This window comes from Streptomyces sp. NPDC052301, assembly GCF_044593395.1.
GTDB lineage: Bacteria > Actinomycetota > Actinomycetes > Streptomycetales > Streptomycetaceae > Streptomyces.
Genome location: NZ_JBIUBE010000003.1, coordinates 776,648 through 823,483, shown reverse-complemented (window position 1 = coordinate 823,483; position 46,836 = coordinate 776,648). Strand labels below are relative to the sequence as shown.

Genomic DNA, 46,836 nt, shown 5'->3' with positions numbered 1-46,836 from the left:
CCCCCCCCCCCCCCCCCCCCCCCCCCCCCCCCCCCCCCCCCCCCCCCCCCCCCCCCCCCCCCCCCCCCCCCCCCCCCCCCCCCCCCCCCCCCCGCTGCGTCGGGGCGCAGGGCGCACTCGGCGTCGGACGGCTGGACGCGCACGCCTGCCGCCCGGGCGCTCGATCGGGCCGACGCCGCCCACGACACCGCCCGAACGCGGCCTCCGGACGAGCCGACTGGCGACGTCGCGCGTCGTCCGTCGGCCGCGCGGGACGCAGAGGCTGCAGCGTGCATCCGCGGCCCACCCCCACGCGCAGGGCCAGGCGAGCCGGCGGCCTGGCTCGGTGACCGCCCCGGCCCCGTGGTGAGACCTCGACGGACAAGACTGCGCACCCCACTGCCCGAACGGCGCCCGCCCCCGTCCGTCCGGTTCCGCGCGACGGACCTGCCCCCCGGCCGCGTAGAGCAGACGACGGATTCACCCACAGAGGGGACTGCACAGTGACAGCGCGTGCGCTCAAGGGGGCACTGAGGGGTGCCAGGGGTACGGCGATCGCGGCGGCGGCGATGGCCGTCCTGACCGCGTCGCAGGCGCCGGGGGCGGTTCCGGCCGGGGCCGCGGAGCCCGCGGGGGAGGCGGCGCCCGCCGGGCACGGTCCCAGCGTGTCCGGCGACACCCCGTACCGCATCGGCCTTCCCCCGCTGCGAACACGGACGAACGACTCGGCACCGGGAGCGAGGAGCGGCGGCGCCCTGCCCGCGAGCGTGTTCACCGCGTACCGGCGTGCCGAGGAGGAGCTGGCGCGCAGCGCGCCCGGCTGCCGGCTGCGCTGGCACCTGCTGGCCGCGATCGGCCAGGTGGAATCAGGGCAGGCCCGGGGCGGCCGGGTGACCGCGGACGGTACGACCGTGACGCCCATCCTCGGCCCGCGGCTGGCAGGCGGCGCCTTCGCCGTCGTGCCGGACAGCGACGGCGGCGCGTACGACGGGGACGCGGTGTACGACCGCGCGGTCGGCCCCATGCAGTTCCTCCCGTCGACCTGGGCCCGCTGGGGCGCGGACGGCAACGGCGACGGACGGTCGGACCCGAACAACGTCTACGACGCGGCGCTCGCCGCCGGCCGCTACCTATGCGCTGGCGGCCGGGACCTGTCGCACCCCGCCGACCTGGACCGGGCGATCCTGGGCTACAACCACTCGGACGCCTATCTGCGCACCGTCGAGGCCTGGTACGCGTACTACCTGACCGGGCACCGCGTGGTTCCGGACGCTTCCGCCGGATCCCGGTCGGACCGGACGAAACCGTCCCGGCCGGAGCCGTCCCGCCCGAAGCGGCCGGAGCCCTCGCCGTCGAAGCCCTCGGGCGAGCGCGAGCCGGGCCCCCGTCCCTCGCGCAAGGCGCCGACGCCGCCTGCCTCTCCCTCCCCCGGCCCGTCCGGTACGGCCGGTGTCCCGAACCCGTCGGGGACGTCGCCGGTCCCCGTCCCCGAGCCCGCTCTCACGCCGCCCGGCGGCGGTGTGCTGCCCGGCGCGGGGCCGCTGACCATCGGCAACGGCTGGAACACGATGGGCGCCTCCCCCTCCACAACCACCGCTACTCGGCGGTAATGTCGCCACCCGCCGGAAGCACAGGACCGGCGGGTGAGTGCGAAGGGGCCCTCATGGCGACGGACATGCCTGCGAACACAGCGGCCACCGAGGAGCGTTGGCAGCGCATGTGGAGCCATCGCGAGCAGCTGCTCAAGGTGGCCCGGCGACGCTCCATGAGCCGGGAGGACGCCGAGGACGCCGTGCACGAGGCGATGCTGCGGGCCGCGGAACGCCCGGACCTCGACGACGAGCGGCTCGGCGCCTGGCTGACGTCGGTGACGATGCGGCTGTGCGTCGACCGTTATCGGCAGGTCAACCGCGAGGCCGAGGTGGGCAGCCGCCCCACGCTCGTCGCGCCGGGCCCGGTACCCGTCGAGGAGGCGGTGTGCGACCGGGCCGAGGCGAAGTGGCTCGCCGTGCGCAGCGGTGAGCTGCCCGCCCGGCAGGCGGAGGCGCTCCGGCTGAAGTCCGAGGACCTGGACGTGAGCCAGGTCGCGGTGCAAATGGGGCTCAGCTACCGGACCGTCGAGTCGCTGCTCGCCCGGGCGCGGCGGACGCTGCGGGCCTCGCTGGCCGGGACGCTCGGGCTGGTGCTGTTCCTGGTCGGGCGCGGCCGGCTGCGCGGGGGCGGCAAGGCCCAGGTGGTCGCGGTGACCTCGACGGCGGCGACCCTGGCGGTGGCGGGGTTCGTGCTGCCGTACACGCTCGACGCGGGCGGGAACGGGAACGGTCCGGCGCCGCGGCCGGCCGTGTCCGGCGACGCGCAGGTCCGCCGCGGCGACGCCACGGGCCCGGAGCGCACGCCCAGGACGCGCACCTCCTCGCCCCCGGCGCGCGCGGCCCGGAGCGGGACGCCCTCACCCAGCGGCGGAACGTCCCTGCCGCTGCCGGTGCCGTCCCTGCCGGACGTGTCCTCGTCCCCGCTCCCCGGTGTGTCGGCGCCGCAGGTCCCGCAGGTGCCCGGCGCGCCGCGGGTGCCGGACCTGCCGACGAGGCCGGCCGCCTCGTCGGTCCCGTCGCTTCCCCCGGCCTCGGCGGTACCGGCCGCTGCGTTCTCCTCCCTTGTCCCCGCCCCGAGGACGCCCTCGGGCACGCCGCCGCCGAAGCTGCCGTAGCACGCCGGCAACGCGTCCGAAAAAAATCCCGGTCGCCGCGACGGACGCCCCGCCCCTCCCCGTAGAGCAGATGTCGGAGCTGCTGCACGGGCGAAGGGTGGGACCGGATGGGTGTCGAGATCTGTGTGGAAGGGCTGACCAAGTCCTTCGGCCACCAGGTCATCTGGCAGGACGTCTCGCTGACGCTGCCCGCCGGGGAGGTCTCGGTGATGCTCGGCCCCTCGGGGACGGGCAAGTCGGTGTTCCTCAAGACGCTCGTGGGGCTGCTGAAGCCGGAGCGCGGCTCCATCACCATCCAGGGCCGGGACATCACCGAGCTCCGTGAGCACGAGCTGTACGAGGTGCGGAAGCTGTTCGGCGTGCTGTTCCAGGACGGCGCGCTGTTCGGCTCGATGAACCTGTACGACAACATCGCCTTCCCGCTGCGTGAGCACACCCGCAAGTCCGAGAGCGAGATCCGGCGCATCGTGCTGGAGAAGATGGACATGGTCGGGCTGATCGGCGCCGAGGGGAAGCTGCCCGGCGAGATCTCCGGCGGCATGCGCAAGCGTGCCGGGCTGGCCCGCGCCCTGGTCCTCGACCCGGAGATCATCCTGTTCGACGAGCCGGACTCGGGCCTGGACCCGGTCCGCGTGGCCTACCTCAACCAGCTCATCGTCGACCTGAACGCACAGATCGACGCGACCTTCCTCATCGTCACCCACGACATCGCCTCGGCCCGCCAGGTCCCGGACAACATCGGGCTGCTGTTCCGGCGCGAACTGGTGATGTTCGGGCCCCGCGAGGAGCTGCTGACCAGTGACGAGCCCGTCGTACGGCAGTTCCTGAACGGCCGGATGCAGGGGCCGATCGGCATGGCGGAGGAGAAGGACGCGGCCCAGGTCGAGCAGGAGCTGGCCCGGATCGACGAGGGTCCACCGGTGCGCGACCTGACACCCCGCCTGCTGCCCGGCCCCGGCATCCCCCGGCCGCCCCGCTGGGAGGCGATCGCCAAACGCGAGGCAGAGCTGCACGGCACGGGGGTGAGCAGCTGATGAGGCTCTCCCCGACGGGCGCGCTCCGGCACTCGGGCGATCTGTTCGCGATGGCGCTGGACGTCGTCCGGACCCTGCCCCGACGGCCCTTCCAGGCACGGGAGTTCATCCAGCAGGCGTGGTTCGTCGCGAGCGTCACCATCGTGCCGGCGGCGCTGGTCTCGATCCCCTTCGGGGCGGTCATCGCGCTGCAGATCGGCAGCCTGACCCGGCAGTTGGGCGCGCAGTCCTTCTCCGGTGCCGCGTCCGTGCTCGCGGTGCTGCGCGAGGCCTCGCCGATCGTCACCGCGCTGCTGATCGCGGGCGCGGGCGGCACCGCGATCTGCGCCGATCTCGGGGCGCGCAGGATCCGGGACGAGATCGACGCGATGCAGGTGCTCGGCATCGACCCGGTCCACCGGCTCGTCGTACCGCGCGTGCTGGCGTCGATGGTCGTGGCCGTGCTGCTCAACGGCCTCGTCTCGGTCGTCGGTGTCGCGGGCGGCTATTTCTTCAACGTCGTCCTCCAGCACGGCACGCCCGGCGCCTACCTGGCGTCCTTCACCACCCTCGCCCAGCTGTCGGACCTGTGGGCGGCGGAGATCAAGGCGCTGGTGTTCGGGGCCATCGCGGCGATCGTCGCCTCGTACAAGGGGCTGACCGCGAAGGGCGGTCCGAAGGGCGTGGGCGATGCCGTCAACCAGTCCGTGGTGATCACCTTCATGTTGCTGTTCGTGACCAACTTCGTGATGACCGCGGTGTACTTCCAGCTCGTCCCGCAGAGGGGTTAGCCGATGAGACCTCGAAACGTCCTCGACCGCCCCGTGCGCTCCCTCGAAGAGCTGGGCGCCCAACTGGCCTTCTACGGGCGTTCGCTCGCGTGGACGGGCCGCACCCTGCGCCGCTACAGGAGCGAGATCCTGCGGCTGCTCGCCGAGGTGAGCTTCGGGCGCGGGGCTCTCGCCGTCGTCGGCGGCACGGTCGGCGTGATCGCGTTCCTGTCCTTCTTCACCGGCACCGAGGTCGGCCTCCAGGGCTACGCGGCCCTCAACCAGCTCGGCACCTCCAACTTCGTGGCGTTCCTGTCGGCGTACTTCAACACCCGGGAGATCGCCCCGCTGGTGGCCGGGCTCGCCCTGTCCGCGACGGTCGGCGCCGGGTTCACCGCGCAGCTCGGTGCGATGCGGATCAGCGAGGAGACCGACGCGCTGGAGGTGATGGGCGTCCCGTCGCTGCCGTTCCTGGTGTCGACGAGGATGATCGCCGGCTTCGTCGCGGTGATCCCGCTGTACGTGATCGGGCTGCTGTCCTCGTACCTGGCCGCCCGCACCATCACCACCGGCTACTACGGGCAGTCGACGGGCACGTACGACCACTACTTCCACCAGTACCTGCCGCCCGTCGACGTGTTCTGGTCCTTCGGCAAGGTGATCGTCTTCGCCGTACTGATCATCCTGGTGCACTGCTACTACGGCTACCACGCGAGCGGCGGCCCGGCGGGCGTCGGCGTCGCGGTCGGCCGAGCGGTGCGGACCTCGATCGTCGCCGTCAACGTCGTGGACTTCTTCCTGAGCCTCGCGATCTGGGGCGCCACCACGACCGTACGGATAGCGGGGTGAGAGCGGTGCGCACGCACAGAATCAGACTCAGGCTGTACGGCATCGCCTTCCTCGCCGTGCTCGCGCTGCTGCTGTCGCTCTCGGTGGCCGTGTACCGGCAGGCGTTCACGTCCGTCGTGCCCATCACCCTTCAGGCCGGCACCCTCGGCAACCAGCTCGATCCCCGCGCCGACGTCAAGCTGCGCGGGCTGCTGGTCGGCGAGGTGCGCGAGGTGCACGCGGACGGCACGAAGGCGACCCTCGACATCGCGCTCGAGCCGCGGTACGTGTCGTACATCCCCTCGGACGTCCGCGCCCGCCTGCTGCCCAAGACGCTGTTCGGCGAGAAGTACGTCGACCTGGTCCCGCCCCCGCGTTCCGCGCGGTCGACGGCTCGGCCCATCCGCGCCGGAGACGTCATCACCCAGGACCGCACGAAGGCCGGCATCGAGGTGCAGCAGCTGATGAACGACCTGCTGCCGCTGCTGCGCACGGTCCGGCCCGGTGAACTCGACGCGACGCTCTCGGCGTTCGCCACGGCGCTGGAGGGCCGCGGCGACCGGATCGGTGACAACCTCACCCGGGTAGAGGGTTATCTGCGCCGTCTCAACCCGCACCTGCCCTCCCTGGAGGAGGACATCTCGCGGTTCGCGGACGTCGCCGAGGTGTACGGCGACGCCGCGCCCGACCTGATGCGGATCCTGCGCAACACGGTCACCACCAGCCGCACCATCGTCGACAAGAGGGACCAGCTGGCCGCCGCGCTCCGCTCGACCGCTTCCGTGGCGGACACGGCGAACGGCTTCCTGTCCGAGAACGGCGACCGGCTGATCACCCTGGGCCGGGTCTCCCGCCCCACGCTGGAGCTGTTCGCCCGCTACTCCCCCGAGTACCCGTGCCTCCTCCAGGGGCTGGTCCGGCAGGAGGAGGCCTCGCAGGACGCGTTCCGCGGCGGCGAGATGCGGATCACCCTCGAAGCCGTCCGGCCGCAGGAGGCGTACCGGCCCGGTGAGGAACCGGTGTACGGCGAGCGGTCCGGCCCCAACTGCCGCGGCCTGCCGCATCCTCAGGTGCCCGGCCCGAAACCCCATCTCGATGACGGTACGTCGGCCGGAGGTTCCGGCGCCGCGTCCCCCGGAGGTGTCCACGTGTCCGCCACCAGGGCCGAGCAGCGGGCCGTCGGCTCGCTCGTGGCCCCCGTCATGGGCGTCCCCGCGGACCGGGTGCCGCCCGTCGCGACCCTGCTGTTCGGTCCGCTCGCGCGCGGAACGGCGGTGAGTGCCGCATGAGCAGCTCAGGAGCCCGGCAGACCGCCGCCCCGCTGGTCAGGTTCAGCCTCTTCGCACTGGTCACGATCGCGGCGACGGCGCTGCTCGCCGCCACGATCGTCAACATCTCCTTCACCCCGAAGGACACCTACCACGCCGTGTTCAGCGACGTCACCGGACTGCAGACCGGCGACGACATCCGTGTGGCCGGAGTGCGGGTGGGAGAGGTCGAGGACATCCGGATCAAGGACCGGACCCTGGCGGAGGTCACGTTCACCGTCGGCACGGACCGGCCGCTGCTCGCGGGGACCCACGCGGTCGTCCGCTACCGCAACCTGGTCGGGCAGCGGTACATCGCGCTCACCGAGGGCCCCGGCGGCGTCACCGCCCGGCTGCGGCCGGGCGGCACCATCCCGCTGTCCCGGACCCGGCCTGCGCTGGACCTCAACGCCCTGCTGAACGGCTTCAAGCCGCTGTTCGCCGCGCTCAGCCCGAGCGACGTCAACCAGCTCGCCACCGAGATCATCCGGACCCTCCAGGGCGAGGGCGGCACGGTGAACAGCCTCCTGGCGCACACGGCCTCGCTCACCACCACCCTCGCCGACCGCGACAAGCTGATCGGCTCGGTGGTCGACAACCTCAACACCGTCCTGGCGACGCTCGACAAGCGCGGCTCCCGCTTCTCCGGGCTGCTCACACAACTGCGCCGGGTGGTCTCGGGGCTGGCCGCCGACCGCAAGCCCATCGGGAAGTCGCTGGTGAGCATCGGCGACCTCACCGACGTCACGTCGGGGCTGCTGAAGGACGCGCGTCCCCCGCTGAAGGACGACATCGCCGGGCTCGGCGATCTCACCGGAACGCTGAACAAGAACCAGAACACCGTGGAGGGCGTCCTGAAGCGGCTGCCGAACAAGCTGAACAAGCTGACGGGAACGGCCTCGTACGGCTCGTGGTTCAACTTCTACCTCTGCGACTTCGACGGCCGGATCGTGCTGCCGAAGACCAAGCAGGTGATCACCCCGGACCTGCACGTGGCGCGGGCGAGGTGTGGCGGATGAGACTGCGCGTCCCACGGCAGCGCCGCCCTGAGCCGTTGTTCAGGGTACGGGTCCTGCCGCCGAAACTGCCGAGACTCCCCCGGCTGCTGCCGCGGCGCAAGCCACGCCCCCAGCCGTTGTTCAAGGTGCGGGTCCTGCCACCGGAACTGCCGAGACTCCCCCGGCTGCTGCCGCGGCGCAAGCCACGCCCCCAGCCGTTGTTCAAGGTGCGGGTCCTGCCACCGGAACTGCCCAGGATCCGGCTCGCGCGCCCACGCCTGAAGCCCTTTCGTGAGCGCAACCCGGTCGTCGTCGGCGCCGTCGGCCTCACCGTCCTCGCGCTGCTCACGTTCGCCGCCTTCAACGCCGACAGCCTGCCGCTGATCGGCGGCGGCGACCCCTACAGCGCGGCCTTCTCCGAGGCCGGCGGGCTCAAGCCGGGCGACGAGGTGCGGATCGCCGGGGTCAAGGTCGGCAAGGTCGAGGGCGTCGACCTGGACGGCGACCACGTCAAGGTCACCTTCAAGGTGAAGGGCCACCCCGGGTTCGGCACCGACACGGGCGCAGCGATCCGCGTCAAGACGATCCTCGGCGCGAAGTACCTGGCCCTGTACCCGAAGGGTCCCGGCCAGCTGCCACCGGGCAGCGAGATCCCGCTCCGGCGGACCGTGTCGGCGTACGACGTCGTCCAGGCCTTCAGCGACCTGACGACCACCAGCGAAAAGGTCGACACGGACCGGCTCGCGAAGGCGCTGGACACGATCTCCACCACCTTCCAGGACTCCCCGGCGGAGGTGCGGGCCTCGATCAAGGGACTGTCGCGGATCTCCCGGACGGTCGCCTCCCGTGACAAGGCGTTGCGCGGACTCCTCGCCCACGCGAACGGAGTCACCAAGGTGCTGGCCGGCCACACGAAGGACTTCTCCGCGCTGGTGAAGGACGGCGACGCACTGTTCAAGGAGATCGACAAGCGGCGCACGGCGATCCACAAGCTGCTCAAGAGCTCCGCACTGCTGGGCATCGAGCTCTCCGGCCTGGTCGACGACAACAGCAAGGAGATCGGGCCCGCCTTGAAGAACCTCAACACCTTCGTGAACATGCTCGAGCGCAACCAGGCGAGCCTCGACCGCAGCGTCCAATTGCTCGCCCCCTACGTGCGGCTGTTCACCAACACCCTCGGCAACGGCCGCTGGTTCGACTCCTACGTCCAGAACCTGGTCGCCGCCCCGGTCACGCCACGGACGGGAGGCACCCGATGACCCGCAGACTCCTGGCCCTGTTCACCGCGCTCGCGGTCGTCGCCGGCCTCGCCGTCATCCTGTGGCCGGGCCCGGACCCCGTCCGCGTCACGGCGTACTTCCCGCGCACCGTCGGCATCTACCCCGGCTCCGACGTCCGCGTCCTCGGCGTCCGCATCGGTGAGGTCAAGAAGATCACACCGGAGGGCGACCGGGTACGCGTGGAGCTGGAGTACGACCAGGGCCGCAAGGTCCCCGCGAACGCGCAGGCCGCCATCGTCAACTCCTCGGTGGTCAGCGACCGTTACCTGCAGCTGCTGCCGGTGTACCGCAAGGGCGCGGTCATGCGGGACGGTGACGTCATCCCCGAGTCCCGTACGGCCGTCCCCGTCGAACTGGACCGGATCTTCGACAGCCTGCACACCACCGCCGAGGCGCTCGGCCCGAACGGCGCCAACAAGAAGGGCTCTCTGTCCCGGCTGCTCGGGGTGAGCGCCGACAACCTCCGGGGGCAGGGCAAGAACCTCAACCAGACGGTCGAGGACCTCTCCCAGGCGGTCACCACGCTGTCCGACGGGCGCGGCGACCTGTTCGGGACCGTGCGGAACCTTCAGGTGTTCACGGCCGCGCTGGCGGCGGACGACACCAGTGTGCGGTCGTTCAACACCGACCTGGCGACCGTGGCCGGGCAGCTGGCCGGGGAGCGCAAGGACCTCGCGGCCACGCTGAAGTACCTGGCCGCCGCGCTCGGTGACGTGGCCGCCTTCGTGAAGGGCAACAAGAAGGCGCTGACGTCGGACGTCAAGGGCCTGGCCAAGGTCACCAAGGTCCTCGTCACCCAACGGGCCGCACTGGAGGAGCTGTTGACCGTCGCCCCCACGGGCCTGTCGAACCTGCAGAACGCCTACAACCCCGCCTCCGGCACCCTCGACACCCGCAACAACGCGCAGACGTCGCAGGATCCGTCGTCCCTGCTCTGCTCGATCCTGAAGACGACCGGCGACGACCACGACAACTGTGCCGGGCTGAAGAAGCTCTTCGGCTCCCTGCCCAAGGTGCCGTCGGCCCCGGTGTCGACGGGCACGGTCGACAAGACCCTCGGCGGAATCCTGGGGGCGCCGGCATGAGCACACTGCGCAAGGGGCGGGTGGCCGCATGGACGGTGGCCGGCTCGCTGCTGCTGACCGGCTGCGAGTTCAACGGCTGGTACGACGTCCCGCTCCCCGGCGGCGCCGCCTCGGACGGCCACGCCTACCACGTCACCGTCGACTTCCGGGACGTACTCGACCTGGTGCCGCAGTCGGCGGTCAAGGTCGACAACGTCACCGTGGGCACGGTCGAGAAAGTCGAACTGGACGGCTGGCACGCCCGCGTGCGACTGCGGATCGCCGACTCGGTGAAGCTGCCCGGCAACGCGGTCGCCGACCTGAGGCAGACCAGCATGCTCGGCGAGAAGTACGTCGCCCTGTCCGCGCCGGCCGGCACGCGCCCCGTCGGACGGCTCCGCGACGGCGACCGCATCCCGCTGTCCCGCAGCGGCCGCAACCCGGAGGTCGAGGAGGTGCTGTCGGCCCTGTCCGCGCTGCTCAACGGCGGCGGGGTGGCCCAGCTGAAGACGATCACCGTCGAGCTGAACAAGGCCCTCGGCGGCCGCGAGGACCGGGTCAGGTCCCTGCTGAAGCAGCTCGACACCTTCCTCGGCGGCCTCGACGACCAGCGGGCGGAGATCGTGCGCGCGTTGAAGGGCGTCGACCGGCTCGCAAAGCGGCTGAAGAAGGAGAAGAAGACGATCGCCCTGGCCGTCGACACCATGCCGCCCGCCCTGAAGGCCCTCGCCGACGAGCGCAAGGACCTGACGAAGATGCTCACCGCCCTGTCCGGACTCGGCAAGACCGGCACCAAGGTGGTGAACGCCTCCCACGACGACACCGTCGCCGACCTGAAGAAGCTCCAGCCCATCCTGCAGGAGCTGAACAAGGCGGGCGACGACCTGCCCAATTCCCTGGAGATCCTCACCACCTACCCGTTCCCTCGCAACGCGACGGACGCCGTCAAGGGCGACTACGTCAACCTGAGGATCACAGCCGACCTCGACCTGGCGGGCCTGTACGGCAACGTCACCGGCAAGCCGGGCAGGGGCGGGAAGTCCCCGGCCCCCACGACTCCGCGCCTTCCCGGCCTCCCCACACCGACCCCTCTCCCGTCCGTCCCGTCCCTGCCGGGCACCCCGTCCGTACCTCCCGTGCCCTCCGCACCCGCCGTGCCCCCGACGCCCTCGGACGGCAGCACCCTGCTGTGCCCTCCCGTGTGCACCGCGGCCTACGGCACCGGGCGCGGCCCGCGTCGCCTCCCGCCCGGGATCGATCCCGGCCTCGCCGAGCTGCTGCTGAAGGGGATCATGCCGTGATCACACGTACGGTCAGGGCCCAGCTGCTCGCCTTCGCGACCGTCACCGCCCTCGGGGTGTCGTACGTCGGCGCCCGGTACACGGGCCTCGTCGACGACGTCCTGCACCGCGGGTACACCGTGCGCGCCGACTTCGCCGAGTCCGGGGGTGTCTTCCCCGGCGCCGAGGTCACCTACCGGGGCGTGCCGGTGGGCCGCGTGGGCGACCTGCGGCTGACCGGGTCCGGGGTCTCGGTGGCGCTGAAGATCGAGGACGGCGCCCCGAGGATCCCGGCCGACACGCTCGCGGTGGTCGCCGACCGTTCGGCGGTGGGCGAGCAGTACGTCGACCTCCAGCCACGGCGGCCGGGCGGGCCGTACCTCAGGGACGGCAGCCCGATCCCGCGTGGCCGCACCCGGACCCCGCTGCCGGTCACCGACCTCGTCCTCGGTCTCGACCGGCTGGTCAAATCGGTCGGCAAGGACGATCTGCGGGTCACCGTCGACGAGTTGGGCAAGGCCTTCGCCGGCACCGGACCGAACCTGAGCCGGCTGGTGGACTCCGGCAACGCACTGGCGGAGTCGGCCTCCGAGTCGCTCCCGCAGACGGTCTCGCTGATCGAGGACTCGCGGAAGGTGCTCAAGACACAGGCCGACCAGGGCTCGGCCATCAAGTCGTTCTCCCGCGACCTGGCCACGCTCACCGAGCAGCTGAAGTCGAGCGACGGCGATCTGCGCAGGCTGATCGGCAACACCGCGCCCGCCACCCGGCAGGTGGACTCCCTGCTGAAGTCCACCCGGCCGCACGTACCGGTCCTGCTGGCCAACCTCGTCAGCGGCGGCCAGATCACCCTGGCCCGGCTGCCCGGCGTCGAACAGGCCCTGGTCACGCTCCCGCTCACCGTCGCGGGCAGCTACACGGTCATCCCCGGCGACGGCACCACCCACTTCGGGCTGACCGTGAACGCCGGCGACCCGCCCGCCTGCACCCAGGGCTACGGCACCCGGCGGCGCGACCCCGCGGACACCGGCACGCGCCCGGCGAACACCGCCGCGCGCTGCACGGCACCGCGCGGCGGCGAGACCTCGGTGCGCGGTGCCCAGAACGCGCCCGGCCCGGCCACCGGCCGAAGCGGCGCCCACCAGGCCGCGTTCGTGGCCCCGTACGACCCGGAGACCGGCACCCTGACCGGCCCGGACGCAGCGCCCTTCGAGATCGGCTCGACGGGCGGCGAACAGACCGTGTTCGGAAAGGAGTCGTGGCAATGGCTGCTCGTGGGACCGATGGCGTGACGGGGGGCCGGGCGAGGCTGCTGCCGGCGGGGCTCGTCGCCGCGACCGTGCTGGCGACCGTGCTGGGTGGCTGGCTGGGCTGGAAGCTGGCCGGCCAGCACGCGGCGGAGCAGCGCCGTCAGGACATCCTGGCGACAGCCCGCCAGTCGGCGCTGAACTTCACCTCGCTCGACTACCGGCACTACGACCGGGACAGCCGCACGGTGCTGCAGGGCGCCACCGGCGACTTCAGGAAGCAGTTCGCCGCGCAGACCGCGCAGCTGACGAAGCTCGTCGCCCGGAACAGGTCGGTGTCCGAGGGACAGGTCCTGGAAGCGGGCATCGTACGGTCCGACGCGCGCTCGGCCCGGGTCCTGGTCGTGGCCGACAGCAAGGTGACCAACACCGCGGCGCCCGAGGGCCAGGCGCGCACCTACCGGCTCCAACTCGACCTCGTACGCGTGGCCGGCCGCTGGCTGACCTCCGACGTCGCGTTCGTGGGCTGATCCACCCCGTGAGGCCGTCGATGAAAAGAGACACCGTGGCGAACCCGACCTCCCGCACCCGCGGCACCGGCTCCCCGGCCCGCCGCACCATGACCGCGGCCGCCCGCGCGGCGGCCAAGCGCGCCGGGCGGCCGGCACGCCCCGAACGCGCTGCCCGCCGGGAAGAGGAAGCAGTCCCCGGGCGCACCCTGCTCGTCGAGCCCCCGGCGAACGGCTGGGAGGACCCGCCCGAGCCCGAGTCCTTCGACGACGAGCCGGAGGAGAGCGCGCCCTCGCGCGGGGCCGGACGGAGCGTGCTCACCGCGGCGCTGGGCCTCCTCCTCGTGGCGGCCCTGGCCGTGGCCGCCGTCCTCGGGTGGCAGTACCGGCAGGGGCGGCAGGCGGAGCAGGCCCGGGGCGAGGCCCTCGCGGCCGCGCGGAGGGCGGCGCCGGTCGTGCTGTCGTACGACTACCGGCACCTGGACCGCGACTTCGCCCGGGCCCGCGCCCTGCTGACCGGGCACTTCCGCGACCAGTACGGCAGGACGACGAAGACGGTGGTCGCGCCGACGGCGACGAAGTACCACGGCGTGGTGACGGCGACGGTGGCCACACCCTCGGACGGCGGCACCCCTGCCGCGTCCGTCGTGTCGGCCACACCGGACAGGGCCGTCGTCCTGCTCTTCGTCAACCAGGTCACCCGGAGCACCCAGGTCCCGGCACCCCGGCTGGACCTGAACCGGGTGCGGCTGACGCTCACGCGCACCTCGGACGGCTGGAAGGTGAGCGGCGTCGACGCCCTGTGACCTGGCGTACGCATGCACGGTGATACGTCCGCCCGAAGCCCCGACCGGCATGCCCTCTACCGCCGGCGCACCCGGTTACCGGACGTGTACACCGTGAGCGTGCCCGTGATCACCCCGCCCTGCCACTGCACGCACGAGATCTTGGGGTAGGGGAAGTCCTCGACTTTCTGCTGCATGATCCCGTGTTCGGTCACCGGCGGGTTCGATGGTCGGCCGACCAGCCGTCCGTCACCGCCGTCCGCCGAGAAAATCGAGGATGTGCCCGAAGACGTCCACGGCGGCGCCCCGGCCGAGGAATGTGTCCAGGTGGCCGTAACCGGGGATCTCGGTGTAGGACACGTCCAACTGGGGCTGGCGGTCGGCGAGTACGTCGTGGCAGAGCCGCTGGGAGTCCAGCCACAGCCCGTTGTCGCTGCCGGCGAGCAGCAGCACGGGGGTGTCGATACGGCCGGCCGCGTCCAGCGCATTGGGCGGCAGGTCACGGTAGCGGTGGTCGGTTTCGTGCCAGCGGACCACGCTGCGGGCCAGCTCGATGCGGCGCAGGTGGGGCAGGATCCACAGCGGCGCGGGGCCGAGGAGGTCGGCGAGGCGGTCGTGGGTGGCCTCGGACAGGTTCTCGTGCACGAAGAGCGAGGCGCCCGTGCCCCAGGCGGAGTTGTGCAGGATCTGGCAGGTCGGGTCCGGGCAGCTCGCCTTCCGTGACGCCAGTGCGAACAGGGGGGTGTACTTCGACCACAGGCCCACCTTGCGGAAGTCGACCGGGATGTGGTCGATCCGCGTCTTCAGCAGCTCCCCCGCCAGCGACATCCGCAGCGATGTCCGGCCGGCGAGCTTCGGCGTCAGGAACACACCCTGGGACACCACGGCGGCGAGGCCCGGCACCAGTCCCGCCGCCATGCTCAGGGACAGCGTGAGCGAGCCGATGCAGTGGGCGACCACGAACAGCGGGCGGTCGCCCGTGCGCTCGCGGACGTACTTGACGGCCGCGGGGATGTCGTACAGGGCCACGTCGTCGTACGTGTACCTCTGGCCGGTCTCGTTGTACGGCAACCGGCAGCTGCCCCGCCAGTCCAGCAGCCAGGGCTCGTAGCCGTCGTCGAGGAGGACGTCGACCAGATTGCGGGTCTCCGGCAGCAGGAACATGTCGGCGGACGCGGTGTGTCCGTGCAGGAGCAGCACGGCGGGACGGTCCGCGGCACCCGTGTGGATGCGGGTCAGGCCGAGGCGGACGCCGTCGTCCGCCCGGAAGGGGATCTCCTCGACGCGGGCCGGGTCGAGGCGGTGGCGGAGCGGGCGCAGGGCCGCGGTGGTCCTGACCCGGCGCAGTGCCGGCCCGCCGGCGCGGGAGGTGGCCGTCCTGAAGATCATCGGTGGTGCTCCGTGAGGGTCGGGGTGCGGCGCAGGTCGAGCAGGTCCGCGGCGGCGCGGGCGAAGGGGCCGAGCAGGCCGCGGCCCATCTCCAGGCCGAACCAGGCGAGCCAGGTCAGCTTGGCGGCCCGCTTCTCCTGACCGGTAAGACGCGGGTCGACTTTGATGCCGTCGATCTGGTCGCGGACGTAGGAGTCCGCGGGCACGACGACCTCGCCGGCCACACTCGCCGGTTCGCCCTCGCGGCCGATCCGCACGGTCAGCGTGCGGGTCTGCCGCCACAGGTCGCGACGGAGCCGGGCGTACTTGTGGCCCTCCAGCCACCAGTGGCCGCCGTCGGCGTCACCCAACCGCAACCGGTAGCGCAGCAGCTGGTGCCTGAGCCCGTGCTGCTGCGGGATCCCCTCCTCGGGGCGGATCCACAGGTCGCCGCGCTCGACGGTCAGCGGCTCGGGATGTACGGCGGGACAGACGACCTCGCCGGTCACGTCCACCCGGCGCTCCTTCACCAGCTGGTACATGCTCGCGATGGAGAGGGTCAGCGCCATGGAGCAGGGGCTGTCGGCGGGGGCGCCGACCGGCCCCACGCTGCCCTGTGTCGTTTCCGGGAACCACAGATAGGGCTGATCGTCCTTGTGCGGCAGCCGGGCGAGGCCGTCCTGGGCGAGCCGCTCGAAGGTCCTCAGCTGGGCCTGCGCGTCGTAGCGGGCCGCGGGCGGCAGCCCGAGAGCCTCGGCCAGCGCGGTGGTGCGTGCGCCTTCGGCCGTCGGGCCCTTCAGCGTCGCCTCGCACAGCTTGAGAGCCGTGGGGCTCTGCAGCACGCGCGTGAGGAAGGCCAGTTCGGGCACGGGGTCGGCCGCCAGGCGGGCCAGGGCGTCGGTGCGCCACTCGTCCCAGTCCTGGACGCGCACGTGCATGCCGCCGAGCGCCATGTCACGGACGACGTCGTCGAGGGTGCTGGGCACGCCGGTGAGGTTGTAGTCGTAGCCCCAGGCGTCGGGCTCGCAGATCGCGGCGACGGCGACCCGGCTCACCCAGTCCACCGGGGCCGCGTTGAGGTAGCGGAAGGCGGGTACGGTGCGGAAGCGGCCGAAGGCCGAGATCAGGCCACTGCTGAGGTCCTGCGGGTTGCAGGCGCCGGTCTTCGTGTGGCCGCCGATGCCGCCGGGGCGCAGCGCGGTGACGATCAGGCCGTGGTCGCGGGCACGGCGCAGGGCGACCTCGGCGGCCCACTTCGACTGGTCGTAGCCCGACACGAGCCGGTCGACGTGGGCGAGTGGGTCGTCCTCGCCCATGGAGGTGATGCCGACCTCGTTGAAAACGGCGATCGAGGAGATGTGGTGCAGCGGCTTGGGCCGCCCGGTGGCCGCGAGTTCGGCGAGGGTGAGCGCGGCGAGGACGTTGCTCGCCCGCAGCGACTGGTAGCCGCGCAGGAAGTCCACGGCCGCGGCGACGCCGACGACGCTGTCCAGTTCGTGGGCGAGCGTGTGCCACAGTTCGTCGGACAGGCCGAGCCGCGGCCGCCGGATGTCGCCGGGCAGCACGGTCACCCGGCGCCGCACCTCCGACGACCAGGGCAGCCGGTGACTCTTCAGCGCCTCGCCGAGCCGGGCGACGGCCGCCTCCTCGTCGGCCGCGCGCACCAGGCAATGGACGTGCGCGTCGCTGTGCCGGAGCAGGTCGAGCAGCATGTGGCTGCCGAGGAAGCCGGTGGCGCCGGTCAGCAGGATACGGCGGGGCGGCAGCGGCTCGGGCACGTCGGTGAACGGCAGGCGGTCGGCGAGGCTCAGATCGGCGAGGATCTGCTCGAGGTCCTCGTGGCGGGCCCTGGTATACCGTTCGTCGCCACTGTCGGCACGGGGGCGGAGCGCCGGTGAGGTACGCGGAGTCGGGATCGGAAGGGTACGGGGGGCGGGGGGCGCGGGAGCGCCCCCCGCGGAGAGCGGAAGGGTGCCAGGGGCCGGGGACGGAACGACGTCCCCGCCGGGAAGCGGCAGCGTGCCCGCGGTCGGGAGCGGAGCAGCATCCGCACCGGAGGACAACAGCGTCTCGGGAGCGGCGTCCGCGCCGGCGGAGGGCGGAAGCGCACCGGCGGCCGGCGCCGACAGCGTGCCCCGGGCGGTGGGCTCCTGGGTGTCCGTGGGCACGGGCGGCACGGCGGCACCGCTCGGCGCTTGTGACCCGGTCGCCTCCAGCCGGCGCCGGGCGAGGCTGATCGGACGGGCGTCGGCGAACACCTCGTCCAGGTCGAACTCGATGCCCAGCTCGCCCTCCAGCTCCGCGACCAGCTCCACGGCGTGCACGGACGTGCCCCCCGCGTCGAAGAAGTCGGCGTCGGGCGACAGGTGTCCCGCGGGCAGGTAGCGGCCGGCCGCGGCGGCGATGGCCGCGGCCAGGCCGTCCACGTCCCGGGCCGGGGTGGGGGCGGCACCGGAACCCTCACCGGTGGCGGTCTGCATCACCCTGGCCAGCAGGTCGTCCACGCCGAGCCCGCCGCCACCGCGCTCGATCGCCTCGGCGGTCGCCCGCTGCCCGGAGTCCTCCGTCATGTCACGCATGAGAGCCTTTCCACGATGTGCAGGTCCTTTCCCTTGCTCGACAAGGTCCTTGCTCCTTCAGTGCTGCTCCCAGGACTTGAACGCCCTCAGGTGGTCCGGGGTGACCACGGCCTCCAGGCGCTCGTCGTCCTGGTCGCCTCCGCCGAGCGCGGCCACCAGACGCCGCGCCGGTACGTTGCGCTCCGTGCGCTCCGCCGTCAGCCGGACCTTCGTGCAGCCCAGTTCCTCGGCACGGTCGGCCAGCCACCGCAACAGGCGTTCCTCGACCCCTCGGCCGAGCGCCCGGCAGCTCATCAGCCAGCCCAGGACGTCCAGTCGGTCGCCGTCCGCACACAGGGCGAGAAGGGCGATCTGGCCGTAGTCGCCGAACCGGTCCCGGGCCGCCGCCGTCCACACCTCGCCCCGCTGTCGCCACCGGGCGACGTCGCAACCGTCGGCCGACCGGGGGTGGAGCGTGAACTGGTTGGTGCGGCGGACGAGTTGCTCGGGCCGCTGCCCGTCCTCATCGGACAGGGCCCGGATGTCGACTTCCAGTTGCAGTTGCGCGAGGAACTCCTCGAAGCCGGCGGTTTCGCGGACGGCCTCCCGCTCCTGCTCCTGTGCGTAGAACCGGGCCCGCAGCGCGTCCTCGGCGGTCGCCGCCGCGGGGACCAGCGGCCACAACCGGCCCAGGAACTCCTCCAGTTCGTCCGCGGCCGGGCAGGTGACCGACAGCACCTGCGGCAGCGCGGCGCGCACCTTGGCGATCTCGGCCGGGTTGTCGTCCAGGAACAGGAAGCTGTCCAGGCCGAGGTTGAGCGTGCGCGCCGCCTCGGCCAGGCGGCCCGGCTTCGGTCCCCAGGCGGCCGACAGGACGCTGAAGTGCTCCGCCTTCAGCAGGCTGTCCGGGCGGTCCAGGACGGCGCGGACCGTGGCCTCGTCGTTGTTGCTGACGAGAGCCAGCAGCGCGCCCGCCTCCCGCCACTGCAGCAGCCTGCGGGCGAGCAGGGCGCGCGGGCCGGTCAGGTCGACGGCCTCGGGGCCGATCTCGCTGGCGACCCCGCCCCACAGGGTCTCGTCGCCGTCCACCGTGATGACCTTGGGTGCGGGGCGCAGCACCGCGCGGACGGCCTCGGCGAGGCGCAGTGCCACGGCCGCCTGGAAGTGCGGGGTGAAGGGCAGGTGGGCCAGCCGCTCGGTCCGCTCGTCGAAGCGTTCTGCGACGGGGTGGTACCGGGTCCAGTCGTCGGGGCCGAGCACCGCGATGCCAGGCAGGCCGGCGAGGTCGGCGGCGACCTCGCGCTCCCACCGCGTCAGGCGGTCCTCCTGGCGGGTGGCGGGCAAGAAGCCGACGATCAGCGGCTTGCGGGTGCGTTCGGCCAGGGTCTTGAGCGCGGCCGGGTAGGCGGTGCGCAGCTCGGCGAGCAGCGCGTCGTCGACGGGTCCGAAGCGCTCCAGGTCCACCGCGCGCAGCAGCACCGCACCCACCGCCGTGGCGGGGTCGGCGAAGACGCCGGAGGGGTCCTGGAGGCTCGCGAGCACGTGGTGGTACGGCGCCTCGGTGACGGCCAGTCCGCCGTCCTCGGCCCTGTCCTCGACGGCTGCCTCGCACATCAGCGGGAGGTTGCCGAGGGCGAAGGTGGCGGCGAGGGCGAGGGACCGGCGCGGTGCGGGCGCCGTGCCTGCGGGAGCCCGGGTGCCGGCGCGTGCCGGAACCGCCGGGTCCTCAGCCGTCTCCCCCAGCAACCGCAGGAACTCCTCACCCAGTCCGGCGGTGGTCGCGGCGTCCAGGATGTCAAGGTTGTGGTCGAGCCGGATGCGGGCCGCGTCCGGGGTCATGGTGATCATCAGGTCGAGGTCGGAGTAGCCGGTGCCGGCCGGCAGTACCTCCAGCCGGGTCAGGCGCCGCGAGGACCGCGCGTAGTTGAAGTAGACCTCGACGAGCGGCGCGTTCTCCCGGTGCAGGCCCTGCCTGGCCAGGGTGGCCAGGACGTCGGAGAACATGGCGCCCTTGGCCAGGACCTGCTGCAGGCGCGCGTCGGTGCGGTGCAGCACCTCGGCGACCTGTTCGCCGGCGCGGGCCTCGGCCGGGAACGGCACCGGCACGCCGAAGAAGCCCACCGCGTCGTACGCGTCGGCGTGGATGCGGGTGTCCACGGGCACGGCGAGCACGAACCGCTCCCGTTCCCGCTTCCTGGCCAGCAGCACCGTCAGGGTGCCCAGGCAGAAGGCGGCGGGAGTGATGGCCAGCCTGCGCGCGGCCGCCGCTACTCGTTCCATGAGCCCGTCGGGAATCGTCACGGTCACGCTGCCGGCCCGGTAGGACCGGGTCGCCGGGCGCGGCCGGTCCTGCTCCAGGTTCAGCCGTTCGCTGCCGTGGAAGTGCTCGCGCCACTCGGCGCCCGCGCCCTCACCGCCCTGCTGGGCCTCGATGAGCAGGGCGATGTCGCGGTTGGTGACGGTGGCGTCGAGCGGGGTGCCGGACAGTTCCGCGTCGATCTCCCCGGCCACGAGCAGCAACGACTGCAGGTCGCTGACCGCGTGGTGGGCGCCGAACACCAAGGTCTGGCCGTGTGGGCCGCCGTCCACCAGCTCGAACCGCCACAGCGGTGGCGCCGCGAGGTCGAACGGCGGCTCCAGCAGTGCGCGCAGCCGCTCGGCGGCGTCGACCGGGCCTTCGACGGCCGTCCAGCGCAGCACCGGCTGTGCCGGCTCCCGGTCCACGCGCAGCTGCCGGACGCCTTCGGCGCCGGTGACGATCGCGGTGCGCAGGGCCGCGTGCCGCGCCACGAGCCGGGTGAGGATGCCGGTGAGCGTCTCGGCGGTGGTCGGCTCCGTCAGCCGTACGGCGAGGCCGATGCCGTGTGCCGCGTCCGGCATGTCCGACCGGGCGCTGCGCAGCAGTCGTACGGCGTCGCGCGTCGCGGGCCGCAGTTCGGTCTCCGGTACCTCACCCGCGGGATCGCCGGAGTCCTGCCGCGTCACGGCCCCCTTCTCCGGAAGGCCCTCCGCCAGGGCCTGGGCGAGGCCGTGGATGTCGGAGGCGGCGAACACGTCCGCGGCCGGGAGCTCCACGCCCAGTTCGCGCAGGAAGGCGTTGCGCAGCCGCACCAGCATCAGGGAGTCCAAGCCCAGTTCCTTCAGGGCCGTGGCCGCCGACACGTCGGCCGCTCCTCCGGAGACCTCACCGACCCGGGCCCGGACGTACGCCTCCAGCCAGGTGGCGCGGTCCTGGTCGGTCGTCGCGGCGAACACCTTCTTGACGAGGTCGTCCGAGGCGGCGCTGCCCGTGGGCACGGTGACCAGGTCGCCCAGGATCGGGCGGGTGCGCACGGCGTCCGGGACGAGGGGGAGCATCTCCCAGTCCAGGGCGATCGGCGCGAGCTGGCGGCGGCTGGTGGCCAGCACCCGCTCGAACAGCTCGCCGCCCTCCTGCGGCGAGAAGGCGACCAGTCCGGAGCGGCTGGTCTCGGCGGCCCGGGTGCCGGACCCGGCGACCATGCCCACACCGGCCCAGGCGCCCCAGTCCAGGCTCAGCGCCCGGCGGTCGGTGCGGGAGAGGTGGTGTGCCCAGGCGTCGAGGAAGGCGTTCGCCGCCGAGTACGGGCTCTGCCCGGCCGACCCGAGGAGTCCGGCCGCGGAGGCGAACAGGACCAGGTTCCGTGCCTCGGGGACCAGTTCGGTGAGCAGGGCGGTGCCCAGGACCTTCGGGGCGAGGACGCGCAGGACGCGTTCGTCGGTCAGGTTGGCCACCGTGGCGTCGTCGAGCACGCCGGCCGCGTGCACGACCGTGGCGATCGGGCCGCAGGCGTCGCGTACGGCGTCCAGGGCGGCCGTGAGACGTGCCCGGTCGGCGACGTCGGCGCGGGCCAGGTGCACGGTGACGCCTCGCTCCTCGAGACCCGTGATCCAGTTCCTGGTCTCGGCGTCCGGCATGCCCCGGCTCAGGAGGGCCAGCCGGCGGGCCCCGCGGCGGACCAGCCGCTCGACGACGACGCGGCCGAGGCCGCCCAGACCGCCGGTGATCAGGTGCACGCCGTCCACGGAGGTCTCGCCGGCACCGTCATCCGGGCGGGTGCGGGCCAGGCGCGGCACCAGGCGGCCGGTGCCGCGCAGGGCGACGAGCCGTTCGTCGTCGGCGTGCCTGAGCTGGGTCCACAGGGCGTCGACGCCGCCGGTGGGCGGCAGGTCGATCAGCGTGGTCGACAGCTCCGGGTGCTCCTGCGCCACCGCGAGCCCGAAGCCCCAGGCGAGCGCCTGCTGCGGGTTGGTCACCGTGGTGCTGTCACCGGCGGCCTGGCTGCCGCGTACGACCACGAACAGGCGCGGTGCCCGGTCCTGCGGGCGGCCCGCGAGGGCGCGCACCAGGTGCAGGGTGCTCAGGCAGCACAGCCGCGCCGCCTGCTCGGCCGATGCGGCGTCGCCGATCGCCGGGGCGTCGAGCGCGGTCAGCTGGACCACCTGCTCGGGCGGTCCGTCCGCGAAGGCCTCCTCCAGCAACCGGGCCAGGTGGCCGGGGTCGGCCGGATCGAGGACGTAGCGTCCTGGTCCCTCAGCGGCGAAGGCGCTGCCCCTGCGGGCGACGACGTGCGGTACCGAGGAGCCGAGCCGTTCGCCGAGCGCGGCGGCCACCCCGGTGTCGTCGGCCAGGATCAGCCAGCTGCCCTTGACCGGCGGTTCCTGCGCCACCGGGCGCGGCTGCCAGCGGGTCTCGAAGAGGGCGCCGTCCAGCGGCGAGAGCGCGGCCAGCCGGAACTCCTCCATCTCCAGCAGGAGTTGCTCGTCCTCGTCCCAGATCCTGAGGTCCAGCGTGGCGGTGTCGCCGGACACGGAGCGCAGTGCGCAGCCGGCCCAGGCGGGCGTGGTGCCCCGGCCGGTGAACCGCAGCCTTCCCATCCCGGCGGGTACGAACGCCCGGCCCTCGGGAGCGTCCCCGGGCAGGGCGGCCGTGTGGAACGCGGCGTCGAGGACCGCGGGGTGCAGCAGATGCCCCGCGGCGGGCCTGGCGGCCAGCCGGCCCAGAGCCGTCGCGTGCCCGCGGCGGCCGTGCTCCAGCCCCCGGAAGGCGGGGCCGTAGTCGATGCCGAGGGCGGTCAGACCGGCGTACACCGCCGGCAGGTCCGCGTCCTGCGTGCACTGCTCACGCACGGCGGCGAGCGGTACGTCCTCGATCCGCGCGTCGGCCGGGGGATGCTCTCCGGTCACCGCGATGCGGCCGCTGACGTGCCGCTCCCACTGCGGGCTCCGCTCACCGGCGGCCGCGGAGGCGACCGTGAAGGACCGCAAGCCCTCCCGGGCGGGCCGCAGCACCAGCTGCACCCGTACGGGCCGTTCGGCATCGAGCCGCAGCGGCTGCGCGAACTCGACTTGTTCCAGGCACACTTGGCTGCCGTCCTGCACCGCGGTGGCGGCCTCCAGCACCATGTCGAGGAAGGCGGCGGCGGGCAGCCAGACCTCGCCGCCCACCTGGTGGTCGCCGAGATAGGCGAAGCGGCTGTCACGCAGGTCGATGTCGGCCTGGAAGAGGTGCCGGTCGGGCTCGTCACTGGACTGGACGTGCGTGCCGAGCAGCGGTGAGGAGCCCGTGGCGGTGGCCGGGGCGGGCGTGAGCCAGTGGCGTTCGCGGGCGAAGGCGTACGTCGGCAGGTCGACGCGACGGCCGTGCGGGAACAGCGCCGCCCAGTCGGGCGTGTGCCCCGCGACGTACAACTCGCCGACCCTGCGCAGCAGTACGTCGGGCCCGTCCTGCTGACGGCGCAGGGAGCCGACACCGGCCACGTCGATCCCGGCCTCGGCCGCCACCGCCTCGATGGAGGACAGCAGCGACGGGTGCGGGCTGAGTTCCACGAAGTAGCGGTAGCCGTCGTCCAGCATCCGCCGGACGGTGTCGGCGAAGCGGACGGGCCGGCTGAGGTTGTCGTACCAGTAGGCGGCGTCCAGCCGGTCGCCGGCGACGGGTTCGGCCAGCACCGTCGAGTACAGCGGGGTCGACGCCCGCGTGCCCCGGATGCCGGAGAAGCGGTCGAGCAGTTCCTCGCGCAGGGGTTCCATCAGCGGGGTGTGCGAGGCGAACGGCGTCGACAGCGGTCGTACGGCGATGCCCCGCTCCTCCAGGTGGCGGCGCAGCTCGGCCAGCGCGTCGGCGTCGCCCGAGACGGCCGTGGAGCCGGGGCTGTTGACCGCGGCGACGAACAGCCGGTCCCTGTAGGGGGCGAGCAGTTCCTCGGCCTGCGCCCGCGGCAGCTCCACCGCGATCATGCCGCCCTGCCCGACCAGTGGGACGACGGCCTGGGCCCGCCCGGTCACCACGGCCACGGCGTCGTCCAGGCCGAGGGCGCCCGCGCTGTACGCGGCGGCGATCTCGCCGAGGCTGTGCCCGACCATGGCGTCCGGGGCCACGCCGAGTGTCCGCCACGCGGCGGCCAGCGCCGCGTTGACAGCGAACAGCACCGGTTGCAGGTACTCGGTGCGGTCGAGCGGGGAGAACTCCTCGGGCGCCCGCAGCACGTTGAGCACCGACCAGCCGACGTGCCGCTGCACCGCCTCGTCGATCCGGGTCAGCTCCTCGCGGAACGCCTGCGATTCGGCCAGCAACTCCAGCCCCATGCCCGGCCATTGACCGCCGTGCCCGGGGAAGACGAAGGCCACCTTGCCCGTCTCCTCCTCGCGCGGCGTGGCCGGCCGGGCCCGGCCGCTGCCCACCGCGTCGAGCACGGCGCGCAGTTCGTCCCGGTCGCTCGCGGTGACCGCCGCCCGCCAGGCGAAGTGGCTGCGGTGCCGGGCCAGGGTGTAGGCGACGTCGGGCAGCGCGGCGTCCCCGGTCAGGTGCCGTGCCAGCCGTGCGGCCTGCCCGCGCAGCGCGGCCTCGCTCCGCCCGGACAGCACGAACAGCCGCTTGCCTGACGGGAGTTCGCCTGTCGGCTCGGGTTCCGGCGCGGACGGTGGGGCTTCCTCGACGATCACATGGGCATTGGTCCCGCTGATCCCGAAGGCGCTGACCCCGGCCCGCCGGGCCCGCTCGCCCTCCGACGGCCAGGGCACGGCCTGCTGCAGCAGGTGCAGGCCGCTGCCGTCCCACTCGACGTGCCGGCTGGGTGTGCCGGCGTGCAGGGTGGCCGGCAGCATCCGGTGGCGCAGCGATTGCACCACTTTGATCAGCCCGGCGACGCCCGAGGCGGCCTGGGTGTGTCCGAGGTTGGATTTGAGCGAGCCCAGGTACAGCGGGCGGTTCCGGGGGCGGGAGTCGGCGAAGACCTGGGCCAGGGCGTTCGCCTCGATCGGGTCGCCGAGCGTCGTGCCCGTGCCGTGCGCCTCCACGTAGTCGATGTCGGCGGGTTCGAGGCCGGACAGCGCCAGGGCCCGCCGGATCACCAGTTCCTGCGCCGGGCCGTTGGGCGCGGACAGGCCCTGGCTGCGGCCGTCCTGGTTGACGGCCGTGCCGCGCAGCACGGCCAGCACCTCGTCGCCGTCCCGCCGCGCGTCGCTCAGCCGCTTCAGTACGAGCATGCCGGCGCCCTCGGCCCAGATGGCGCCGTCGGCGTCGTCGGAGAAGGAGCGGCAGCGGCCGGTCGGGGACAGGCCCCGCAGCCGGCTGAACTCCACGAAGGTCTGCGGGGTCACCATGAGCGTGACACCGCCGGCCAGCGCCAGGTCGCACTCGCCGGACCGCAGCGCCTGAGCCGCCAGGTGCACCGCGACGAGCGACGCCGAACACGCCGTGTCCACCGTCAGCGCCGGGCCGTGCAGCCCGAGCGCGTACGCCAGCCGGCCCGAGGCCACGCTGAGCGCCGACCCGGTGCCGACGTAGCCGTCCAGCTGGTCGAGCCGGGAGCCCGACAGGTAGTCGCTGCCGAACATGCCGACGTACACGCCGGTGGTGCTGCCCGCCAGGTCGGCCGGCACGATCCCGGCGCGCTCCAGCGCCTCCCACGCGGTCTCCAGCAGCAGCCGCTGCTGCGGGTCCATGGCGGCGGCCTCTTTCGGGGTGATGCCGAAGAAGCCCGCGTCGAAGGACTCGATGTCGTCCAGGAAGCCGCCTTCGCGGGCGTAGGACTTGCCGGGGGCCTCCGGGTCGGGGTCGTACAGCGACTCCACGTCCCAGCGCCCGGCCGGGAACGGGCCGACCGCGTCCCGGCCCTCGGCGACCAGCTGCCACAGGTCCTCGGGGTCGCCCACGCCGCCCGGCAGGCGGCAGGCCATGGCCACCAGGGCGACCGGCTCGTCGGACGCCGCCGTGCGGGCGTGCGGCGCGGCGGGCGCGGGACGGCGGGTGGTGGGGCCGCTGGTCGGGAGAGCGGTGGCCAGCAGGTACTCGGCGAGGCGGGCCGGGGTGGGGTGGTCGAAGAGCAGGGTGGCGGGCAGCCGGGAGCCGAGGCGGGCTCCGATGCGGTTGCGCAGCTCCACCGCCGTCACCGAGTCCATGCCGAGCTCGCGCAGCGGCTGGTCGGGGCGCACGGACTCCGCCGAGCGCAGGCCGAGGGCGCGGGAGGCCTCCTCGCGGACCAGGTCCAGGACGCGGTCGGCGCGCTCGGCCTCAGGCAGCCGGGCCAGGCGGTCCGCCAGTGCGTCGGCGCCGTCCCGCCCGGTGCGGGGCGCGGGCAGCAGCGAGCGCCACAGGGCGCCCGCGCTGCCGCCCGCGCTCTCGCGCAGGCGGGGCAGGTCCAGCGCCCAGGCGACCAGGTGCGGGGCGCTGCGGCGCAGCGCGAGTTCGACGAGGTCGCGGCCCTGTTCCGGGGTGAGGGCGCGGTGGCCGAGGCGTGCCATCCGCTCCAGGTCGGCGTGTTCGGCGGCCAGGCCCTCACCCGCCCAGGCGCCGAAGGAGACCGACACGGCGGGCAGTCCCAGGGCGCGCCGATGGTGGGCGAGCTGGTCGAGGAAGGCGTTGGCGGCGGCGTAGTTGGCCTGGCCGGCGTTGCCGACGACACCGGCGGCGGAGGAGACCAGCAGGAACAGGTCGAGCTGCGCGTCGGCGGTGAGCCGGTGCAGATGGGCGGCGCCGTCGGCCTTGGGGCCGAGCACCCGCGCGACGCGTTCGGGGGTCAGTTCGGCGACCACCCCGTCGTCCAGGACGCCGGCGCAGTGCACGACGCCGCGGAGGTCGCCGGCGACGTCGCCGACGAGGCCGGCCAGGGCGGCGGCGTCGGCGACGTCGCACGCGGCCACCTCCACCTCGGCGCCGAGCGCGGTCAGTTCGGCGGTGGCCTCGGCTGCGCGAGGGTCGTCGGCGCCGCGCCGGGACGTCAACAGCAGGCGGGGCACGCCCCGTTCGGCCAGGAGCCGGGCGATGTGGCGTCCGACGGCGCCGAGGCCTCCGGTGATCAGTACGGTGCCGTCGGCGGGCGTGCGTGCGTGGTCGGTGCCGTCGGCGCGGGCGCGCACGAGCCGGGGCACGAGCAAGGTGCCTGCCCGCCCGGCGAGTTCGGGCTCGTCCCCGTGCGTCACGGCGGCGAGCAGGGCGGCCACGGGATCACCGCCGTGGAGGTCGAGCAGCGTCAGCCCGAGGTCCGGATGCTCGGCGCGGGCGCCGCGTGCGAGACCCCACAGCGCCGACTGGGCGAGGCCCGGCACGGTGTCCCGCTCACCGGCCGCGACCGCGCCGCGCGTCACCCACACGGTCCGGGTGGGCGGCTGCTCCTGTGCGAGGAGCGTCTGCAGTTCGGCCATTGCCGCTACCACCAACTCCCGTGCCACGGCGGCCGGTTCAGCGTCCTCGGCCGGTCGTGGCCAGAACCGTACGAGCACGTCGCCGCCCATGGCCGAGCACGGGATTCCCGCGGCTTCGAGGCCGCGCAGGGCCGCGGCGACGTCCGGGTCGGACGGGTCGCCGACGACGGTCCAGTCGCCGGCCGGCGCCTCCGTGGCCGGCGCGGGCGCGGACGTCCAGGCCACCTCGTACAGGTGCCGCCCATGGCCCGAACCGCCGGCGAGATCCGCCGGGCTCGCGGCCCGCAGCCGTACGCCCTCCAGCCGGCCGGCCGGGAAGCCGTCGGCGTCCCACAGCGTCACGTCCAGGGTGAGATCCGTGTCGCCGCCGCCGGTGCGCCGCACGGACACGGTGAGGTCGTCGGCACCGGCGTGCGGCAGCGCGGCGCGGCCCACGGCGACCGGCAGGAGCACCCGGCCGTCGGAGGCGGCGCCCCCTTCGAGGACCGCGGCCACATGCAGCGCGGCGTCCAGCAGCGCCGGGTGGACCGGGTAGGGGTCGGCCAGGTCGCGGGCGACGGGCGGCAGCGACAGCCGGGCCAGCAGCTCGCCCGCGCCGGTCACCACCGCCTCCCGTACACCCTGGAAGGCCGGACCGTAACCGAGGCCGAGCCCGGACAGCCGCTCGTAGGTCTCCGGGCTCCAGGCGGGCTCCGCCGCCTCCGGCCAGACCGGCGGCTGTCCCGCCGCCTCGGTCGCCCCGGCCGCCGAGGCGGTGGCGTGCAGGGTCCAGTTGGTGGCCTCCTGGCCGCGTGGGCGGCTGTGCACGGTGAGCTCGGGTGCCGGGCCGGCGGTGACCACCTCGACGGACACCTCCACCGTGCCGGTGGCGGGCAACACGAGGGGTGCGAGCAGCAGCAGGTCGGTCACGTCGGCCGAGTCGTCCGGGCGGGCCACGGCGAGGGCGGCCCGGCACAGCTCCAGCAGGGTCGTGCCGGACACCACGGTCCGGCCGAACACCGTGTGGCCGGACAGCCATGCGGCGGTGGCCGGGGACCACTCGTTGCGGAAGGTCCAGCGGGTCTCGTCGGCCGACTGCAACTGGACACCGAGCAACGGGTGCGCGGCGCGGTCGAACAGACCGGGGCCGTCCGGCCCGGGCTCGGGTGCGATCCAGTGGCGCCGGCTGTCCCAGGCGTAGGTCGGCAGGTCCGCCCAGGTGGTGTCGGGGACCATGCGCCGCCAGTCGATCCGGCGTCCGTGGACGTGCAGTTCGGCGGCGGCGCGGTCCAGGCAGGCGGGTCCGTCCTCCTCTCGTCGCACGGAGCCGACGGCTACCAGCTCGTGGCCGCAGTCCTCGCCGATCGTGTGCAGGGCGGTGAGCAGGGAAGGATGCGGGCTGAGTTCGACGAAGTGGCGGTAGCCGTCGGCCGCCATGCGCTCCACGGTGGGCGCGAAGCGGACGGGTTCGCGCAGGTTGGTGTACCAGTAGTCGGCCTCCAGTTCCTCGGTGACCGGCTCGCCGGTGACGGTGGAGTACCAGACGACCGGCGTGGGGTACGTGGTCACGCCGTCGAGCTCGTCGAGGATCGTCGCGCGGACGGGCTCGACCCGGGCGCTGTGGGAGGCGTAGTCGACGTCGAGGCGGCGGACGAAGACCTGTTCCCGCTCCAGGTCGGCGAGCAGGTTCTCCAGCGGCTGCACGTCACCGGCGATCACGGTCGCCCGGCCGCTGTTGACGGCGGCGACCGAGACCCGGCCGCCCAGAGCGTCGAGGCGGGTCGCGACCTCGCTGTGCGGCAGGGCGACGACGGCCATGGCGCCGGTGCCGGACAGCTCGGTCAGGGCCCGGCTGCGCAGGGCGACGACCGCGGCCGCGTCGCTGAGGCTGAGCGCGCCGGCGACGCAGGCCGCGGCCACCTCGCCCTGGCTGTGCCCGATCACGGCGTCCGGCCGGACGCCACGGGCCCGCCATACCGCGGCCAGGGACACCATCACCGCGAAGAGCACCGGCTGGACGACATCCACGCGGTCCAGGGACGGGGCTCCCGCCGCGCCGCGCAGAACCGCCGCCGCGGACCAGACGGTGAACGGCCGCAGGGCGGCGTCGCAGCGGTCGAGTTCGTCGGCGAACACGAGATCGCGTTCGAGCAGGTCACGTGCCATGCCGGCCCACTGGGCGCCCTGGCCGGGGAAGACGAAGGCCACCTTGCCCGCGGGCAGCGTCCGCCGGGGGCCGGCGGTCAGGCCGGGGTCGGGCCGGCCCTCCGCGAGGGCCCGCAGCGCGGTCAGCAGTTCGTCCCGGTCGGCCGCCTGGACGACGGCACGGTGCTCGAAGTGGGTGCGGTGGTGGGCGAGCGTCGCGGCCACGGCGGGCAGCGGCGGCTCGGGCCGGGCAACGAGATGTGCGTGCAGTCGATCGGCTTGTCCCTGGAGCGCGGGGAGTGTGCGGGCCGAGAGCGGGAAGAGCGTCGGGCCGGGCAGCCCCGCCTCCGCCGGGGCCGGTGCGACGACGTCCCGCGGTGCCTCTTCCAGCACGACGTGGGCGTTGGTGCCGCTGATGCCGAACGCGCTGACCCCGGCCCGCCGCACGCGGTCGCCGTCGCGCGGCCACGCCTGGGCGCTGCCGTGCACGGCCAGGCCGCTGAGCGCCCAGTCGATGTGCTCCGTGAGGGTCTCGGCGTGCAGGGACGGCGGTATGAGCTCGTGCCCGAGGGCGAGCACCGTCTTGATCACGCCGCCGATGCCCGCGGCGGCCTGGGTGTGACCGATGTTGGACTTCAGCGAGCCGAGGCCGAGAGGCCGGTCGGCGGGGCGGCCCGGTCCGAAGACGGCGGCCAGTGCGCGGCCCTCGATGGGGTCGCCGAGCCGGGTGCCGGTGCCGTGCGCCTCGACGTGGTCCACGTCGTCCGGTGCGAGTCCGGCGGCGTCGAGGGCGGCACGCAGCACTCGTTCCTGCGCCGGGCCGTTGGGGGCGCTCAGCCCCTGGCTTCGGCCGTCCTGGTTGACGGCCGAGCCCTTGACCACGGCGAGCACCCGGTTGCCGTCGCGGCGGGCGTCGGCGAGCCGCCTGAGCAGCACCACACCGCAACCCTCGGCCCACACCACGCCGTCCGCGTCGGCCGAGAAGGGGCTGCACCTCCCGGACGGCGACAGCCCGCGCAGCCTGCTGAACTCCACGTGTGCCCGCGGGGTCACCAGCAGGCTCGCTCCGCCCGCGAGCGCGAGGTCGCACTCCCCTGCCGCCAGCGCGCGGGCCGCCAGGTGCAGGGCGACGAGGGAGGAGGAGCAGGCGGTGTCGACGGTGACCGCCGGGCCCTGCAGACCGAGGGTGTAGGCGATGCGCCCGGAGGCGACGCTGGTCGCCGAGCCCGTGCCGACGTGCCCGTCGAGCTGGGCCAGCGAGGCGGAGGCCAGGTATCCGCTGTCGTACAGGCCGATGTAGACGCCTGTGGGGCTGCCGTGCAGGGTCTCGGGGACAATCCCGGCCCGCTCGATCGCCTCCCAGCTGGTCTGCAGCAGCAGCCGCTGCTGCGGGTCCATGGCGTCGGCCTCGCGGGGCGAGATTCCGAAGAAGGGGGCGTCGAAGCGGTCGATGCCGTCGAGGAAGCCGCCGCGCAGCGTGTACGCCTTGCCAGGGGCCTCGGGGTCGGGGTCGTAGAGGCTCTGGGTGTCCCAGCGGCCCGCCGGCACCTCGGAGATGACGTCCTGACCGGCGGCGAGCAGCCGCCACAGCCCTTCGGGGTCGTCGGCGCCGCCGGGGAAGCGGCAGGCCATGGAGACGATGGCGATGCCGTCGTCCGCCGCCCGCGGCGAAGCCGCGACGGAGACCGGGCCAGCCGCCGGGGCGGGCGGCTCGCCGAGGGCCGCTTGGGCCAGCGCGGCGATCGTGGGGTGGTCGAAGACCAGCGATGGCTCCAGTGGTCGGCCGGTCCGTGCGGAGACTTCGGCGGCCAGCGTCACCAACTGGCGTGACCCCAGCCCGAATTCCGCGATCGGCCGGTCCGGGTCGACAGCCAGCGGGTCGAGTCCGGCGGCCTCGGCGACGGCCGACCCCAGCCAGGCCCGTACGTCCTCGGCGGTGGTGAGGGGCGTGATGGTGGACTGCTTCCGGGGCTCGTTCGCAGGCATCTGGGCAGGTGTCCTCAAAGCAACGGTGACGCGGGCGGATTCCGCACGACCGCATGCGGCAGCGGCGTACGGCTGACATCGGGTGACGTACGGCCGAAGTCGACGGACGTACGGCCGCGGAGGGCGGACATGCGGCCCCGGAGGGCGGACGTGCGGCCGGCGCGGGCGGGCGCGCCGAAGGCGGTGGGGTCATCCCGTGCCGGGCACGTCCACCAAGGCGAGGGTGCCGTCGAGGTAAGCCGCCCGGGAGTCGCGGCGCTGGATCTTCCCGCTGGACGTCTTCGGTATGGTGCCGGGGCGGACCAGCACCACCTCCCGCACCGACAGGCCATGGGCCTGGCCGATCGCGCTGCGCACCAGGTCGTTGATCTTCTCGGCCTCGCCGGCCGTCTCGGGAGCCACCTCGGCCACCACGACGACCTGTTCGCCCGCCATGCCGTCGGGGTCGACGGAGAACGCCGCGGTGCAGCCGGGCCGCAGTGCAGGGTGGGACAACTCCGCGGACAGCTCCAGGTCCTGCGGGTAGTGGTTGCGCCCGTCGATGACGACGAGGTCCTTCAGGCGGCCGGTGACGAACAGTTCGCCGTCACGCAGGAAACCGAGGTCGCCCGTGCGCAGGAAACGGCCCTCGCGGCCGGACAGGGTGGCGCGGAAGGTCTCTCGGGTGGCAAGGGTGTTGCGCCAGTAGCCCCGGGCCACGCTCGCGCCGGCGACCCATATCTCGCCGACCTCGCCCTCGGGCAGTTCCTCCTGCCGTTCGGGGTCGGCGATCACCACGGTGATCCCGGTCCCGGGCCGGCCGCAGCCCACGGCGGCCGCGTCGGCCTCGCCGGCGTGCGGGCCGGTCTCGGCGGCCTCCAGCAGGGTGGGCGGGGCGTCCACCGCACCGCCGGTGACCATCAAGGTGGCCTCGGCCAGGCCGTAGCAGGGATAGAACGCCTGATGGCGGAAGCCGGCCGCGCGGAAGGTCTCGCTGAACCGTCGCAGCGTGGCCGCGCGCACCGGTTCGGCGCCGTTGAAGGCGACCTTCCACGCGCTCAGGTCGAGGCTGTCGACCAGGTCGGCGGTGGCGTGCTTCAGACACAGCTCGTAGGCGAAGTTGGGGCCGCCGCTGGTGTGCGGCCGGTAACGGCTGATCGCGGTCAGCCAGCGATCGGGGCTCTGCAGGAAGTGCAGCGGCGAGAAGAGCGTGGCCGTGGCGCCCAGGTACAGCGTGTTCAGCACCGGGCCCATGAGGCCCATGTCGTGGTAGACGGGGAGCCAGCTGAGGATCAGTTCCCGGCCGTGCTCCGCGAGAACGTCCGGGGTGTGCCCCATCCGCTCGGTGATGATCCGCTCGTTGTCCAGCAGGTTGCCGTGGGTGACCACCACACCGCGCGGGGCGGAGGTGGAGCCGGAGGTGTACTGGAGGAAGGCCACCGAGTCGGCGGTGAGGTCGGGGGCGTGCCAGGAGCCGGCCGCGTCGTCGGGAATGTCCTCGGTGGCGACGCGTGGGACCGTGTCCAGTTCGGGCAGCTGCTCGGTCCATGTGCGCAAGACGCGGATGACTTCGCGGCCGCCGAGGATCACCTTGGCGTCGGAGTCGGCCATCAGACGCTTCATCCGGATGAGAGCGCGGTGGTTCTGCGACCGTCCCTGCGGGGGCACGCCCGGCACGGCGACCACGCCGGCGGCGAGGCAGCCGAGAAAGGCGGAGACGAACTCCAGGCCGGGAGGATGGAGCAGCAGGGCGCGCGAGCCGGCCAGACCGCGGTCCTGGAGCCAGGCGGCGACGGCCCGGGAGCGGTGGGCCAGCTGCCCGTAGGAGATCTCCTGAGTGTCCCCATCGCAGTCGCCGGTGAGGAGGTACCGGTAGGCGGTACCGTCGGGCTGTTGCTGGGCGTGTACGGTCAGTAATTCGACCAGGGAACGAGCCATGAGTCGAGTCCCCCCTGTCCGGGTCAGCAGGTGCGGAACTGGAGTTCGATGGCTGCGTGACGCCCCGCGCCCAGAAGCCGTCGACCCGGCCCCCTTGCCAGGTCGTCCATCTCGCCACTCGCCCGGCGGCGAGATGGCCACAGGTCTCCCCCGTGCCCCCCACTCAGCTTGCTACCAATGAGTAACACCATAACAAGTCCCGTCGGTCGACGGGTCGAACGCACGTAAACGCTGCGTATCCAAACGGAGTTGACTGTCCGCCGCCTCCGCCGGGCCGACTCACCCGTCCCAGCTGCACAGGTACGGCTTCGACGCCGCCGACCTCGACCACGCGCAGGAAACGCCGTGGGCGCACCGGCGGAGAAGGAGTAGGAGGGCCGGGCCTGGCCGGCACCGGAGCAAGCCGCCGAACTCGGCACCGGTGCCGGCAAGACCCCCGGGCACCTGGACACCTGGACACCTGGGCACCTGGGCACCTGGGCACCTGGGCACCTGGGGTCAACTATCCACTGACGCGCGGGTCTCTGGAGCCGGCGGGCCTGCGACTCCTGGGCAGCGCTGCCAAGGACGTCGAACCGACGGCGCTGCGGCACCGGCTCCCTGTGGTCCAACACCGGCTCCGAGACCGGAGTTGGAACCGGCCGTGCGGATCCTGTCGGCGCGGCACTGTCGCGTGTTCTGCCCAGACAGAGCTGGAGCAGCTTCTTCGTCACCCCAGCGACGCTGCCGCGCCGGCACCGGGAGCTGAACGCCGGTGAGTGGGCCCACCCCCGCAAGAGCCCCGGTCGGGCGCCGATATGGGAGGAGACGCGGGAGCTGACCTCGCGCCCCGCGCGGGAGAATCCGCTGCGGGGACACCGAGGGTGCCGGCACGCAGTCATCTCCGAGGCGGCCTGCGGATACAGGAAGTTAACTTCCCGGACTCGGGTGTGAGACCGGTCCGGCCGACGATCGCAATACCTATCAAGCGACAGGTATCTGTCGACCGATCGGAGGTGCGGCGATGAGCCGGCCCGAACTCCCCCTTGCGCAGGACCCTGGCGGCGGAGGCCCGACCGGCCACGCCCCCTTCGGCTACCAGCAGGAACTCCGCCGCGGCGTAGGCAGCTTCGCGTCGTTCGCCGCGGGGTTCTCCTTCGTGTCGATCCTCACCACCGTCTTCCAGTTGTTCGGGTTGGGCTTCGGTCTCGGCGGCGCGGCGTTCTTCTGGACCTGGCCGCTGGTCTTCGCGGGCCAACTGCTCGTCGCCCTGTGTTTCGCCGAACCGGCCGCACGCTGGCCCATATCCGGGGCGATCTACCAGTGGTCGAGCCGGCTGGCCGGCACCACGGCGGGCTGGTTCGTCGGCTGGATCATGATCATCGGGCAGATACTCACCGTCGCGGCGGCCGCGATCGCGGCTCAGGCGGTGCTGCCGGGTGTCTGGTCCGGTTTCCAGATCGTCGGCGGTCAGGGTGCCGATCCGTCGGTCGGCTCCCCGACCGGCGCGCAGAACGCGGTCCTGCTGGGATGCGTCCTGCTGGTGATCACCACGGTGGTGAACATCCTGGGAATCCGCCAGATGGCCGCCGCCACCAGCTTCGGCGTCACGGTCGAGATCATCGGTGTGCTCGCGCTGGTGCTGATCCTCTTCTTCCTGCCCGAGCGGGGTCCGCAGGTGGTGGCCCACCCCACGGGTTGGGCCGGCCACGGCGGCTACTTCGGGGCCTTTCTCGCGTCCTCGCTGATGGCGGCCTACGTGATGGTCGGCTTCGACTCGGCGGGCGAGCTGGCGGAGGAGACCCACAGCCCGCGTCGGACCACTCCCCGGACCATCCTGCGGGCGCTGATCACCTCGGGCGTCGGCGGCGCGTTGCTGATCCTGTCGGGGCTGATGGCGGCGCGCAGCCTGACCGACGGAAAACTGGCAGCCGGTGGTCTGTCCTGGGTGCTCACCGACCGGCTCGGCGGGGTTCTGGGCCGACTGCTGCTGTGTTGCGTGGCGGTCGCGGTGTTCGCCTGCACCCTGGCCGTGCAGACCTCCGGGGCGCGGATGATGTACTCCATGGCCCGCGAAGGCGCCCTGCCTTTCCACCGGCACCTCGGCAAGGTATCGGCCCGCACCGGTACGCCGATCACCACGTCGATCGTGGTGGGCGTCGGCGCCGCGATCGCGCTCGTGGTCAACATCCGCCAGTCGGCGATCTTCACCGCCCTCTCCAGCCTCTGCATCGCCCTGCTGTACCTGGCCTATCTGGGCGTGACGGTGCCGCTGTTGGTCACCCGGATCCGGCACCGGGGCAGCGGCGGGCTGCCGGCGGGCGTCGACGAGACCGGCCGGCCCCTGTTCTCGCTGGGCCGGTGGGGAGTGGCCGTCAACGCGCTCGCCGTGCTCTACCAGGCTGGTATGACCGTCAACCTGATCTGGCCCCGTGCGGAGATCTACGACCTCACCGGCGACACGTGGTGGCTGCGGTGGAGCGCCCTGCTGTTCATCGGGCTCAGCCTGGCCGCCGGTGCCGGCTACTTCCTCGCCCGCCGGCTGCACCGCCGTATCGAGCTGAGGCACGTACCACACACGCACACCGAGCCGACCCTCGACGCGCAGGCCGTCGCCGAGCCCGCCTGAGGGCCCGTGTGACGCGAGGGGACGCATCGATGACGTACCGACGAAGGGACGACGGGACATCCATGACCACCGCCGAGAGCTCGACGGCCGTACCGCAGCACGGCCGCTACCCGACCGGGCAGGCTCCCGCCCGCGCCCGTGATCTGCACCTGACCGACAGCGTCCGAAGCGCCCGCGACGACGCCCGCGCCCAGGGCGGCCAGGCCGGCGCGTGGATGCCGTACCTTCCGGCGTCGGACAGCCCGTACTGCCCGCCGGGTGTGGACGCGGCCGCCCTGGTGTGGGCGGAGACAGTGGCGCCCGGCGGCTACACGCACAAGGTCCTTGCCCGCGGTACGCGGCTGCGTTTCGACGACCCGAGCGGTGACGCCTGCGCCCACCTGCTGCTCTTCAACGCCCGGGAGCCGGTGGAGCGGCTGAACGTCGCCGACACCCAGAAGGTGCCGTGGCAGGCGTACCCGGGCCAGGACCATCCGCTGCTGTCCGGCGACGGCCGGGTCCTGGCCGTGGTCAGCGGTGACTCCTCCGGCCGGCACGACGCCTTCTGCGGCACCACCACCGACGCCTGGAACGAGCGCAAGTACGGTGACGCCCGCCCCGAGGGGCCGTCGCCGTCCGGCCGCGGGCTCTTCCTCAAGGCGGGCGCCAAGCACGGTCTGAGCCGGCGCGACCTGCCGCCCAGTCTCTCCTTCTTCCAGGGCGTGCGCGTCGAGCCGGACGGCACCCTGGTCTGGCAGGGCAGCGCGGGGGCGGGCACGCATGTCGAACTCGTCGCGGAGATGCCCCTGCTGGTGCTGGTCGCCAATGTCGCCCATCCGCTGGATCCTCGTCCCGGTTATGTGGTCGGCCCACTGCGGGTGCACGCCTGGCGCGGTGCCCCGACCGGCCCCGCCGAACCGCGGTTCACCGCCACTCCGGAACTGCACCGGGCCTACCTCAACACCGTCGACTACTGCGAAGCCCGGGGGCTGTGACATGGCGACCACACGGACCGAGACCACGCCCGTCAGCTGCCCGACCGCCGCCGGCGGCACGGTCGCCTCCACCGTCCCGGTCGGCGCCGTCCACGCGGAGGGCTCCCCCCTGGACTGGGGTGCGAGCCTGGTCGAGGGCGACGTCGTCCTGGACGAGACGGTGGCCCCCAACGCGCCCTGGTCGGCGGTGGTGCGGACGGGCCACGTCCTGACGATCGTCGACGTAGGCGGCAACCAGTCGGCCGACTGTCTGCTCTACGACGCCGACGATCCCGAGGAGCGCTACAGCGTCCCCGACACCCTGGCCTGGCAGGGCAACGCCTATGTGCGCACCGGCACCGTGCTGCGCAGCTGCGAGGGCCGCCCGTTGATGACCGTCGTCGCCAACGAGGTCGACCGCCAGGACACCATCGGCGGGGCGTGCGGCAAGGAGTCCAACACCCTGCGCTACGGCCATCATGTGATGTTCCAGCACGGCTGCCGTGAGAACTTCCTCGCCGAGGCCGGCCGGCGTGGCCTCGGGGTGCGGGACATCGTCTCCAACCTCAACTGGTTCATGAACGTGCCCGTCGAGGCGGACGGCGCGCTGGGCATCGTGGACGGCATGTCGGCGCCGGGCCGTCGGGTTGCGGTGCGCGCCGAGACAGACGTGCTGGTGATGGTGTCCAACTGCCCGCAGATGAACAACCCGTGCAACGACTTCAACCCCACTCCGCTGCGGATGATCGTCGTGGAGCCGACGCCGGCCGACGTCGACGCACGGTCCGCGCAAGCCGCTCGCACCGCGAAGGAGGGCGCGTGATCCGCCCCACCGGCGTTCTCGTCGCCAACCGCGGTGAGATAGCCCGCCGTGTGATCCGCACCGCCAGGAGGATGGGCCTGGGCACCGTCGCCGTCTTCTCCGACGCCGACCGGGCCGCCCCGCACGTCCGCGAGGCCGATCACGCGGTCCGCCTCGGTCCGGCGCCCGCCCGCGCGTCGTATCTGCGCGGGGAGGCGATCATCGAGGCCGCCCTCGCCCATGGCGCGGGCATCATCCACCCCGGCTACGGCTTCCTCTCCGAGAACGCCGTCTTCGCCCGTGCCGTGGAGGAGGCCGGTCTGCGTTTCGCGGGACCGACCGCCGACCAGATCACGGCCTTCGGTGAGAAGCACACCGCGCGCGCCCTGGCCAAGGCCGCCGGAGTGCCGCTGCTGGCCGGGACGGAGTTGCTTGCGAGCGCCGAGGAGGCCGTCGCCGCGGCCTCCTCGATCGGGCTGCCCGTGATGGTCAAGGCCACCGGCGGTGGCGGCGGCATCGGCATGCAGGCCTGCGCCACCGCCGATGAGGTACGCGGGGCCTTCGCGCGCGTCGCGGCGCTCGCGGAGTCCAACTTCGGGTCCGCCGGGGTATTCCTGGAGCGCCTCGTGCGCCCCGCCCGCCATGTCGAGGTGCAGGTCTTCGGCGACGGCACCGGCCGGATCGCCGTCTTCGGCGACCGGGACTGCTCGTTGCAGCGCCGCAACCAGAAGGTGATCGAGGAGGCCCCGGCCCCGGCCCTGCCTGCTCATGTGCGGGCACTGCTGCACGACTCCTCACGCCGGCTGCTCGCCTCGGTCGGCTACCGGGGCGCAGGGACCGTGGAGTTCGTCTACGACCCCGTGCGCGAGGAGGCCGCCTTCCTGGAGGTCAACACCCGTCTCCAGGTCGAGCATCCGGTGACCGAGGAGGCGTACGGCGTCGACCTCGTCGAACTGATGCTCGTCCTGGCCCGCGACGGCCGGGTCGAGGACGCGGTGTTCGAGCGGGAGTGGACGCCCACCGGACATGCCGTGGAGGCCCGCGTCTACGCCGAGGACCCCGGCAAGAACTCGCTGCCGTCCTCGGGACTGATCACCCGGGCGGCCTTCCCCGGCCAAGGCAGCGACAACATGCCCGGCGTGCGCGTCGACGGCTTCGCGGAAACCGGTCTCGAGGTCTCGCCGTACTACGACCCCATGCTCGCCAAGGTGATCGCGAAGGGCCCCACCCGGCAGGCCGCGTTCGACGTGCTCGGCCAGGCCCTGGCCGCGAGCCGGATCGACGGCATCGTCACCAACCTGGGCCTGCTGCGCGAGCTGACCGTGCGGGGCGAGGTGCGCGAGGCGGTGCACAGCACCAGCACGCTCGCCACCACCGTCGACCCCGAGCCGCGCATCGACGTCCTGGTGCCGGGCGCGATGACCACCGTCCAGGACCTTCCGGGCCGGCTCGGCCACTGGCACGTGGGCGTGCCGCCGAGCGGCCCCTTCGACGCCGTCTCCTTCGCCGAGGCCAACCTGGCCGTCGGCAACCCGGCCCAGGCCCCTGGCCTGGAGCTCACCGCGGGCGGGCTGACACTGCGCTTCTCGGCCGCCACCGTGGTCGCCGTCACCGGCGCTCCCGTCCCGGTCACGGTCGACGGCAGCCCGGTAGCCCTGTGGGAGCCGGTCACGGTCACGGCCGGCGCCACCCTGGTGGTCGGCGCCTGCCGGGGGCCGGGCCTGCGCAGCTACGTGGCCGTCCGGGGCGGCATCGACGTACCCGAATACCTGGGCAGCGCCTCCACGTTCACCCTCGGCGGCTTCGGTGGGCACGCCGGTCGGGCGCTGCGCGCCGGAGACGTACTGCGGCCCGGAGCCTCGCCGGCCCCCGGTGGCAGCCCCACCCCGCCCGAGCGCCGGCCGGCGATCACCTCGCACTGGCAGATCGGTGTCACCGAAGGGCCGCACGCGGCGCCCGAGTTCTTCACCCGCGAGGACATCGACACCCTCTACGCCACGGACTACAAGGTCCACCACAACTCGGCCCGCACCGGCGTCCGCCTGATCGGCCCCAAGCCGCGGTGGGCGCGCCAGGACGGCGGTGAGGCCGGGCTGCACCCCTCCAACATCCACGACACGCCGTACGCGGTGGGAGCCCTGGACTTCACCGGCGACACGCCGATCATCCTGGGCCCCGACGGGCCGTCCCTCGGCGGGTTCGTCTGCCCCGCGGTGGTCGCCAGCGGCGAACTGTGGAAACTCGGCCAGCTCCGCCCCGGCGACACCGTCCGCTTCGTACCGGTCAGGGAAGCCGAGGCGGCCGCCCTGGATGCCCGCCGCTCCTCTCCCACGCTGATCAGCACCGGCGGAGACGGCGACGACGGCGTACTCGGCCGCTTGGAGGCCACCGATGCCCGGCCCGCCGTCACCTACCGCCGGGACGGCGACGACAACGTCCTGGTCGAGTACGGCCCCATGGTGCTCGACCTCGGCCTGAGGATGCGGGTCCACGCCCTTCAGGAGACCCTCGCCGCGCACGCGCCCGACGGCATCCTCGACGTAACCCCGGGTATCCGCTCCCTCCAGATCCACACCGACGCCCGCCGGCTCAAGGCCCGCGATCTCGGCGCCCTGCTGCGCGAGCTGGAGGACGAGGTCCCGCCCAGCGACGAACTGGTGGTCCCCTCCCGCACGGTGCGGCTGCCCCTCAGCTGGGACGACCCGGCGACTCGGCTCGCCATCGAGCGGTACATGGCCGGGGTGCGCGACGACGCCCCGTGGTGCCCGTGGAACATCGAGTTCATCCGCCGGGTCAACGGCCTTCGGACCGCCGACGACGTCTACCGCACCGTTTTTGACGCCTCCTACCTGGTGCTCGGCCTCGGCGACGTCTATCTCGGCGCCCCCGTCGCCACCCCGCTCGACCCACGGCACCGCCTGGTGACCACCAAGTACAACCCGGCCCGTACCTGGACCGCGGAGAACTCCGTCGGCATCGGCGGCGCCTATCTGTGCATCTACGGCATGGAAGGCCCCGGCGGCTACCAGTTCGTCGGCCGCACCGTGCAGATATGGAACCGGTTCCGCAAGGGCGGCCTGTTCCAGGACTCGCCGTGGGCACTGCGCTTCTTCGACCGCATCGAGTGGTATCCCGTCACCGCGGAGGAACTCCTCGAACTGCGGGCCGAGACCGACGCCGGGCGCGGTGACTTCCCGACCGAGGAGGGCACCTTCTCGATCGCCGAGTACAACGCGTTCCTGGCCGCGGAGGCCGACTCGATCGCCGCGTTCCGCCGGCGGCAGAGCACCGCCTTCGAGGCCGAGAAGCAACGCTGGCGAGCCGCCGGAGAGTTCGACCGTGACCACGATCCCGAACCCGTGACCGCCAGTGCTGCCGTCACCCTGCCGGACGGGGCGGTCCCGGTCACCGCGCCGTACACCGCCACCGTCTGGCAGATCGCCGCCGAGCCGGGCGCCACCATCGCGAGCGGCGATGCGATCCTCTCCCTGGAGGCGATGAAAATGGAGTCCACCGTGAACGCCCCCGCCGCCGGGACACTGCTGGAGATCTACGTCAAGCCCGGTGAGCAGGTCGCCCCCGGCCAGATCCTCGCGGCGGTGCGGGCATGAACGCCATGGCACCGACCGCCCGCGTCCAGGCCGCCTACGACCGCATCGACGACGCCGGCCGGCCAGAGATCTGGATCCACCTCAGGCCACGCGAAGAGGTCCTCGCCGAGGCGGCCGGCATCGACCCGGCGCTGCCCCTGGCCGGCCTGGTGGTGGCCGTCAAGGACAACATCGACGTGGCCGGCCTCCCCACCACCGCGGGCGCCCCGTCGTACGCCTACGAACCGCAGGCCGACGCGCCCGCCGTGGCACGGCTGCGCGCGGCCGGCGCGGTGGTGCTCGGCAAGACCAACCTGGACCAGTTCGCCACCGGCCTGGTCGGCACCCGCAGCCCCTACGGCGCGGTGCGCAACGCCTGGGACGCGGCCCGCATCTCCGGCGGATCGTCCTCCGGATCCGCCGTCGCGGTGGCGCTGGGCATCGCCGACATCGCGCTCGGCACCGACACGGCCGGCTCCGGGCGGGTGCCCGCCGCCCTCAACGGCATCGTCGGCGTCAAGCCCACCAAGGGCCTGGTGCCCGTGACCGGGGTGGTCCCCGCCTGCTACACCCTCGACTGCGTCACCCTCTTCGGCCGCGACCTGCGACTCGCCCGCACCGCCGCCGAGTTCGCCGAAGGCCCCGATCCGGCCGATCCTCTCTCCCGCACCGGCGCCCAGCTTCCGCCGCCCCCCGCGCGCCCGCGGATCGCCGTACCGGCCGGGGAGCATCTGAACGGCATGGCCGACGGCTGGCGCGAAGCCTTCGACGCCGCCGTCGCCCGCATGGCGAGCACCGGGACGGAGATCGTCGAAACCGACATCACCCCGCTGCTTCAGGCCGCGGAACTGCTGTACGGCGGCGCGTTCGTCGCCGAGCGGTACGCCGCCGTGGGCGCGCATCTGGAGAAGCACCGCGACCTGATCGGGGCGGGCCTCGATCCGACCGTCGCCGCCATCGTGCTGGCAGGCCGGGAGAAGACCGCCGCCGACTGGGCCGCCGACGCCGCCAGGCTCGCCGCGCTCGGCGCCGCCGGACGCGCGGTGCTCAACGGCTGTACAGCTCTCCTGACGCCGACCACCACCTGGCATCCCACCCTCGACGAGGTGGCGGCCGCCCCGGTCGGCGCCAACGCCCGGTTGGGACGGTTCACCAACTTCGCCAACCTACTGGACTGCGCCTCGCTCGCCGTTCCCGCCGGGTTCGTGGACGGCCTGCCGTTCGGCGTGATGTTCACCGGACCGGCCTTCTCCGACCGCGCCCTGGCCGCGCTGGCCGAGCGGTTCGCCAACCCCGGGCTCGACCTGTTCGTGGTCGGCGCCCACCTCACCGGTCAGCCGCTCAATGCCCAGTTGGTGCAAGCCGGCGCCACATTGGTCGGCCCGGCCCGCACCGCGGACGGCTACCGGCTGTACGCCCTGGCCACCGAGCCGCCCAAACCCGGCCTGCTCCGGGTCACCGAGGGCGGGCGCGACACCGGCGCCGGGGCGGGTCACGCCACGGCGTCAGGCGGCGACGTGGGCATGGGCATCGAAGGCGAGATCTGGCGGCTGCCGGCTTCCGGGTTCGGGGCGTTGACCGCCGCCGTGCCCGCGCCGATGACCATCGGCACCGTCGAACTGGCCGACGGGCGGCAGGTCTGCGGCTTCCTCGTCGAGCCGTACGCCGTCGAGGGCGCGCCCGACATCACTCGCTTCGGTGGCTGGCGGGCGTACACGGCGTCCGCGTGACCGGAGGCCGCAGGGCGGACACCTGGTGGCAGGATGGGGCCATGACGACGACGCGTCCCCGTCAAGGCAGGCCCCGGCACACGCCGCCGTCCGACCCCGGCACCTCCGCCCGGGAACAGATCCTCGACGCCGCCGGGGCGCTCTTCGTCGACCATGGGATCACCAGCACCAGCACCCGCATGATCGCCGAGCGGGTCGGCATCAGGCAGGCCTCGCTCTACTACCACTTCGCCACCAAGGAGGAGATCCTCGCCGAGCTGCTGGCGACCTCCGTGCGGCCCAGTCTGCAGATGGTGGACCGGATCCGGGCCCTGGTGCCCGAGCAAGCGGATGCGGCCGCCGCACTCTACGCCGTGGCCGCCATGGACGTACGCACCCTCTCCCGCACTCCGTACAACATCGGCACCCTCTATCTGCTACCGGAAGTGCGGGCCGAGCGGTTCGACGCCTTCCGGGCCGAGCGGGGCCGTCTGCAGTCGAGCTACGGCACACTGGGCGCCCTGGCGGCGACCGAGGACGTCGCGCGCGCCCTGCCCGCCGGGCGGCTCGGTGAACTGCTGATCCAGCTGGTGGAGGTTGTCATCCAGATACGGCGATCCCGTGAGCCGGATGCGGCTGACACCGAGGCCATCGCGTCGTCGTGCCTGCGCCTGTGCGGGCTCGGGGAGCCGGCGGTGGCCGCCGCCCGGGAGGAGGGCGGAACGCTGCTGAGCAGCCTGGACTGACCGCCGGCCCACCGCACACCCTCCGGCGCCGCCATGCACCGGCTCAGCCTTCACCGGGCCCTCGGTGTCTGTCTGCCGGCGCGGTCGGCGGCGGCACTCGTGGAGTGATGCGGGGGCGGCCGTCGTCATGTCCGGCCAAACCACCATCCACTGGCCCCTGGACAACACGCCGAGACCCGTCGGCTTCAGGGGCTTGGGGCCAGTATCCGGTCCGACGAGGCTGCGCGGAGCAGGCGGAGGGACGCCCGGACCATGTGGGAGCACGAGAGCGGGAGCGTGGAGGGGCACGAGGGTTCCGCCCTCGGCGCCTTGGCGGACGGGATCCGCTTCACCTTCCGGGCCGGCGCGGTGTCGTTCGACGGAGACGAGCATGCGGACGAAAGATGGCAGCCCGAGGTTCGCGACCCGCGGATCGTCCACCTGAATCCGCTGTGCGCGTGCGGATGGCGCGGCGAGAACGTGCCAGTGCCCGGCAGGCTCGAATCCACGACCGGGGACGGGCACAGCGGCTGGGCCGTGCCCGAGGATGCCGCCGCACCGGTCCGCCAACTGTGGCAGCAGCACGTCACGGCCGTGCGCAGCGCAGCCGTACCGGCATGGCACACGATCCGCTGGGCGGAGCAGAACCTCGCCCTTCGAGAAGTGACCGCGCAGCAGCCGATCGCCGCGCTGCGACTGCTCCGCAAGATGATGTCGGACGCGGAGGCGCACCAGCTGGCCGCCGTCAGGTGGGCTTGCGAGTGGGGGGTGCCCTGGAAAGACCTCGCCGCCCAGCTGGGACTCGACGAGGATGGCGTACGGGACCTGCACGCTCGGGCTGTCAACGGCTTCTGACTCCGGCGACGTGTCAATCCCCTCATGTGTGAGGACCTAAGCCCGCCAAGCCCTCAAGGAATGCGAGCGGCGTCTTGCCCGCTACCAGGCCGCTCTCGACTCCGGGGCCAACCCAGCCATGGTCACCCAGTGGATCAAAGACGCGCAACGTGACAGGGAAGCGGCACAGAAGAAGCTCGGCGCACTGCCCACCGTCACCAGGAAGAAGGAACCACCCCTCACCGCCGACCAGATCCGGGGGATTACTGAGAGACTCGGAGACATCGCTCAACGTATCCAAGCCGCCGACGCCGACAAGAAGGAGCCCCTCTACGAGGCACTCGGCATCACGATCACCTACGACAACGCAACGAGGACCGCGACCGTCAGGTCGAGGTCCTCGCCGTATCGCTATAAGGAGTGGGACGTTCACGAGTTCCCTTTGACCAGGCGCAACAGAGCCAATTGATGTTGAGGTTCCCGCGAGTCGCAAGATCACTCCCCAAGTGAATGCGCATGCATTTTATTGATGGGATGCACCTACGCCCGGATCGAACACCGGCAAGCCGTCGTCGGACTGATCAATGAGTACCACCGAGCCAGCTGATCGTCCGGCAAAGCCGCAGCTCATAGGCTGTGAAGCCATTCTGAAGCGGTACGGGTGGAGCGAGCTACTGGCGCACCCGGAGATTACCCACCAGAGTCCAGAGGCTGGTCAGAGTCCCCCCGTCACCACGCCCTCCGGCTCACCGTTGACCGTTCGGCCGGATCGGCCTCCACCACACGCACAGACGTGTTGATCGGTGCGGGGCGGACGCTGGCTGATTCAGCTGCTGAGAGGTGACGGACGTTGGAGGAGCCGTTTGCGAACGGGCGGACGGTATGGGCCAAAGGCGGGTCAGTTCATCGGCGAGGCCGTGCGGCAGTGGGGGCCGTCGGGGCCGAAGGAATCGATCTCGCGCTCGACGAGCTGCTTGCCGGTGGCGGCGTGGGTGGCGGTGAAGCGCAGAATGCCGCTCTCATCGTAGCGGAACTTGATCTCGATCCTGTTCCGGCGGATGTCCTGTTCGCGGGTCGGAAGATCCACCTCGATGTTGGACAGGGGGAAGGCACGGTCGCTGTCTGCGGAGTAGCCGACCTCGCCCTCGATCACCGGCACCCGAACGAAGGAAGCACCCGGCGTGTCCGGGTAGAAGTTGGCCGAGCCCTTCGCCGGAAGCGTGGCATTGCGTCGGATGATGGCGCGGAAGCCCTTGCGTTCGCCCGCGCTCACAGCCGTGCCCAGGTCGTAGCTGGTGACCAAGGAGAAGTCTTTGTCGTCGCCGAGTTCGCCGTCGAGGGAGGCCGCATAGACGGCTGCGCCTCGGGCGACGGCGGTCATGGGCCGACACAGGCCGCTGTCGACGATGCGATCGTGGCCGAGGAGCTCGCCCAGGGCATGACGCACCTGGGGGATCTGCGAGGTGCCGCCGATCATCAGGACGGAGTCAATGTCGTCCGAGGAGATGGCCAGGTCTGCCAGGGCCTGCTGGACCGGCTCCAAGGGGCGGGTGATGAGCGGGGTGACCGCCTCGGTGTATTCGGCCGCGGTGATCCTGACCTCACGCCTCGAGACCGAGGGGGCGAGGCCGATCGGGAGATCGAAGAAGGGCGCGCCATCCATCGGCACGGAGGACAGGGCGATCTTCGTCAGCTCGACCGACCGGCGCCACCGGCGTCGTTCGGCCTTGGTGAGCTGGTCCGCGGTCAGGTCGATCTTCTGCTGTATCAGCTTGGCCAGCGCGTTGTCGAACTCCAGGCCTCCGAGGGCAGTGATGCCGCGGGAGGTCTGCTCTTCGAAGAGGCCGTCGTCGTAGTCGAGGACGGTGACGTCGATGGTGCCGCCGCCCCAGTCGAAGACGAGGAAACGGCACGGGGATCGGGACGTCGCGGGCGTACGAGATCGCAGCCGCGGTGGGCTCGTTGAGCAGGGCCCGGACCCTCACTCCGCCGAGCGCTGCCGCGGCACGGTGCGGTAGCGCGCGCCGCCCGTGGCATTGGCGGGGACGGTGACAACCGCGTCGGATAGGTCGAGTAGCTGGGCGGAGACGCCTTCCTTCATCCGGCTGAAGAGGGAGGCGGCCGCGACCGTGCTGCGGAATTTCTCCGAGCCGACCCAGACGTGGTGTTCTTCAAGCTGGGCTGCGACCCCGAGGCCGTCGATGTCGCCGTCCTTCAGTTCCGCTGCGTCGC

The 46,836-nt window shown here is 72.9% G+C and carries 26 protein-coding genes and 1 pseudogene (1 of these 27 running past the window's edge); 22 read left to right on the top strand and 5 right to left on the bottom strand.

All coding sequences use genetic code 11. The features are described from left to right. The first annotated feature begins 482 nt into the window (after window positions 1-482). From ACIHEJ_RS10850 to ACIHEJ_RS10790, 13 genes are all read left to right on the top strand, one after another. Window positions 483-1,589, top strand: coding sequence for a lytic transglycosylase domain-containing protein (locus ACIHEJ_RS10850; protein WP_400133990.1), 1,107 nt, complete (start codon window positions 483-485; stop codon window positions 1,587-1,589). A 65-nt stretch (window positions 1,590-1,654) separates the two neighbouring features. Further along, window positions 1,655-2,686, top strand: a complete 1,032-nt coding sequence (locus tag ACIHEJ_RS10845; protein ID WP_400133989.1) for a sigma-70 family RNA polymerase sigma factor — start codon at window positions 1,655-1,657, stop codon at window positions 2,684-2,686. Window positions 2,687-2,793: 107 nt separating this feature from the next. Beyond that, window positions 2,794-3,720 (top strand): ABC transporter ATP-binding protein, encoded by a 927-nt coding sequence (locus ACIHEJ_RS10840; RefSeq protein WP_400133988.1) that lies wholly within the window; start codon window positions 2,794-2,796, stop codon window positions 3,718-3,720. Further along, complete coding sequence (locus ACIHEJ_RS10835; protein ID WP_400133986.1) at window positions 3,720-4,490, top strand: MlaE family ABC transporter permease; 771 nt, start codon at window positions 3,720-3,722, stop codon at window positions 4,488-4,490. Before ACIHEJ_RS10840 ends, ACIHEJ_RS10835 begins: the two co-directional genes overlap by 1 nt. A gap of 3 nt (window positions 4,491-4,493) precedes the next feature. Beyond that, a complete protein-coding gene (locus tag ACIHEJ_RS10830) occupies window positions 4,494-5,318 on the top strand; it encodes an MlaE family ABC transporter permease (RefSeq protein WP_400133985.1) in 825 nt (274 codons plus the stop codon). Between the two features lie 5 nt (window positions 5,319-5,323). Beyond that, window positions 5,324-6,586 carry an MCE family protein gene (locus ACIHEJ_RS10825; protein ID WP_400133984.1) on the top strand — a complete coding sequence of 421 codons (1,263 nt, stop codon included), beginning with the start codon at window positions 5,324-5,326 and terminating at the stop codon, window positions 6,584-6,586. Next, window positions 6,583-7,623, top strand: a complete 1,041-nt coding sequence (locus ACIHEJ_RS10820; RefSeq protein ID WP_400133983.1) for an MCE family protein — start codon at window positions 6,583-6,585, stop codon at window positions 7,621-7,623. Before ACIHEJ_RS10825 ends, ACIHEJ_RS10820 begins: the two co-directional genes overlap by 4 nt. 257 nt (window positions 7,624-7,880) lie before the next feature. Further along, window positions 7,881-8,861, top strand: a complete 981-nt coding sequence (locus ACIHEJ_RS10815) for an MCE family protein (protein WP_400134040.1) — start codon at window positions 7,881-7,883, stop codon at window positions 8,859-8,861. Continuing rightward, window positions 8,858-9,967: an MCE family protein gene (locus ACIHEJ_RS10810; protein WP_400133981.1), complete on the top strand. Its 1,110-nt coding sequence runs from the start codon at window positions 8,858-8,860 to the stop codon at window positions 9,965-9,967. The genes ACIHEJ_RS10815 and ACIHEJ_RS10810 overlap by 4 nt, the downstream gene beginning before the upstream one ends. After that, window positions 9,964-11,247 (top strand): MCE family protein, encoded by a 1,284-nt coding sequence (locus tag ACIHEJ_RS10805; protein ID WP_400133980.1) that lies wholly within the window; start codon window positions 9,964-9,966, stop codon window positions 11,245-11,247. The genes ACIHEJ_RS10810 and ACIHEJ_RS10805 overlap by 4 nt, the downstream gene beginning before the upstream one ends. Next, window positions 11,244-12,518 (top strand): MCE family protein, encoded by a 1,275-nt coding sequence (locus ACIHEJ_RS10800; protein WP_400133979.1) that lies wholly within the window; start codon window positions 11,244-11,246, stop codon window positions 12,516-12,518. The genes ACIHEJ_RS10805 and ACIHEJ_RS10800 overlap by 4 nt, the downstream gene beginning before the upstream one ends. Beyond that, complete coding sequence (locus ACIHEJ_RS10795) at window positions 12,491-13,003, top strand: hypothetical protein (RefSeq protein WP_400133977.1); 513 nt, start codon at window positions 12,491-12,493, stop codon at window positions 13,001-13,003. Before ACIHEJ_RS10800 ends, ACIHEJ_RS10795 begins: the two co-directional genes overlap by 28 nt. Before the next feature lie 35 nt (window positions 13,004-13,038). After that, window positions 13,039-13,788: a hypothetical protein gene (locus ACIHEJ_RS10790; protein ID WP_400133975.1), complete on the top strand. Its 750-nt coding sequence runs from the start codon at window positions 13,039-13,041 to the stop codon at window positions 13,786-13,788. Window positions 13,789-14,016: 228 nt separating this feature from the next. Here the strand turns inward: ACIHEJ_RS10790 and ACIHEJ_RS10785 are convergent, their stop codons facing one another. The 4 genes from ACIHEJ_RS10785 to ACIHEJ_RS10770 all read right to left on the bottom strand — a co-directional run bounded on the left by ACIHEJ_RS10785 (window position 14,017) and on the right by ACIHEJ_RS10770 (window position 33,383). Further along, on the bottom strand, window positions 14,017-15,156 hold the full coding sequence (locus tag ACIHEJ_RS10785) for an alpha/beta hydrolase (protein WP_400133973.1): 1,140 nt from the start codon (window positions 15,154-15,156) through the stop codon (window positions 14,017-14,019). Next, window positions 15,153-17,714, bottom strand: a complete 2,562-nt coding sequence (locus tag ACIHEJ_RS10780) for a thioester reductase domain-containing protein (protein WP_400133971.1) — start codon at window positions 17,712-17,714, stop codon at window positions 15,153-15,155. The genes ACIHEJ_RS10785 and ACIHEJ_RS10780 overlap by 4 nt, the downstream gene beginning before the upstream one ends. 57 nt (window positions 17,715-17,771) lie before the next feature. After that, entirely contained in the window at window positions 17,772-31,466 is a 13,695-nt protein-coding gene (locus ACIHEJ_RS10775) for an SDR family NAD(P)-dependent oxidoreductase (protein ID WP_400133969.1), read from the bottom strand. A 189-nt stretch (window positions 31,467-31,655) separates the two neighbouring features. Continuing rightward, the gene (locus tag ACIHEJ_RS10770) at window positions 31,656-33,383 is read right to left on the bottom strand and encodes a fatty acyl-AMP ligase (RefSeq protein WP_400133967.1); all 1,728 of its coding nucleotides are present in this window, start codon (window positions 33,381-33,383) and stop codon (window positions 31,656-31,658) included. A gap of 1,003 nt (window positions 33,384-34,386) precedes the next feature. On the opposite strand from ACIHEJ_RS10770, the gene ACIHEJ_RS10765 reads away from it, so the two are divergent. The 8 genes from ACIHEJ_RS10765 to ACIHEJ_RS10730 all read left to right on the top strand — a co-directional run bounded on the left by ACIHEJ_RS10765 (window position 34,387) and on the right by ACIHEJ_RS10730 (window position 45,073). Next, window positions 34,387-35,991, top strand: coding sequence for an amino acid permease (locus ACIHEJ_RS10765; RefSeq protein ID WP_400133965.1), 1,605 nt, complete (start codon window positions 34,387-34,389; stop codon window positions 35,989-35,991). Between the two features lie 62 nt (window positions 35,992-36,053). After that, a complete protein-coding gene (locus ACIHEJ_RS10760) occupies window positions 36,054-36,965 on the top strand; it encodes an urea amidolyase associated protein UAAP1 (protein ID WP_400133963.1) in 912 nt (303 codons plus the stop codon). Window position 36,966: 1 nt separating this feature from the next. Next, window positions 36,967-37,767, top strand: a complete 801-nt coding sequence (locus tag ACIHEJ_RS10755) for an urea amidolyase associated protein UAAP2 (protein WP_400133962.1) — start codon at window positions 36,967-36,969, stop codon at window positions 37,765-37,767. Then, window positions 37,764-41,357, top strand: a complete 3,594-nt coding sequence (gene uca / locus ACIHEJ_RS10750; RefSeq protein ID WP_400133960.1) for an urea carboxylase — start codon at window positions 37,764-37,766, stop codon at window positions 41,355-41,357. Before ACIHEJ_RS10755 ends, uca begins: the two co-directional genes overlap by 4 nt. A gap of 5 nt (window positions 41,358-41,362) precedes the next feature. Further along, window positions 41,363-43,066 (top strand): allophanate hydrolase, encoded by a 1,704-nt coding sequence (locus ACIHEJ_RS10745; RefSeq protein WP_400134039.1) that lies wholly within the window; start codon window positions 41,363-41,365, stop codon window positions 43,064-43,066. A 41-nt stretch (window positions 43,067-43,107) separates the two neighbouring features. After that, the gene (locus ACIHEJ_RS10740; protein WP_400133958.1) at window positions 43,108-43,791 is read left to right on the top strand and encodes a TetR/AcrR family transcriptional regulator; all 684 of its coding nucleotides are present in this window, start codon (window positions 43,108-43,110) and stop codon (window positions 43,789-43,791) included. A gap of 252 nt (window positions 43,792-44,043) precedes the next feature. Further along, the gene (locus ACIHEJ_RS10735) at window positions 44,044-44,625 is read left to right on the top strand and encodes a hypothetical protein (protein ID WP_400133956.1); all 582 of its coding nucleotides are present in this window, start codon (window positions 44,044-44,046) and stop codon (window positions 44,623-44,625) included. Window positions 44,626-44,743: 118 nt separating this feature from the next. Then, window positions 44,744-45,073, top strand: a complete 330-nt coding sequence (locus ACIHEJ_RS10730) for a hypothetical protein (RefSeq protein WP_400133954.1) — start codon at window positions 44,744-44,746, stop codon at window positions 45,071-45,073. A gap of 429 nt (window positions 45,074-45,502) precedes the next feature. On the opposite strand, the gene ACIHEJ_RS10725 is transcribed toward ACIHEJ_RS10730, so the two are convergent. Continuing rightward, window positions 45,503-46,552 (bottom strand): Hsp70 family protein, encoded by a 1,050-nt coding sequence (locus ACIHEJ_RS10725; protein WP_400134038.1) that lies wholly within the window; start codon window positions 46,550-46,552, stop codon window positions 45,503-45,505. 264 nt (window positions 46,553-46,816) lie between these two features. Between ACIHEJ_RS10725 and ACIHEJ_RS10720 the strand changes: the two are divergent. Next, window positions 46,817-46,836, top strand: a pseudogene (locus ACIHEJ_RS10720) (3'-5' exonuclease); its annotated part runs 196 nt beyond the window's last position; the annotation flags it as partial.

Coding starts and splice junctions, on each gene's coding strand:
- ACIHEJ_RS10740 (WP_400133958.1), top strand. CDS start 43,108: ATGACGACGACGCGTCCCCGTCAAGGCAGGCCCCGGCACACGCCGCCG.
- ACIHEJ_RS10770 (WP_400133967.1), bottom strand. CDS start 33,383: ATGGCTCGTTCCCTGGTCGAATTACTGACCGTACACGCCCAGCAACAG.
- ACIHEJ_RS10795 (WP_400133977.1), top strand. CDS start 12,491: ATGGCTGCTCGTGGGACCGATGGCGTGACGGGGGGCCGGGCGAGGCTG.
- ACIHEJ_RS10755 (WP_400133962.1), top strand. CDS start 36,967: ATGGCGACCACACGGACCGAGACCACGCCCGTCAGCTGCCCGACCGCC.
- ACIHEJ_RS10785 (WP_400133973.1), bottom strand. CDS start 15,156: ATGATCTTCAGGACGGCCACCTCCCGCGCCGGCGGGCCGGCACTGCGC.
- ACIHEJ_RS10805 (WP_400133980.1), top strand. CDS start 9,964: ATGAGCACACTGCGCAAGGGGCGGGTGGCCGCATGGACGGTGGCCGGC.
- ACIHEJ_RS10735 (WP_400133956.1), top strand. CDS start 44,044: ATGTGGGAGCACGAGAGCGGGAGCGTGGAGGGGCACGAGGGTTCCGCC.
- ACIHEJ_RS10845 (WP_400133989.1), top strand. CDS start 1,655: ATGCCTGCGAACACAGCGGCCACCGAGGAGCGTTGGCAGCGCATGTGG.
- ACIHEJ_RS10775 (WP_400133969.1), bottom strand. CDS start 31,466: ATGCCTGCGAACGAGCCCCGGAAGCAGTCCACCATCACGCCCCTCACC.
- ACIHEJ_RS10765 (WP_400133965.1), top strand. CDS start 34,387: ATGAGCCGGCCCGAACTCCCCCTTGCGCAGGACCCTGGCGGCGGAGGC.
- ACIHEJ_RS10830 (WP_400133985.1), top strand. CDS start 4,494: ATGAGACCTCGAAACGTCCTCGACCGCCCCGTGCGCTCCCTCGAAGAG.
- ACIHEJ_RS10780 (WP_400133971.1), bottom strand. CDS start 17,714: ATGCGTGACATGACGGAGGACTCCGGGCAGCGGGCGACCGCCGAGGCG.
- ACIHEJ_RS10810 (WP_400133981.1), top strand. CDS start 8,858: ATGACCCGCAGACTCCTGGCCCTGTTCACCGCGCTCGCGGTCGTCGCC.
- ACIHEJ_RS10760 (WP_400133963.1), top strand. CDS start 36,054: ATGACCACCGCCGAGAGCTCGACGGCCGTACCGCAGCACGGCCGCTAC.
- ACIHEJ_RS10820 (WP_400133983.1), top strand. CDS start 6,583: ATGAGCAGCTCAGGAGCCCGGCAGACCGCCGCCCCGCTGGTCAGGTTC.
- ACIHEJ_RS10840 (WP_400133988.1), top strand. CDS start 2,794: ATGGGTGTCGAGATCTGTGTGGAAGGGCTGACCAAGTCCTTCGGCCAC.
- ACIHEJ_RS10745 (WP_400134039.1), top strand. CDS start 41,363: ATGGCACCGACCGCCCGCGTCCAGGCCGCCTACGACCGCATCGACGAC.
- ACIHEJ_RS10835 (WP_400133986.1), top strand. CDS start 3,720: ATGAGGCTCTCCCCGACGGGCGCGCTCCGGCACTCGGGCGATCTGTTC.
- ACIHEJ_RS10730 (WP_400133954.1), top strand. CDS start 44,744: ATGGTCACCCAGTGGATCAAAGACGCGCAACGTGACAGGGAAGCGGCA.